The organism is Ruegeria sp., assembly GCF_040830605.1.
GTDB lineage: Bacteria > Pseudomonadota > Alphaproteobacteria > Rhodobacterales > Rhodobacteraceae > Ruegeria.
On record NZ_JBFOMD010000004.1, the window covers coordinates 561275 to 616134 of the forward strand.

58 protein-coding genes, 1 other RNA gene and 1 riboswitch (2 of these 60 running past the window's edge) are annotated in these 54860 nt (G+C 62.2%); of the genes, 25 read left to right on the forward strand and 34 right to left on the reverse strand.

Annotation, left to right across the window (positions count from 1 at the left end):
* Window positions 1-551, forward strand: partial view of an outer membrane lipoprotein carrier protein LolA gene (locus tag AB3N21_RS09465; RefSeq protein WP_171177447.1) — the 3' portion only. 40 nt of this gene lie to the left of the window's left edge; 551 of the gene's 591 nt are visible here — the last part of the coding sequence; its start codon lies beyond the left edge, outside the window; its stop codon occupies window positions 549-551.
* A gap of 124 nt (window positions 552-675) precedes the next feature.
* On the opposite strand, the gene AB3N21_RS09470 is transcribed toward AB3N21_RS09465, so the two are convergent.
* Window positions 676-1257, reverse strand: a complete 582-nt coding sequence (locus tag AB3N21_RS09470; protein ID WP_367934995.1) for a lytic transglycosylase — start codon at window positions 1255-1257, stop codon at window positions 676-678.
* Between the two features lie 61 nt (window positions 1258-1318).
* Complete coding sequence (locus AB3N21_RS09475) at window positions 1319-2200, reverse strand: AEC family transporter (protein WP_367934996.1); 882 nt, start codon at window positions 2198-2200, stop codon at window positions 1319-1321.
* Window positions 2201-2281: 81 nt separating this feature from the next.
* On the opposite strand from AB3N21_RS09475, the gene hspQ reads away from it, so the two are divergent.
* Window positions 2282-2608, forward strand: a complete 327-nt coding sequence (hspQ, locus tag AB3N21_RS09480; protein ID WP_171177453.1) for a heat shock protein HspQ — start codon at window positions 2282-2284, stop codon at window positions 2606-2608.
* Window positions 2609-2621: 13 nt separating this feature from the next.
* Here the strand turns inward: hspQ and AB3N21_RS09485 are convergent, their stop codons facing one another.
* The 3 genes from AB3N21_RS09485 to AB3N21_RS09495 form a co-directional block, all read right to left on the reverse strand.
* On the reverse strand, window positions 2622-4199 hold the full coding sequence (locus AB3N21_RS09485; protein WP_367934997.1) for a gamma-glutamyltransferase family protein: 1578 nt from the start codon (window positions 4197-4199) through the stop codon (window positions 2622-2624).
* 211 nt (window positions 4200-4410) lie between these two features.
* Window positions 4411-4854: an ATP-binding protein gene (locus AB3N21_RS09490; protein WP_367934998.1), complete on the reverse strand. Its 444-nt coding sequence runs from the start codon at window positions 4852-4854 to the stop codon at window positions 4411-4413.
* A gap of 21 nt (window positions 4855-4875) precedes the next feature.
* On the reverse strand, window positions 4876-5214 hold the full coding sequence (locus tag AB3N21_RS09495) for an STAS domain-containing protein (RefSeq protein WP_367934999.1): 339 nt from the start codon (window positions 5212-5214) through the stop codon (window positions 4876-4878).
* A gap of 99 nt (window positions 5215-5313) precedes the next feature.
* Here AB3N21_RS09495 and AB3N21_RS09500 point away from each other — a divergent pair, with 99 nt between their 5' ends.
* Together AB3N21_RS09500 and AB3N21_RS09505 are read left to right on the forward strand one after the other, a co-directional pair.
* A complete protein-coding gene (locus tag AB3N21_RS09500; protein WP_367935000.1) occupies window positions 5314-6486 on the forward strand; it encodes an acetyl-CoA C-acyltransferase in 1173 nt (390 codons plus the stop codon).
* A gap of 96 nt (window positions 6487-6582) precedes the next feature.
* On the forward strand, window positions 6583-7035 hold the full coding sequence (locus tag AB3N21_RS09505; protein ID WP_367935001.1) for a GAF domain-containing protein: 453 nt from the start codon (window positions 6583-6585) through the stop codon (window positions 7033-7035).
* A gap of 76 nt (window positions 7036-7111) precedes the next feature.
* Here AB3N21_RS09505 and AB3N21_RS09510 read toward each other — a convergent pair whose 3' ends face one another.
* The 3 genes from AB3N21_RS09510 to AB3N21_RS09520 all read right to left on the reverse strand — a co-directional run bounded on the left by AB3N21_RS09510 (window position 7112) and on the right by AB3N21_RS09520 (window position 9702).
* Window positions 7112-8101, reverse strand: coding sequence for an adenosine kinase (locus tag AB3N21_RS09510; protein ID WP_367935002.1), 990 nt, complete (start codon window positions 8099-8101; stop codon window positions 7112-7114).
* Window positions 8098-8742 (reverse strand): endonuclease III, encoded by a 645-nt coding sequence (gene nth, locus AB3N21_RS09515; protein ID WP_367935003.1) that lies wholly within the window; start codon window positions 8740-8742, stop codon window positions 8098-8100. The genes AB3N21_RS09510 and nth overlap by 4 nt, the downstream gene beginning before the upstream one ends.
* A 66-nt stretch (window positions 8743-8808) precedes the next feature.
* Window positions 8809-9702, reverse strand: a complete 894-nt coding sequence (locus AB3N21_RS09520; protein WP_367935004.1) for a serine hydrolase domain-containing protein — start codon at window positions 9700-9702, stop codon at window positions 8809-8811.
* 123 nt (window positions 9703-9825) lie between these two features.
* Here AB3N21_RS09520 and AB3N21_RS09525 point away from each other — a divergent pair, with 123 nt between their 5' ends.
* The 4 genes from AB3N21_RS09525 to AB3N21_RS09540 all read left to right on the forward strand — a co-directional run bounded on the left by AB3N21_RS09525 (window position 9826) and on the right by AB3N21_RS09540 (window position 13156).
* Window positions 9826-10677: a bifunctional helix-turn-helix domain-containing protein/methylated-DNA--[protein]-cysteine S-methyltransferase gene (locus AB3N21_RS09525; protein ID WP_367935005.1), complete on the forward strand. Its 852-nt coding sequence runs from the start codon at window positions 9826-9828 to the stop codon at window positions 10675-10677.
* 283 nt (window positions 10678-10960) lie between these two features.
* Window positions 10961-11656: a helix-turn-helix transcriptional regulator gene (locus AB3N21_RS09530; RefSeq protein WP_367935006.1), complete on the forward strand. Its 696-nt coding sequence runs from the start codon at window positions 10961-10963 to the stop codon at window positions 11654-11656.
* A 130-nt stretch (window positions 11657-11786) separates the two neighbouring features.
* Window positions 11787-12455 carry an OmpA family protein gene (locus AB3N21_RS09535; protein ID WP_367935007.1) on the forward strand — a complete coding sequence of 223 codons (669 nt, stop codon included), beginning with the start codon at window positions 11787-11789 and terminating at the stop codon, window positions 12453-12455.
* A gap of 158 nt (window positions 12456-12613) precedes the next feature.
* The gene (locus AB3N21_RS09540; protein WP_367935008.1) at window positions 12614-13156 is read left to right on the forward strand and encodes an NADPH-dependent FMN reductase; all 543 of its coding nucleotides are present in this window, start codon (window positions 12614-12616) and stop codon (window positions 13154-13156) included.
* 78 nt (window positions 13157-13234) lie between these two features.
* Here the strand turns inward: AB3N21_RS09540 and AB3N21_RS09545 are convergent, their stop codons facing one another.
* Window positions 13235-13651, reverse strand: coding sequence for a VOC family protein (locus AB3N21_RS09545; protein WP_367935009.1), 417 nt, complete (start codon window positions 13649-13651; stop codon window positions 13235-13237).
* Window positions 13652-13690: 39 nt separating this feature from the next.
* Here AB3N21_RS09545 and AB3N21_RS09550 point away from each other — a divergent pair, with 39 nt between their 5' ends.
* The gene (locus AB3N21_RS09550; RefSeq protein ID WP_367935010.1) at window positions 13691-14515 is read left to right on the forward strand and encodes an acyl dehydratase; all 825 of its coding nucleotides are present in this window, start codon (window positions 13691-13693) and stop codon (window positions 14513-14515) included.
* Here AB3N21_RS09550 and AB3N21_RS09555 read toward each other — a convergent pair.
* Window positions 14486-14962, reverse strand: a complete 477-nt coding sequence (locus tag AB3N21_RS09555; protein WP_367935011.1) for a GNAT family N-acetyltransferase — start codon at window positions 14960-14962, stop codon at window positions 14486-14488. The genes AB3N21_RS09550 and AB3N21_RS09555 overlap by 30 nt on opposite strands.
* Window positions 14959-15993 (reverse strand): NAD(P)/FAD-dependent oxidoreductase, encoded by a 1035-nt coding sequence (locus AB3N21_RS09560; RefSeq protein ID WP_367935012.1) that lies wholly within the window; start codon window positions 15991-15993, stop codon window positions 14959-14961. The genes AB3N21_RS09555 and AB3N21_RS09560 overlap by 4 nt, the downstream gene beginning before the upstream one ends.
* A gap of 119 nt (window positions 15994-16112) precedes the next feature.
* On the opposite strand from AB3N21_RS09560, the gene mnmD reads away from it, so the two are divergent.
* Window positions 16113-16778 carry a tRNA (5-methylaminomethyl-2-thiouridine)(34)-methyltransferase MnmD gene (gene mnmD, locus AB3N21_RS09565; RefSeq protein WP_367935013.1) on the forward strand — a complete coding sequence of 222 codons (666 nt, stop codon included), beginning with the start codon at window positions 16113-16115 and terminating at the stop codon, window positions 16776-16778.
* A gap of 35 nt (window positions 16779-16813) precedes the next feature.
* Window positions 16814-17644: a DMT family transporter gene (locus AB3N21_RS09570; RefSeq protein WP_367935077.1), complete on the forward strand. Its 831-nt coding sequence runs from the start codon at window positions 16814-16816 to the stop codon at window positions 17642-17644.
* Here AB3N21_RS09570 and AB3N21_RS09575 read toward each other — a convergent pair.
* Entirely contained in the window at window positions 17618-19591 is a 1974-nt protein-coding gene (locus AB3N21_RS09575; protein ID WP_367935014.1) for a lytic transglycosylase domain-containing protein, read from the reverse strand. The genes AB3N21_RS09570 and AB3N21_RS09575 overlap by 27 nt on opposite strands.
* 137 nt (window positions 19592-19728) lie before the next feature.
* Here AB3N21_RS09575 and dapA point away from each other — a divergent pair, with 137 nt between their 5' ends.
* Window positions 19729-20601 (forward strand): 4-hydroxy-tetrahydrodipicolinate synthase, encoded by an 873-nt coding sequence (gene dapA / locus AB3N21_RS09580; RefSeq protein ID WP_367935015.1) that lies wholly within the window; start codon window positions 19729-19731, stop codon window positions 20599-20601.
* 53 nt (window positions 20602-20654) lie between these two features.
* Here dapA and AB3N21_RS09585 read toward each other — a convergent pair whose 3' ends face one another.
* The 9 genes from AB3N21_RS09585 to AB3N21_RS09625 form a co-directional block, all read right to left on the reverse strand.
* Complete coding sequence (locus tag AB3N21_RS09585) at window positions 20655-21545, reverse strand: sigma-70 family RNA polymerase sigma factor (protein ID WP_367935016.1); 891 nt, start codon at window positions 21543-21545, stop codon at window positions 20655-20657.
* Window positions 21536-22003: a carboxymuconolactone decarboxylase family protein gene (locus AB3N21_RS09590; protein ID WP_367935017.1), complete on the reverse strand. Its 468-nt coding sequence runs from the start codon at window positions 22001-22003 to the stop codon at window positions 21536-21538. Before AB3N21_RS09590 ends, AB3N21_RS09585 begins: the two co-directional genes overlap by 10 nt.
* A 105-nt stretch (window positions 22004-22108) precedes the next feature.
* A complete protein-coding gene (locus AB3N21_RS09595) occupies window positions 22109-22981 on the reverse strand; it encodes a dimethyl sulfoxide reductase anchor subunit family protein (protein ID WP_367935018.1) in 873 nt (290 codons plus the stop codon).
* Window positions 22981-23730, reverse strand: coding sequence for a 4Fe-4S dicluster domain-containing protein (locus AB3N21_RS09600; RefSeq protein ID WP_367935019.1), 750 nt, complete (start codon window positions 23728-23730; stop codon window positions 22981-22983). Before AB3N21_RS09600 ends, AB3N21_RS09595 begins: the two co-directional genes overlap by 1 nt.
* Before the next feature lie 84 nt (window positions 23731-23814).
* Window positions 23815-26637 carry a molybdopterin oxidoreductase family protein gene (locus tag AB3N21_RS09605; protein ID WP_367935020.1) on the reverse strand — a complete coding sequence of 941 codons (2823 nt, stop codon included), beginning with the start codon at window positions 26635-26637 and terminating at the stop codon, window positions 23815-23817.
* A gap of 87 nt (window positions 26638-26724) precedes the next feature.
* Window positions 26725-27735, reverse strand: a complete 1011-nt coding sequence (pta, locus tag AB3N21_RS09610; protein ID WP_367935021.1) for a phosphate acetyltransferase — start codon at window positions 27733-27735, stop codon at window positions 26725-26727.
* Window positions 27736-27756: 21 nt separating this feature from the next.
* On the reverse strand, window positions 27757-29529 hold the full coding sequence (xsc, locus tag AB3N21_RS09615) for a sulfoacetaldehyde acetyltransferase (protein WP_367935022.1): 1773 nt from the start codon (window positions 29527-29529) through the stop codon (window positions 27757-27759).
* 132 nt (window positions 29530-29661) lie between these two features.
* Window positions 29662-31122: a PLP-dependent aminotransferase family protein gene (locus AB3N21_RS09620; protein WP_367935023.1), complete on the reverse strand. Its 1461-nt coding sequence runs from the start codon at window positions 31120-31122 to the stop codon at window positions 29662-29664.
* A 68-nt stretch (window positions 31123-31190) separates the two neighbouring features.
* Complete coding sequence (locus AB3N21_RS09625) at window positions 31191-32144, reverse strand: hypothetical protein (RefSeq protein WP_367935024.1); 954 nt, start codon at window positions 32142-32144, stop codon at window positions 31191-31193.
* A 149-nt stretch (window positions 32145-32293) separates the two neighbouring features.
* Between AB3N21_RS09625 and AB3N21_RS09630 the strand changes: the two genes are divergently transcribed.
* Together AB3N21_RS09630 and AB3N21_RS09635 are read left to right on the forward strand one after the other, a co-directional pair.
* Window positions 32294-32608: an ArsR/SmtB family transcription factor gene (locus tag AB3N21_RS09630; protein WP_367935025.1), complete on the forward strand. Its 315-nt coding sequence runs from the start codon at window positions 32294-32296 to the stop codon at window positions 32606-32608.
* Window positions 32596-33627 (forward strand): permease, encoded by a 1032-nt coding sequence (locus tag AB3N21_RS09635; RefSeq protein WP_367935026.1) that lies wholly within the window; start codon window positions 32596-32598, stop codon window positions 33625-33627. Before AB3N21_RS09630 ends, AB3N21_RS09635 begins: the two co-directional genes overlap by 13 nt.
* A 35-nt stretch (window positions 33628-33662) precedes the next feature.
* Here the strand turns inward: AB3N21_RS09635 and AB3N21_RS09640 are convergent, their stop codons facing one another.
* Together AB3N21_RS09640 and AB3N21_RS09645 are read right to left on the reverse strand one after the other, a co-directional pair.
* Entirely contained in the window at window positions 33663-34055 is a 393-nt protein-coding gene (locus AB3N21_RS09640; RefSeq protein ID WP_367935027.1) for a hypothetical protein, read from the reverse strand.
* Window positions 34056-34112: 57 nt separating this feature from the next.
* A complete protein-coding gene (locus AB3N21_RS09645) occupies window positions 34113-34880 on the reverse strand; it encodes a DUF1013 domain-containing protein (protein WP_367935028.1) in 768 nt (255 codons plus the stop codon).
* A gap of 130 nt (window positions 34881-35010) precedes the next feature.
* On the opposite strand from AB3N21_RS09645, the gene AB3N21_RS09650 reads away from it, so the two are divergent.
* Window positions 35011-35640, forward strand: a complete 630-nt coding sequence (locus AB3N21_RS09650) for a ribonuclease T (RefSeq protein WP_367935029.1) — start codon at window positions 35011-35013, stop codon at window positions 35638-35640.
* A gap of 12 nt (window positions 35641-35652) precedes the next feature.
* Window positions 35653-36288 carry a glutathione S-transferase family protein gene (locus AB3N21_RS09655; RefSeq protein WP_367935030.1) on the forward strand — a complete coding sequence of 212 codons (636 nt, stop codon included), beginning with the start codon at window positions 35653-35655 and terminating at the stop codon, window positions 36286-36288.
* Window positions 36289-36298: 10 nt separating this feature from the next.
* On the opposite strand, the gene recR is transcribed toward AB3N21_RS09655, so the two are convergent.
* The 5 genes from recR to AB3N21_RS09680 all read right to left on the reverse strand — a co-directional run bounded on the left by recR (window position 36299) and on the right by AB3N21_RS09680 (window position 40902).
* Window positions 36299-36892 carry a recombination mediator RecR gene (gene recR / locus AB3N21_RS09660; protein ID WP_367935031.1) on the reverse strand — a complete coding sequence of 198 codons (594 nt, stop codon included), beginning with the start codon at window positions 36890-36892 and terminating at the stop codon, window positions 36299-36301.
* Window positions 36893-36947: 55 nt separating this feature from the next.
* Entirely contained in the window at window positions 36948-37292 is a 345-nt protein-coding gene (locus tag AB3N21_RS09665) for a YbaB/EbfC family nucleoid-associated protein (protein ID WP_171177523.1), read from the reverse strand.
* A 264-nt stretch (window positions 37293-37556) separates the two neighbouring features.
* Window positions 37557-38426, reverse strand: a complete 870-nt coding sequence (locus AB3N21_RS09670; RefSeq protein ID WP_367935032.1) for a TauD/TfdA dioxygenase family protein — start codon at window positions 38424-38426, stop codon at window positions 37557-37559.
* A 178-nt stretch (window positions 38427-38604) separates the two neighbouring features.
* Window positions 38605-39075 carry a hypothetical protein gene (locus AB3N21_RS09675; RefSeq protein WP_367935033.1) on the reverse strand — a complete coding sequence of 157 codons (471 nt, stop codon included), beginning with the start codon at window positions 39073-39075 and terminating at the stop codon, window positions 38605-38607.
* A gap of 9 nt (window positions 39076-39084) precedes the next feature.
* Complete coding sequence (locus tag AB3N21_RS09680; RefSeq protein ID WP_367935034.1) at window positions 39085-40902, reverse strand: DNA polymerase III subunit gamma/tau; 1818 nt, start codon at window positions 40900-40902, stop codon at window positions 39085-39087.
* Between the two features lie 110 nt (window positions 40903-41012).
* On the opposite strand from AB3N21_RS09680, the gene AB3N21_RS09685 reads away from it, so the two are divergent.
* A complete protein-coding gene (locus AB3N21_RS09685; protein WP_367935035.1) occupies window positions 41013-41516 on the forward strand; it encodes a dual specificity protein phosphatase family protein in 504 nt (167 codons plus the stop codon).
* Between the two features lie 121 nt (window positions 41517-41637).
* On the opposite strand, the gene AB3N21_RS09690 is transcribed toward AB3N21_RS09685, so the two are convergent.
* A complete protein-coding gene (locus AB3N21_RS09690; RefSeq protein ID WP_367935036.1) occupies window positions 41638-42042 on the reverse strand; it encodes a hypothetical protein in 405 nt (134 codons plus the stop codon).
* 87 nt (window positions 42043-42129) lie between these two features.
* Window positions 42130-42350, reverse strand: a riboswitch (cobalamin riboswitch).
* A gap of 17 nt (window positions 42351-42367) precedes the next feature.
* Entirely contained in the window at window positions 42368-42931 is a 564-nt protein-coding gene (locus AB3N21_RS09695) for a TetR/AcrR family transcriptional regulator (RefSeq protein ID WP_367935037.1), read from the reverse strand.
* An 84-nt stretch (window positions 42932-43015) separates the two neighbouring features.
* Between AB3N21_RS09695 and AB3N21_RS09700 the strand changes: the two genes are divergently transcribed.
* On the forward strand, window positions 43016-43879 hold the full coding sequence (locus AB3N21_RS09700) for an alpha/beta hydrolase (protein WP_367935038.1): 864 nt from the start codon (window positions 43016-43018) through the stop codon (window positions 43877-43879).
* A gap of 28 nt (window positions 43880-43907) precedes the next feature.
* Here the strand turns inward: AB3N21_RS09700 and rsgA are convergent, their stop codons facing one another.
* The 3 genes from rsgA to AB3N21_RS09715 form a co-directional block, all read right to left on the reverse strand.
* Entirely contained in the window at window positions 43908-44939 is a 1032-nt protein-coding gene (gene rsgA / locus AB3N21_RS09705) for a ribosome small subunit-dependent GTPase A (protein WP_367935039.1), read from the reverse strand.
* 180 nt (window positions 44940-45119) lie between these two features.
* Window positions 45120-45218: signal recognition particle sRNA small type (ffs, locus tag AB3N21_RS09710), an RNA gene on the reverse strand.
* 39 nt (window positions 45219-45257) lie between these two features.
* Window positions 45258-47180 (reverse strand): bifunctional 2',3'-cyclic-nucleotide 2'-phosphodiesterase/3'-nucleotidase, encoded by a 1923-nt coding sequence (locus AB3N21_RS09715; RefSeq protein WP_367935040.1) that lies wholly within the window; start codon window positions 47178-47180, stop codon window positions 45258-45260.
* A 198-nt stretch (window positions 47181-47378) separates the two neighbouring features.
* On the opposite strand from AB3N21_RS09715, the gene nudC reads away from it, so the two are divergent.
* Complete coding sequence (gene nudC / locus AB3N21_RS09720; protein ID WP_367935041.1) at window positions 47379-48362, forward strand: NAD(+) diphosphatase; 984 nt, start codon at window positions 47379-47381, stop codon at window positions 48360-48362.
* Window positions 48363-48401: 39 nt separating this feature from the next.
* Window positions 48402-48872, forward strand: a complete 471-nt coding sequence (locus tag AB3N21_RS09725; protein WP_367935042.1) for an SRPBCC family protein — start codon at window positions 48402-48404, stop codon at window positions 48870-48872.
* 102 nt (window positions 48873-48974) lie between these two features.
* Here the strand turns inward: AB3N21_RS09725 and AB3N21_RS09730 are convergent, their stop codons facing one another.
* Window positions 48975-49808, reverse strand: coding sequence for a prephenate dehydratase (locus tag AB3N21_RS09730; protein WP_367935043.1), 834 nt, complete (start codon window positions 49806-49808; stop codon window positions 48975-48977).
* 120 nt (window positions 49809-49928) lie between these two features.
* Between AB3N21_RS09730 and AB3N21_RS09735 the strand changes: the two genes are divergently transcribed.
* From AB3N21_RS09735 to AB3N21_RS09755, 5 genes are all read left to right on the forward strand, one after another.
* Window positions 49929-50438 (forward strand): cytochrome c family protein, encoded by a 510-nt coding sequence (locus AB3N21_RS09735; protein WP_171177546.1) that lies wholly within the window; start codon window positions 49929-49931, stop codon window positions 50436-50438.
* Window positions 50439-50620: 182 nt separating this feature from the next.
* Window positions 50621-52561 carry an extracellular solute-binding protein gene (locus AB3N21_RS09740; RefSeq protein ID WP_367935044.1) on the forward strand — a complete coding sequence of 647 codons (1941 nt, stop codon included), beginning with the start codon at window positions 50621-50623 and terminating at the stop codon, window positions 52559-52561.
* Between the two features lie 7 nt (window positions 52562-52568).
* Complete coding sequence (locus tag AB3N21_RS09745) at window positions 52569-53654, forward strand: microcin C ABC transporter permease YejB (protein ID WP_171177548.1); 1086 nt, start codon at window positions 52569-52571, stop codon at window positions 53652-53654.
* On the forward strand, window positions 53655-54761 hold the full coding sequence (locus tag AB3N21_RS09750; protein WP_367935045.1) for an ABC transporter permease: 1107 nt from the start codon (window positions 53655-53657) through the stop codon (window positions 54759-54761).
* Window positions 54758-54860, forward strand: partial view of an ABC transporter ATP-binding protein gene (locus tag AB3N21_RS09755; RefSeq protein ID WP_367935046.1) — the 5' portion only. 1475 nt of this gene lie beyond the right edge of the window; only the first 103 of its 1578 coding nucleotides appear in the window; its start codon is at window positions 54758-54760; its stop codon lies off the right edge, out of view. Before AB3N21_RS09750 ends, AB3N21_RS09755 begins: the two co-directional genes overlap by 4 nt.

Genomic DNA, 54860 nt, shown 5'->3' on the forward strand with positions numbered 1-54860 from the left:
CGCCCGCCGCCTGGGCCGCCGACAAGCTGCCCCTGTCCGAGATTTCGAACTATCTGAACGGGCTGAGTACCGTTCAGACCACCTTTACTCAGGTCAATGATGACGGATCGCTGAGCACCGGCAAGTTGTGGATGCAGCGGCCCGGTCGGATGCGGTTCGAATACGACCCGCCGGATCGCGGCGTGGTTACGGCGCGCGCCGGGACCGTGATCATCCACGACCCGAAATCGAACCAACCGCCCGAGCAATATCCGCTGAAGCGTACGCCGCTGTCCATTGTCCTGGCAAGAAATGTGAATTTGCGCCAAGCCAACATGGTGGTGGGACACGATTTTGATGGCACCGCGACTGTGGTGACGGCGCAGGACCCCAAGAACCCCGAATATGGCCGCATCGAGATGATGTTCACCGCCGATCCGGTGGAGTTGCGCAAATGGGTGGTCCATGACAGCGCAGGCACCAAGACGACGGTGATCCTGGGGCAGCTTGAAAAAGGCGCACGCCTCAATCCGAGTCTGTTTTCCAGCGGGAAACCATCGTCGGATCGCTAAGGCACTTCGCGAAAACTTGACACACCCAGCATCACCTAACGCGCCCTAAATCTTCGATTTCAGGCAGCGTTGGGTGACTAAAGTATTTCGCGAAGTGCTATAAGACGGGTGAGTCAGCCGCCGATCAAAGACGGCAGCTGGCCAGTTGTTGCTGATAGAGTTTGGCACGCGCGTCCACGTCATTGGCTACCCGTAGCAGCCACGACTTGCTGTTATAGGTGCCCCTAGCATAACCCGTGTGACCCTCGTGATAGGCTAGGTACTGGTTGCGGGTGTCCGAGGGGTGGATGCCGTTCCGCTCGTAGCTCTTGTTCATGTACCAACCCATGAAATCCGAAGCGTCCCGGATACGGTCCCGCTTGGCCCGGCGCTTGCCGGTCTCGCGCTGGTATTGTTCCCACGTGCCATCAAGCGCCTGACTGAACCCATAGGCACTGCTCTGCCGGCCCATCGGGATCACGCCCAGCACGTATTTATGCGGCGTACGGGCATTCGCGCGATAACGGCTTTCCTGATAGATGGTTGCCATCTGGACATGCACCGGCACGCCCCATTTCCGCTCGGTGCTCCGGAACGCCTTGATATAATCCGGACGTTCCCGGGCAATGCTGCACGCATTGTCCAGATTACGCGGCGGCGCCTTGGACCCGCCACTGCAGGTCGCGAGAACAAGCACTGCAAACAGTGCGCAAAGAGATCTGCTCATGTGCCTCTTGCCTTTTTTGTGCAAGTTTAGCGCATTTTGCGGACTGAGGGAATCACAAACGCTACAGCACCAGCGCCAATACCAGCGGCAACGCGCCCACTGCCAGCAATGTCGAAACCATGACCATTCCGGCCACGGCATCCGAATCCGCCCCGAACCGTTCGGCCAACAGATACGAGGTGACGGCGACCGGCGCACTCATCTGAACCACCAGAACACCAAACGCCACCTTGTCCAGGTCAGAGGCCAGGGCGATACCCCAGCCCAACCCGAAACAAATGGCGAGCTTTATCGCCGACAGCCAGATCGCCTGACCCAGCTTGCCCGTGGTCAGCCGCGCTATGGCGACACCCAGAGTGATCAGCATAATCGGCACCGCCATCTGACCAATCAGCTCCAGCGTGTTGGTCAGAAACACCGGCGTCTGCCAACCACGCCACAGAAACAACGCGCCCAGAATGGTGGCCCAAACCATCGGCTCGCGCACCACCTTGCCCAGTGAACCGCGCCCGGCCACCAGATAGATGCCGTAGGAAAACGACCAGAGCGCGGTGACCGACAGGAAGATCACCGCGTATCCCAGCCCAGCCTGCCCAAAGGCAAAGATGCACAGCGGCAGGCCCAGATTGCCGGTATTGCCAAAGATCAGGGGCGGCAGATAGGTGCGCTGGTTCAGGCCGGTGGTGCGGACAAAGACCCAGAACACCACGGTCAGCGCCAGATTCGCGCCGATCACAGCCAGTGAGAATCGGGTCAGATCACCGCCCGCGATCTCGGTCTGCATGAGGGCCACAAAGATCAGACAAGGGACCGCCAAAGTCGTCGCCATGCGGGTCACGAACTGAATACGGTATTCAAAGCCCAGCTTGACCCAGCCAAAGCCCAAGGCCGCAAGCAAGAACACAGGCGCCACGATTTCAAGCACTGTAAGGGCGAGGTTCACAGACTGTTTCCCCAGAATTCAGATCAATTGTTGGACATTTGCTGTAGCATGGGGTTAGTAACAGCCGCGGGGGCTGAAATCATGTTGAAGACGCGAGCCAAGTATCATCTGGGCCAGGTGGTCCGTCATAAGAAACATCCCTTCCGGGGGGTGGTTTTTGACGTGGATCCAGAGTTTTCCAACACCGAAGAATGGTATGAGGCGATTCCCGAGGACAGCCGGCCCATCAAGGAACAGCCGTTTTATCACCTGCTGGCCGAGAACGATCAGACCTACTACGTGGCCTATGTGTCCGAACAAAACCTGATCGCCGACAGCTCGGGTGAGCCGGTGGACCATCCCGACATCCCCGACATGTTTGGACCGTTCCAGGATGGCTCTTACCCCTTGCATTTCAACCTGAATTGACCGGCACACCGGCCTAGTACCCGAGCGCACAGCCGTCCTTGCGTGGATCGCTGGCGCCCTCAAGCACGCCGTCCTCGCGGATGCGGATCGCCTGCGCGCCACCGATGGCGGTGTCCGGTGTCTCGATCCGGTGACCTAGATCCGAGAGCTGCTGGCGGACAGTGTCGGAATAGCCGCGCTCAAGTTTCAGCACTCCGCCATCGGCAAAGGCGCGGGGGGCGTCGATGGTGGCTTGCAGGCCCATCCCGAAATCGTTCAGATTCGAAACGAACCGCGCGTGTCCGTTGGGCTGATAGGCCCCGCCCATCACGCCGAACGGCATCGTGATGCGCCCATTTTCGCGCAACATCCCCGGGATGATCGTGTGCATCGGCCGCTTTCCGCTGCCCAATTCGTTCGGGTGTCCCGGTTCCAGCGTGAACCCCGCGCCGCGGTTCTGCAGCAGGATGCCGAATTTTTCGGACGCGATGCCAGAGCCGAAACTATGGAATATCGAATAGATCAGCGACACCGCCATTCGGTCGCGGTCGACCACGGTGATATAGACCGTGTCCTTATGCACGGCCTCGGTCAGCGGCGCGGCCGTGGGCATGGCGCGGCCCGGGTCGATAAACACCGCCAGCCGCTCCGCCGTTTCCGGCGCCAGCATGTGTTCCAGCCGGGTGGTATGATCCGGATCGGCGATCAGCCGGTTACGTGCGTCATAGGCCAGCTTGGCAGCCTCGGCCTCGATGTGAACGCGTTCAGAGCCCAGCGGGTCCATCCCGGCGATGTCGAAATGGCTCAGGATATTGAGCATCAGGATCGCTGTGGCGCCCTGGCCGTTGGGCGGATGCTCGACCAACTCGGTGCCCTTGTAGATGCCGCTGATTGGTTCGGCCTCCGCGCAGCGCGTGGCGGCAAAATCCTCGGCTGTATGGACCCCACCCCGCGCCGTGAGCGCGGCAAGCATGTCCTCGGCAATTTCACCGGTATAGAAGGCATCGCGGCCCTGCTGTGCAATCCGGCGCAGAACCTCGGCCTGTTTGGGGGCGCGAAAGACCTGACCGATATTTGGAACGTGACCGTTAACCAGATAGTGATCCCGCCCGGCCCCCTGCAGAGTCGGCGCGCCGAGCGCCCAGTCGCTAGCGACACGCGGAGCGACGGGTACCCCGATTTCGGCATAGTGAATGGCCGGTTGCAGTAGCGCGTCGAGGCCCAGTCGCCCTTCAGTCTCGGACAAATGGCAAAAAGCATCGACCGCTCCAGGCGCCGTTACCGCATGGGCAATGCCCAGCGGCACGTTGGCAAACCCCTCATCCCGCAATGTCTGAGCCGTTGCTGCCGCAGGGGCGCGGCCCGAGCCGTTCAGAGCGCGCATCGCTGTCCCGCCGGAGCGGTTGTACAGCACAAAGCAATCGCCGCCAATACCAGTCATCTGCGGCTCGCAAATCCCCAGCAGCACCGCTCCGGCAATCGCCGCGTCCATGGCGTTGCCACCGGCCTTGAGAATATCCAGCGCCGCCTGAGCCGCCAGCGGATGGGACGTCGCGCACATCCCTTCGGTTGCCAGAACCTCGGACCGGCCCGGCATGTGAAAATCGCGCATGTGCCAGTTCTCCCAATCAAACGAGCGGAGATTAGGTCCTAAGCCGCGGATGTCCAATAACAATGTCTGGGGAGGGTAGCCTCGGCGCCGATCACTGGGTGGGGGCTGTGACGCTTGGCGCCGAGGGAAGCTTTGGTGAGCTACAAGTAAACGTATGAAATTGGTTTGCGGCGGTACAATGGTGCGATTTGGGCCTTATTGTGGCTCGCCTCTAACCATTGGACGAGCTCAGCAGATCAAACCTCAGAAACAGGTGATTAAAGCCCTCGCGCCGTTCGTACCGGATGTCGCTGGCCAGTCGGCGGATCAGAAACCAGCCGAACCCGCCCTCGGGCAAATCCTGCAACTCGGTCTCAACGCTTGCGGGAATACCCTCCGGCGGTTGCCTATCCGGTAACGGCAGGCCCGTGTCAGAGATTCGAATCTCCAGCCAATTTGCCCGCAAGGCGCAATTCACCTGAACCTGCGCGGCTTCGACACCGATATAGGCATGTTCAACCACATTGTTGATTGCCTCAGCCAGGGCGATCCGCACATCGCCGGCATGGGCTTCGGGCAGCCCCTGCTCGCTGAGTTGCTCCGCGAGCGCCGCGATGCCCGCGCTTGCCTCGACCTCGGTCGCCGGGAAGGATAATTCAAATCCGTTCTGATCCAAGCCGCTCAACTCCCGAGCGCTTCAACCGGCGTCTTCGGTCAGGGCGTCATCAAGGGATGGGAACAAGTTGAACACCGTGTCCATGCGGGTCAGGCGAAACACCTTCTCCACCACCGGCGTCAGCCCGGCCAGATCCAGTCTGCGCGCCCCGCCAAGTTGCTTCATCGACGCAACAATCGCCCCCAGACCGCTGGAATCGATGAAACTGACCCCCGACAGATCCAGAATCACCCGTTCCAGCCCCCCTTCGGTTTCGCTGCGCATATCTTCCTTGAACTGAATGGCCATGGCGGCGTCGATCCGGTCGGCATTGACCGTGATGACCTGCGCATCGCCGGTCACGGTACTGGTCAGGCTCATATCCGGGGTCCTCCAAATTGAACGGGTTCCGTAGAAATACGCTAGACGGCAATTCTTACCATTCGGTATTCATCTCCCCGAGATCAGGAGGATTTGCGAATGAACGAGGTTGTGATCGCCGGTGCGGCCCGAACCCCGATGGGCGGGTTTCAGGGCATGTTCGATGGCGTTGGGGCTGCGGAACTGGGCGGAGCCGCCATCCGTGCCGCACTTGCTGGGGCAGGGGCGGACACTGTGGACGAGGTTCTGATGGGTTGCGTTCTCCCGGCCGGTCAGGGTCAGGCCCCCGCGCGGCAGGCCGGGTTCGCCGCCGGTCTGGGCGAAGAGGTGCCCGCGACCACGCTCAACAAGATGTGTGGCTCGGGCATGAAGGCGGCGATGATGGCCTTCGACCAAATCGCCCTGGGTCATGCCGAGACCATGATCGCGGGCGGGATGGAGAGCATGACGAACGCCCCGTACCTCTTGCCCAAGATGCGCGGCGGCGCCCGGATCGGCCATGGCCAGGTGATCGACCACATGTTCCTCGACGGGCTCGAAGACGCCTATGACAAGGGCCGCCTGATGGGCACTTTCGCTGAGGATTGCGCCGAATCCTACCAGTTCACCCGCGAGGAACAGGATGAATACGCGCTGCAATCCCTCTCCAACGCGCTGGCCGCGCAGGACAGCGGCGCGTTTGACGGCGAAATCACCCCGGTCACCGTCAAGACCCGCAAGGGCGACCTCTCTCACGAGGCCGACGAACAACCCAAATCCGCCCGCCCCGACAAGATCCCCACCCTGAAACCGGCCTTCCGCAAGGATGGCACGGTGACGGCGGCCAACTCCTCGTCCATCTCCGATGGCGCCGCCGCGCTGGTTCTGGCCTCCGCCGAGGCTGCCGAGGCGCAGGGCCTCGCCGTCCGCGCCCGCATCAAGGGGCACGCCAGTCACGCGCAGGCCCCGGGCCTCTTCACCACGGCCCCGGTTCCGGCAGCCCAGAAATTGCTCGACCGCATCGGCTGGAGCAAGGAGGACGTGGACCTGTGGGAGGTCAACGAGGCCTTCGCCGTCGTTCCCATGGCTTTCATGCGCGAAATGGGCTTGTCCCGCGACAAGGTCAACGTCAACGGCGGCGCCTGCGCGCTGGGCCACCCGATCGGTGCCTCCGGTGCCCGCATCATGGTCACCCTGCTCAACGCGCTGGAAAAGCGTGGCCTCAAACGCGGTGTCGCCGCCATCTGCATCGGTGGCGGCGAAGGCACGGCCATCGCCATCGAATGCCCATGACTTCTTCTGTTCGAAAATATCCTCGGGGGTGAATTGACCCTTGGGTCAAGAGGGGGCAGACAGCCCCCTCAGCCGACCTCGACCAAAGGCACTGACATGACCACCGACTACGACACGCTCGCCAAGACCATCGCAGCCCTCACCGAGGGCGAAACCGATGAGGTCGCCCTGATGGCCACGGTTGCCTGCGAGGTGCACCATTCCGACGACCGGTTCGACTGGACCGGCTTCTATCGCGTCACTGAACCCGGCCTGCTCAAGATCGGGCCCTATCAGGGCGGCCATGGTTGTCTGGTGATTCCGTTCGACCGTGGCGTCTGCGGCGCTGCCGCTCGCACCGGCGAGATACAACTGGTGCCGGATGTCGATGCCTTCCCTGGCCATATCGCCTGCGCCTCGTCCACCCGGTCCGAGCTCGTCTTACCCGTTCGGAACGCGAGCGGAGATATCATCGCGGTATTCGACATCGACAGCGATCAGGCGGATGCGTTCAGCCAGACGGACGCCCAGGCGCTGACCGCGATTTTGTCGCAGACCTTCGCGGGATAGCGAGCCGTTACAGGGTCGGCCTGCAACAGAGCCCGTCCGACAGACAGGCCCCGTCCAGGGGGGTTCAGCGGTGCAGTTACAGCAGCCCTTCGGTACGCAGAAGTTCCAGCATATTTGCCTCGGGCCGTGGACCTATATGGCTGATCACCTCACGGGCGCAGACGCAGCCGATGCGGGCACAGGTCTCCAGATCGCGGCCCGTGGCCATCCCGAACAGGAACCCCGCGGCGAACTGATCCCCCGCGCCGGTCGCGTCCACCGGCACAACCTTGTCCACCGGCACGTCAATCCGCTTCCTTTCGCTCAGCACGGTCACACCGTCGCCTGAACGGGTGCAGATGACCAGCGGGCAGATGGCCGAGGTTTTGGTCAATGCTTCTTCCAGATCGTCGGTTTCATAGAGCGATCGGATTTCGGCTTCGTTGCCGATCACAAAATCCAGATCGTTCTCGATCAGTGAAAGAAAATCCGCCCGGTGCCGCTCGACGCAGAACGGGTCCGAGATCGCGATCCCGGTTTTGCCGCCGCCTTCGTGGCAATCACGCGCCGCTTCCATGAAAGCGGTCTTGCCCTTGTCCTTATCGAACAGATAGCCCTCGAGGAACATGATCTGGCTGTTGCCCGCCACGTCTTTGGACACGTCCTTGGACGACAGTTCCGACGAGATCCCCAGATAGGTGTTCATCGACCGCTCGCCGTCGGGTGAGACGAAGATCATCGACCGGGATGTGGGCAACTCGCCACCGGCCACCGGCGGGTTCACGAAATCCACGCCATCCTCGTTCATCGCATCAGCATAGAAGCGCCCCAGCGCGTCGTCATGCACCCTGCCGATAAATGCGGAATCCAGCCCCAGCGCGCCCGCACCCGCGATAGTGTTGGCGACTGAGCCACCCGGGGTCTGCACCCGGCTTTCCATCGCGGCATAGAGCACCTCGCCCCGCTCGCGCTCGATCAGTTGCATGATCCCCTTCTCGATCCCCATGAGGTCGAGAAAGCTGTCGTCGCTTTGCGAGATGACGTCCACGACGGCATTGCCAATGCCGACGAGCTGGTAGGTTTTCATAGATTCTTGTCCTCGAATTGGCACAGGTCGCGGATGAGGCAGGTGCGGCACATCGGCTTGCGTGCTTTACAGTGATAACGGCCATGCAGGATCAGCCAGTGATGGGCGTGAAGCTGGAAATCGGCCGGGATGTTGTCCTCGATGGCGCGTTCGACGGCATCCACGTCCTTGCCCGGGCAGATGCCGGTGCGGTTGCCGACGCGAAAAATATGGGTGTCCACCGCTTGCGCGGGGTGCCGCCACCACATGTTCAGAACTACATTGGCGGTCTTGCGCCCCACGCCGGGCAGTGATTGCAGCGCCGCGCGCGAATTGGGCACCTCACCGCCGTACTCTTCGACCAGAATACGCGACAGCTTCATCACGTTCTTGGCCTTGTTGCGGTAAAGCCCGATGGTTTTGATATGCTCGATCAGCTTGTCCTCGCCCAGATCGAGCATCTTCTGTGGGGTATCGGCAATCTTGAACAGCGCCCGGGTGGCCTTGTTCACGCCCGCATCCGTCGCCTGCGCACTCAGCGCCACGGCAACGACCAGCGTGTAGACGTTGACATGCTCAAGCTCGCCTTTCGGCTCGGGCTCGGCTGCCTGAAACCGCGTGAAAATCTCGCGGATCGTATGATAATCGAGTTGCTTTGCCATCCGGGCCTTAATGCCGTGCAGCGGAACGGGCCGCAATTGAAAATAAGCGCAGGGGCCTTACGAATCCTAGGAGATGTGCCGTTTTGCGACAGCAACGGCGGCAAATTCCGCCGGAGTTTCATCCCCGCCCGGACAGAAGCTAGCCACAAACGGCCCGCCCGGTACATCCGGGAAATGCGCCACCAGATTGGCGGAGAACGGGCCACAACCCGCGTGCCCGAGAATGCGCCCGACAGGATCGGCCTCGCCAATCATCAAACCCAGCCCATAGCCCGTTTTGCGCCAGACCCGACTGGGAATGGCCGGGCCGTCCATCGCAAGGGCCTGCATCTGCGTCTTGCTGGCCTCTAAAAGCACATCGCCATGCAGCAGCGCCCGCAACAAATCCAGCGCATCCAGCGCAGTTCCCATCAGGCAGCCGTGGTAGACCCAGCTGGGGTGGTAGCCCTTCGCGTCCCAGAGGAGCCGGTCGAAATCCGCTCGCGTCTCAGCCAGCTTTGCCGACAGGCCCAGAGGAGTGCAAACCTGCGTTTCGATGATGTCCCGCAGCGGCGCATCATGCAGCCGCTCTAGAAATTGGCGCAGCAGCAGGTACCCGACGTTGGAGTACAGCCAGCCCTCGCCCGGAGGATAAGCCAGATCCCGATACCGGGTTTCGCTCAATATCCGATCCACCGGCCAGGGGTCCTCACCTGCCGCCACAGCCGCGCCGTAAGACGGAAGCGGGCCATAGTCCCGCAACCCGGCGCGGTGCTGCATCAGTTGGCGCAGCGTGAAGGGGTGATCGTCGTAAGGAGCGTCCAGATCGCACAGGCCGCGTTCACTGGCTTTCAGCACAAGCGCGGCAATCACCGGTTTGGTGAAACTCCACCAAGGAAACAGAGCTGGCCCGCCTTCGTCCAGCAGAACAGTCCCCGTCCGGTCTATGGCCGCCGAAATCACCCTGTCACCTCTGTGCATGTTCCTTGATTGGCGGCAGGATAGGTCAGGGTAATCCGGGAAGAAATGCGGTTGCGCAAGTTCCGGGTCGCGTGCCCGATGGGGCAGGGGGTAGACTGACCTCAAATCGCAAAGAGGTGTGTCATGAATATTCGAACCGGTGAGGAAGGCTATCACTACGGCGTCATGCGCCGGGCGATCGAGCTGATCGATCAAAACGACAAGACGCTATCGCTCGAGGAACTCGCGGCGCAGATGAATATGAGCCCCGCGCATTTCCAACGCCTGTTTTCACGCTGGGCCGGGGTGTCGCCCAAGAAATTCCAGCAATATCTGACACTGGGCCATGCCAAGGCGCTGCTTGAGGATCGATTTACGACGCTCGAAGCTGCGCATAGTGTCGGTTTGTCCGGAACCGGCCGCCTGCACGATCTGTTTGTTCGGTGGGAGGCGATGAGCCCAGGCGAATACGCCCGCAAGGGCGAGGGGCTGCGCATCTACTGGGGCTGGTTCGAAAGCCCCTTCGGCCCGGCCATCGTGATGGGCACGGACAAGGGTATCTGTGGTATCGGCTTTGCTGCGGAGACCGGTGAAGAGGCCGCGATGCAGGACCTGCTGTCGCGCTGGCCCAAGGCAGAGTTTGTCGAGGATCCGATGCGACTGCGCCCCTGGGCTCTCAGCGCTCTTGGCAGCGCCAGCGACCGGCTGGAGCCGACCCCGCTCTACCTCATCGGCGCGCCGTTGCAGATCAAGGTGTGGGAGGCGCTGCTGCACATCCCCTCGGGCCATGTGACCACCTATTCCGAAATCGCGCAGACCATCGGCAACCCGCAAGCCGTACGCGCGGTAGGCACCGCCGTCGGGCGCAACCCGATCAGTTGGCTGATCCCCTGCCACCGCGCCCTGCGCAAATCCGGGGGGCTTGGCGGTTACCACTGGGGCCTGCCCGTCAAACGTGCGATGCTGGCCTATGAGGCAGCGCGGGCCGAGGCTTAGGCCACACTCCGCCGCCAGAACGGAGCCAGCAAGAACTTCCGTCTGCGTCTGACCGGCTGAGGTGCGCGCTGAGCCGCCAGTTCACGTTCAATCTCGTATGCGCGCAGAGAGTGATCCTGGGACCAACGGTCCAATTTCAGGGTCATGAGGACATGGTTGTCGTAGAAGGTCATCTTTGGCTTCCTTCCAGTTTATTTTGCTCAGTCTCATAATGGCCAAGCCCTCCTGACATCCCGTTGTCAGGGGGGTGTGCTAGACTGTCAGCAGCTTGACGGAGACACCCATGCGTCGTTCGACCCGCCTGTTCGAAATCATCCAGATTCTGCGCGCCGCTGATGGTCCGGTCACGGCTGAGGTGCTGGCCGAGCAGCTTGAGGTTTCGGTCCGCACGATCTACCGCGACATCTCGGCCCTGCAAGCGATGCGAACACCGATCGAGGGCGAGGCTGGGCTCGGCTATGTCATGCGGCGCGGTTATGACCTGCCGCCGCTCAATTTCGATGCCGAAGAGGTCGAGGCACTGCGCGTAGGCCTGTCGATGCTGGCCCGAACCGGGGACAGCGCGTTGCAGCAGGCGGCCCAGCGGATTTGCCATAAGATCGAGGCCCTGCACGACCCCGCGGACTGGTTGCAGGTCGCGCCATGGGGGGCGCCTGCTGACGACCCGATGCGGGGCTGCGTCTCGGTTTCGCTGCTGCGCGGGGCGATCCGGGAGGAGCGCAAGCTGCGGCTGACTTATCGGGACGGCGACGACAATGAGACCGACCGCGTGGTGCGCCCCGTGGCGCTCATCTATCACCTGGAATGCACCATGCTGGCGGGCTGGTGCGAATTGCGGCAAGCGTTCCGGAATTTCCGGGTTGATCGGATCTGGAGCTGTGAACCGCTTGAGATGCGTTTTATTGGGCAGGGCAATACCTTGCGCGAAATCTGGCAAGAGCAGGACCGGTGGGAGGAATGGGGGCCCACGGTTCAGTAGGCTGAGTTTTGGGCGGGGAATTGCCGATATCACCGCATTGTTGCTTGAGCCCGCTCTGATCCGCCGTGCTATACAGGACAGGAATGAAACAAACCCGAACCAACCGGGTCCCTGAGCAGAAGGTGAATCCATGACGATTTCGAAATTTGCGCTGGCAAGTGGTCTGAGCGCTGTACTGGTTCTGAGTGCCTGCACCGATCCGCTGACCCTCAGCACGCAAACCGACCCGAACCAGAACACAAGGCAGGGCGCCTTGCTGGGCGGTCTTGTCGGCGCCGGGGTTGGCGCCATTGCCAACGATTCCGACCCGGGGCTGGGTGCTCTGGCCGGCGCGGCCATCGGTGCCGCGGCGGGCGGCATCGCAGGCAATCAGCTGGACCGACAGGCCGCCGAACTGCGCCAGCAACTGGCCAATGATGGCATCACCATCACCAATACCGGCGATCGGCTGGTGGTCTCGGTGCCCAACGACATCACGTTCGACACCGATAGCTACACGGTTCGCCCGGCGCTGCGGGCCGACCTGCAGAGAGTGGCGCAGAACTTGCTGCGCTATCCTGACTCCAGCGTACAGATCATCGGCCACACCGACAGTGATGGCGATGCCGGGTACAATCAGGGCCTGTCCGAGCGCCGCGCCAACGCGGTGGCCGATATCCTGCAGGCCGGTGGCGTGACCTACGGCCGGATCTCGACCATCGGTCAGGGCGAGAACAACCCGATCGCCTCGAACCTGACACCGGCGGGCAAGGCGCAGAACCGGCGGGTCGAGATCGTGATCATCCCGCGCAGCGCGTAATCGCACCAGAACTGACGATGAAGAGGGGTCGCTCCATGTGGCCCCTTTTTTGGTTCACACGATATACAGAATTCCACACGCCTTGCGCGCGGTCAGGGGTTTGGCTCGGCGCATCCACCCGCTAGGTATGGTCGGAATGATGTATTTCGGAGGCGAGAATGTTTGATCACACCCTGCTTGGCCTGTCCGGTTCACTGCGCCGCGACGCCACCAACCGAAAGCTGCTGCGTGAAGCGGCTCGGCTGTTCGGGCCATGCTCGTTTACCGAGGCGGATCTGAACCTGCCGCTTTACGATGGGGATCTTGAAGCGGCGGATGGCATTCCTGCATCGGTGCAAACGTTGGCAGACCAGATCGCGGCGGCTGATGCGGTGATCATCTCGACCCCGGAATACAACAAGGGTCCCTCGGGCGTTTTGAAGAATGCGCTCGACTGGGTCAGCCGCACCGCAGGCAGCCCGTGGGCGAATAAGCCTGTGGCGGTGATGTCGGCGGCGGCAGGCCGCGCCGGAGGCGAGCGGGCGCAGATGGTGCTGCGCGGTTTCATGGTGCCGTTCCAGCCGTGTATCCTGCAGGGCCCCGAGGTGCATCTGGCCAACAGCTCGAACGCATTCGATGAAAATGGCCACCTGACCAGCGACCGCTATGCCCAGACATTGCAGACACTGATGGAGAAGCTGCGGGCCGAGATCGGACGTTGATTCACTTCGCGAAAGACCTGACACAACCAGCATCAGCCAGCGCGTTGAGATCTTTGATTTCAGGCGGCGTTGGGTGACTCAGGCGTTTTGCGAAGTGCTGTTGGCGCGGGTGGCGATCTCGATCAGATTGCCGTCGGGATCGCGCAGATAGAGCGACAGGATCGGGCTGGTTGCCCCCGTGCGGGGCACTGGCCCTTCTTCTATGGTCACGCCGTTTGTGGCCAGGTGGGCCTGCCAGTCTGGCAGCGGCGTTTCGGTCAGAAAACACAGGTCCGCCGTTCCCGGCGCGGGATGCGCGGCCATCGGTGCAAATGGCGCGCTGGCCGGGTGCAGATTGATCTTCTGCGCACCAAAGCTCAGCGCCCAGCGGGTCGAGCCGTCGGCGGGGTGAAACTGGACTGCGCGCATGCCCAGCACGTCGGAATAGAAGGCGATGGTGGCATCAAGGTCGGCAACGGTCAGAACGAGATGGTCGAGGGCCGAGACGGCGGGCATGGCTTGTCCTTTTTGGCAGGTCTACCTAGGGTCGACGGCATGAAAGACGATGTGGTGTCCGAAAGTCAAAGTGATGTGATGGATCCGGCCCGCGCCGCCGCGTTCGAGGTGGCGCTGGGGCAGTCGGCATCTATCGGACCGGGCTCTCCGCTGCCACCGTTTTTTCACCAGCTCTATTTCTGGACGCCGCGCCCGCCCGACACGCTGGGCCGGGACGGTCATCCCCGGGTCGGCGGTGGCCTGATCCCCGATATGGGCCTGCCGCGCCGGATGTGGGCCGGGGGTCGGTTGCGTTTTGAACAGGATCTGCGAGCCGGTATTCCGGCCGAGAAACGCTCAGTTCTGGAAAGTGCCGCCACAAAGGCCGGGCGCACCGGCCCTTTGGCGTTTGTCACCCTGCGGCACGAGATCTGGCAGGAGGGTGCGCTTTGTCTCACCGAGTGGCAGGATCTGGTCTATCGCGAAGACCCGGCACCGGATGCGCCACGCCCCGTGCCCCCGACGGCGCGTACAGATGAGACCGACCGGCGTGAGGTGCGGTTCGATTCCACCCTGCTGTTTCGTTACTCGGCCCTGACTTTCAACGGGCACCGCATCCACTACGATCTGGACTATGCCCGTGATGTTGAGGGCTATTCCGGGCTAGTTGTGCATGGCCCGCTGCTGGCGCAACAACTGATGCTGCTGGCCGAGAAACTGATGGGGTCGCTGGCCGAATTCTCGTTCCGCGCCTCCTCACCGCTGATGCATTTCGAGACCGCAACCCTGTGCCGGAACGGTCCGGATTTGTGGGTGCGCGGCCCGGATGGGCGGCAGGTGATGCAGGCGCGCGCCTCAGCTCAAACGCTTGCGCATAGTGATTGACGTCGCCCGGTCATAGCCGGGATGTGCGGTCTCCCCGGTCTTGACAAAACCCATGCGGGCGAAGGTGGCGTGGTTCTCCACAAGCTCGACCCGCGTCTGCAGTTCCAGCGCATCCAATCCCATCTCCTGTGCTCGCGCCTCGGCCAGTTCCACCAGCTGCCGCGCCAGCCCGGATCCGCGCCGCGCTTCAGCCACTGCCAGCTTGCCCAGATAGAGGCATCCGGGGTGCGGGGTCAGGAAGATCACTGCGTCGGGCTTGGTTCCGATGGCCCAGATCTCGCCCTCGGTGGCCTGCTGGCGCACCGCTTCCATGGTCAGGCGGAGCATGGAGGAAGGAGGGTCGATCCGGCCCTCCATATAGGTAAAATTCATGCGGATCAGGGACAGAACACCGGCAAGGTTTGGGTCATTGGAAAGGATGCGGCGGGGCGCGTCCGAAACGCTCATAGTGAAGCCTCGGGCCGGAAGACGTCAGGGATGTTGTCCCGGCCTTCGAGCACCAGATCGGCCATCACCTCGGCCACTTTCGGGGCCATTCCAAATCCGATCTTGAAGCCGCCATTGGCGATGAATTGCCCGGGATATAGCGGGTGCGCCCCCAACATCGGCGCCCGGCTTTTAGCGCGGGGGCGGACCCCGGCCCATCGCTCGATCACCTCGGCGCCGTGCAGTACCGGCACCGCCCGCATGGCGCGCTCGATCACGTCGTCCAGCGCTGCGTCGGTGCTGGATGGGTCGTCATAGTCGCGCTCGGACGTCGAGCCGATGGCCAGCGTGCCATCACCGTGCGGCACGATGTGGATCGCATCGGCAAAGAGCTGCGGTACCTCACCGGCATCGAAGCGCAGCAGTGCGGCCTGCCCCTTGACCCCGTTGCCCACGGTCTTGCCCATGGCGCGGCTGAGTTCTTCGAGCCCAGCGAGACCGGTGGCGTGGATGACCTGCCCGGCTTCCGGGGCCTTGGCCTCAACTTCCACCCCCATCACCCCCAGCGCCGCCACCAGCGCGGCGCAGGCGCGGCGCGGGTGCATACGGGCACTGAGCGTGTCGCGGATCACGTAACCGGTCGCGCTGGGCGGGCACCAAGGGCCGAGATCGGCGACCGGCACCACACGCCAGTCGGCCTGACCTCGCCACAGCTCAGCCGCCGTGCCCTCGCGCTGCTGGGCCAGATCCAGCGCGCGGTCGTCGACGATGGGTTGCAGGCGGCCAAGGCGGGCATAGCCGGGCGAAACGCCGCCCGTGGCCTCGACCTGCGCCCAGAAGGGATTGGCCATGATCAGGCTGTCGAACTGAAACGCCTTCTTGTCGTTCCAGTTCTCGGGCACATGCGGCGCCAGCGCGCCGACCAGCCCGCCGCTGGAGCCCGTGCCGGGGCCAAAGGGATCGACCACGCTGACCTTGGCGCCACGCCGGGCGCAGGTCCAGGCGATGGACAAGCCGAATATACCTGCTCCGCGCACCGTCACATCGACCATTGCCAATCCCCTTTTCCTTGTTCAGTGTCGCGCCGTTACGGATTGTCGAGATTACGCGCAACTTACACCGAAAACCGGCTCTCATTTTTCGGATTGCGTTCTAGCTACAGGATTACCCGATGGCAGACCAGCGCGCCAAGTTGACATGGACCGAAGACAAGGTGCCGGTGTCCGAGCGCTTCGACGATCCGTACTTTTCGCTGCAGAACGGGCTGGAAGAGACACGGCACGTGTTTCTGGCGGGCAACGACCTGCCCGCGCGGTTCACGCCGGGCTTCCAGATTGCCGAACTGGGCTTTGGCACCGGGCTGAACATGCTGACCGCGTGGTCGGAATGGGAGCGATCGGGGCAGGCCGGGCCGCTACATTTCATCAGTTTCGAGGCTTTTCCCATGGCACCCGCAGACATGGCCCGCGCGCTGACCGCTTTTCCCGAACTGGCAGACTGGCGCGACCGGTTTCTCGCCGTCTGGCAGGGCGGGGCCTGCGATCTGGGCACCCTGCGGCTTGAAGTCATCGAGGGCGATGCGCGTCAGACCCTGCCCGCCTGGGCGGGACAGGCGGATGCTTGGTTTCTCGACGGTTTCTCTCCGGCCAAGAACCCCGAGCTTTGGGGGGCGGATTTGTTGCACGAAGTCGCAAACCACACAGCACCGTCCGGCACCGCTGCGACCTATACCGCAGCGGGCTTTGTCCGCCGGGGGTTGGAGGATGCCGGTTTCACCGTCACACGCTCCCCCGGCTTTGGCCGCAAAAGACACATGACGCGGGCCATCAAAGCGTGACGCAAAAGAACAACATTCCGGCGGGCATCGCCCTGATGATCGGCGCCACCGTCGTGTTTGCCCTGCAGGACGGGATCTCGCGCCATCTGGCGGGCGCCTACAACACCTACATGGTGGTGATGATCCGCTACTGGTTCTTCGCCGCCTTCGTGGTGGCGCTTGCGGCGCGGGCACACGGCGGATTGGGGGCCGCCGCACGAACCAGCCAGATCCGGTTGCAGGTCTTTCGCGGCGTGCTGCTGGTGACCGAGATCTGCGTGGCCGTCTATAGTTTTACCGTGCTGGGTCTGATCGAGAGCCTTGCGGTGTTCATCTGTTACCCGCTACTGGTCGCTGCGCTGAGCGGACCGGTACTGGGCGAGCAGGTCGGCTGGCGTCGGTGGAGCGCCATCGGTGTCGGTTGCATCGGTGTGTTGATCATCCTTCAGCCCGGTATGGGCGTGTTCAATCCATGGGCCATCATCCCGCTGATCTCGGCTTTCATGTTCGCGCTCTACGCGCTGCTGACCCGCTACGCCGCGCGGCGCGACAGTGCGGCGACCAGCTTTTTCTGGACCGGGATCGCCGGGGCCGTCGCCATGACGGTGGTTGGTATCTGGTTCTGGGAGCCGATGGCCCGGCAGGACTGGTACTGGATGGGTGCGCTCAGCCTGCTGGGTGTGACCGGGCACTGGCTGCTGATCAAATGCTACGAGATGGCCGAGGCCAGCGCCGTACAGCCCTTTGCCTATTTTCACCTGCTGTGGAGCGCGATTCTGGGCATCACGATCTTCGGCGAGATGCTGCGCCCCGCCGTGGTGACGGGGGCCGCGCTGATTGTGGCCGCCGGACTTTTCACCCTATGGCGCGAACGCCAGCAGGGTTGAGCCCACCAGTTCCTGCGAGAACGGCACCGGCAGCGCCGGTTTGCCCAGCCGAGCGCGGTAGACCGGCATGCTTTCGGCCACACGCATGACATAGTTGCGGGTTTCGGAAAACGGGATGTGCTCGATCCAGTCGATCATATCCACCTGCCCGGTGCGGGGATCGCCAAAGCGTTCCATCCAAGATATCGGGCGTCTGGGCCCGGCGTTGTAGCCCGCCGACATCATCACGATATTGCCGTTGAAATCAGCGGCCAGCCCGGCGAGGTAGTTCGCGCCCAGTTTGGCGTTGTATTTCCAGTCCGAGGTCAGCCGCCCGGTCTGAAAACCACCGAGAATGCCGAGATCCCGCGCCACCAGCTTGGCGGTCGCGGGCATCACTTGCATCAGACCCCGCGCGCCCGCGCCGCTGATCACCACCGGATCGAACTCGCTTTCACGCCGCGCGATGGCCAGCGTCATTTCCTTGGCCATGGGCAGGCGCAGATCGGCCACCGGATGCACCGGGTAATAGGCGGCGGGCAGAACCACGCCAGTACGCGCCGCCCGTTTGGCGATCATCACCGCCAGATGCGGCTCATTCAACTCCAGCGCCATGTCGCCCAGCTGTGCCGCCTGCATCTGGTCCAGTTCCTCGACCAGATGGGTCAGGAAGCGCTCGGCCAGATCACGCTCGCCCGCGCGCAGCAGCAGTACTCCGGCCTCCAGCACGCTCGACTGCATGAACGCCGCCTCGCGCCAGCGCGGCGCCCGGCGAGGTTCGGCAATGTCAGGGTCGAAAGGCCGCCCGATCTGTTCCGCCGCCAGTAGGCCGTAGAACGAGGTCTGATAATCGGCCCCCATCGCATAGGCCTCATAGGCCTTTTCTGCATCACCCGACGCCGCGTAGGCGCGGCCCAGCCAATAGCCCCCGCGCCCTTTGGAGATCGGCGATTGCACCGCCTCGTCGAAGCGCCGGAAATGCCGCACGGCGGTGGCCGGGTCGTTCAGCCTGCGCAGTGCGAGGAAGCCCGAAAGCCATTCCAGATCGGCATAGGCATAACCCATTTCCGGCGTCATGTGATGTCGGGAGGCGATCCGGTATGCGCGCTTGGCGTCGCCGTTCCGCATCTCAAGCCGCGCGAGCCTGCGGCGCCCTTCGGACCATTTGTCCGGCTCACCCAGCGCCTCGGGCCCGGTCGAGCGTTCCAGCATTAGGTCGATGGCGCTGTCGTCCAGTTCCTTCCGGTCGCGCCAGACGAACCGATCATAGGCCAGCCCGGGTGAGTCCATCAGCGATTTCGGAATCGCGTCGATCAGCGCGTTCACGCCCGGCACGCGCTCCTGCAGCCCGATCCGCGCCTGCGCCAGCTTCTTCTGACCGTCGCTCACCAGCGGCAGCATCTGCTTTGCGCTGATCAGATTGCCGTCCCACAGCATCCGGTCCAGCCGCGCCTCGTGATGCGGCTTCAGCAGTTTCGAGAAGTTCTCCAGATAGTTCTTTTGCAGCCCGGCACCCATCGCCATCGTGCGCCAGGCGGTGACCAGATCCGCCTCGGCATCGCCGCGCTGCCCTTTGGTCAGCAGGGCCACCGCATGGTTCAGTGCACCTTCGGCGGTTTGTGGCGGGTTGTCGGCGTAGAATTTCAGCGCCCGGTCGGGATCGGCGTTGGTAAAAGACGGCTCGCTTTTGCGGCGCAGCCATTCCAGTCCGGGCCAGTCCGGGCGGCGGTCGAGAAACACCAGAACGTCACCCGATGTACCGAATCCCTTACGCAGCCAGTGCCAGACGATGACGTCCCGTGCCACCGAGCCGCGCTGCCCGGCGATGCGCAGCGCCTCGTTCCAGTTCTCGTCCCGCATTTCGGCGAGCGCTCGCCGCAAATCATCCACAGCATCCGCGCGTGCAGGCGCCATCAGGGCCATGCAGCACATTATCGCGGACACAACGACCTTCACAACGCGCGTCATCCCTTGCATTTCCCAACAAACCAAGGCTAGAGCCTTTCACGATAAACCGTGCGCCGTCGGGATCAACACACAATCCCGCCAACGCGCATTTCCTGCGGGCCTCGCCCGTCCACGTTGATATCTAGGGAGCGTTTTTCATGTTCAAAGGCTCAATGCCAGCCCTCGTCACCCCGTTCCGCAACGGCGAGTTGGACCTGGAAACGCTCAAACACCTGGTGGAATGGCAAATCGGCGAGGGATCGACCGGTCTAGTGCCCGTGGGCACCACCGGTGAAAGTCCAACCCTGACCCATGAAGAGCATGAAACCGTGGTCGAAGAGGTGGTCAAGGCCGCTGCAGGCCGAGTTCCCGTGATCGCGGGTGCGGGGTCGAATAACACAATCGAGGCGATCCGATTCGTGCAATTCGCGGAGAAGGTCGGTGCCGATGCGGCTCTGGTGGTCACGCCTTATTACAACAAGCCGACCCAGCGGGGCATGGTGGCTCATTTCACCGCGCTGCACGATTGTGCCAATGTTCCGATCATCATTTACAACATCCCGGGTCGCTCGGTGGTGGACATGACCCCCGCAACCATGGGTGAACTGGCTAAGCTGCCGCGCATCGTCGGTGTCAAGGACGCGACCGGCGACATCACCCGCGTCAGCCAGCAGCGTGCCATCTGTGGCTCCGATTTCTGCCAGCTCTCAGGCGAAGACGCCTCGGCGCTCGGGTTCAACGCCCATGGCGGCGTAGGCTGTATCTCGGTGACGGCAAACGTCGCTCCGAAACTGTGCGCCGAATTCCAGCAGGCCACGCTGGAGGGCGATTATGCCAAGGCGCTGGAGTATCAGGACCGCCTGATGCCGCTGCACGAGGCGATCTTTATCGAGCCCGGGCTGGTCGGTGCGAAGTATGCGCTCAGCAAGCTGGGGCTTTGCACGGAAGAGGTGCGTTCGCCTCTGACCGGGCTCGAAGACGGCACCAAGGCGGCGATTGACGCGGCGATGGGGCACGCCGGTCTGCTCTGATCGGAGCTTGCTTGGAACATTAAGGCGACCTGTGTAGCGCAAGTCGCCTTTCTCTATTCAGGCAAGGGCAGCGCCTGCACCAGATGTGCGGTCTTGTCCGGATTGCGCGTCACGTAGATGTGGGTAATCAGACCGTCCCGGATTTCCACGGACGTGGCCTGCAATATGCCGTCTGGTTCGCGGCTCAGGATTGCGGGCAGGCCGTTCAGCACGCAGTGCCGCCACTGTCGAGGCGGCTCGGCTCCTGTTTTCCGCGAGATCCCCTCCAAAAGCCGAACGACCCGATCCAGCCCTTTGATTGGGTTCAGGGCAGCCATCACCTTGCCGCCGCCATCGGATATGAGGCGCACATCCTTTGAAAGAAGCCGGGCCAAAGAGCCGGTATCGCCGGTCTTGGCCGCGTGAAAGAAAGCCAGCGTGATTTCCTGACCCTCCTCGGCGGGCACCGGTGCTCGTGGCCGCGCCTGTTGCACATTTCTGCGTGCCCGTGCCGCAAGCTGCCGACAGGTTCCGATGCTGCGCCCCAGCGCGGCCGCCACTTCTTCGTATGAGCTGTCAAAAACGTCGTGGAGCAGGAACGCGGCGCGCTCCAACGGAGTCAGCCGTTCCAGCGCGAGCAGCAGCGCGACGGACACGTCATGGTCCAGCCGTTCCGTCGACTCCTCGGTCAGCAGAGGTTCGGGCAACCATTCGCCGGGATATGTTTCGCGCCGGGCGCGGGCGGATTTCAACTGGTCTAGACACAGCCGGGTCGTGATCCGCACCAGATAACCCGTCGCGTCGCGGATTTCCGAAACAGGGGCGGATTGCCAGCGCAAAAACGCCTCTTGCAGGATGTCCTCGGCATCGCTAACCGTGCCCAGCATCCGGTAGGCGACGGCGAAAAGCCGCGGTCGCACTGCCAGAAACGTATCGGTCTGGTCGGGATGAGAACTCACGCCCACGCGGCATCAACCTCCTGCGCAACAGGATGCGGAGAGCGAAAGCCGATGGCAATCCGATTCCAGGAATTGATGGCGGCGATCAGCAGGGTAAGCGCGACCTGCTCTTTGGGCGAGAATTGTTGCGAAACACGGTCGTAATCCTCATCGGGTGCGCCGGTTGCTTCGATCCTGGTCAAGGCTTCGGTCCAGGAAAGCGCTGCCTGCTCGCGCTCCGAATAAAGCGAGGACTCCCGCCATGCATTCAGCAGATGCAGGCGATCTTCGGTTTCGCCATGGGCGCGGGCGTCATGGGTGTGCATATGGATGCAGAAGGCGCAGCCGTTGATCTGCGAGGCGCGCAGCTTCACCAACTCGACAAGGCTATGCTCCAGCCCGCTTGCCTTGATCAGCTCTTCCTGCTCAAGCAGTGGTTTGAAGAGATCCGGGGCGATGGTGAAGTGATCGAGACGCTGAGACATGATTCTGTTCCCTTTTTGCTGGTTTCGGGAACAGGACGACGCAGCCAGCGGTTTTGTGACATGCAGTTAGAAAAAAGGGCGCTCGGTTGAACGCCCCCGTGAGTGTTAGCGTTTTCCGTAGTACAAACCGACCACGTGTTCAGCCTGTGCAAAGAACAGCCAGCGCGAGGTTGCCACGCCTGCCAGATGCGAGAGAATGGCAAGCAAGGCGAAGAAATGGCTGAACGGAAGCACAAGCAGGATAACCGGCAGAACAAAAGCGAGCGCAAAGGCGATCACGCGCAGTTTTTCCGCGTGCTTGCGGCCCACGACATGCACGAACTCGCGCAGCAGATAGTTTGTGCCAGTATGCGGCGGTTCAAAGGCGCGGACGGTTCCGCGACTGCCCAGCCCCGTGGCGGTGCCAAGATCGGTGCCCGAGGCCGCCAGCGCCTTGTCGCCCTGCCGCCAATAGAGGATCTGCACGAGCGCTGTAATCAGCAGAAATGGCAGGGCGAGCCTCATCTGACCGGCGAGCAATGCGCCGCCGGCGAGGCTGAAGGATAGAAACATTGCCGGCGTCAGTTTCATGTGCCAGCGCGGGATGGTCTTGAGCTGGGTATAGATCATTGAGGTGGTAAAGACCGTCGCCAGCGAGGCCAGCGACCCGATCACGCCCAACACGCCCCAGCGCTGGTCCAGAAAGATTACGCCGATGGCGTAAAGCCCCATGACCACCAGCGCGATGACCGCGCACCAGCCTTCGCGGCTGAGCCAGCTGGTCTTCCACTGGGTGAAGGCCTTCCACGCGCGCTCGGGATGCCCAAGGTGGAAGGTCGAGGCCAGCAGACCCGCAACCGCCAGGCCGAAGGCGATGGCGAAGAAGATGAAGGCCACCGTGCCGGACACGGCCGGAAGACCGAGGCCCAGAAAGAACAGCAGGCCAAAGCCCAGGCCGGACAGGGTGGTGAAGATGATAACGGATGGCGCCGGATGCATTACAGTTTCTCCAGTGCTTTATCGAGCCAGCCCATGAAGCCCTTGGGCTCATCGGCCACGGGTGCGAGCAGAGGGGCGAGGATGTCGATCTGATCCTCGATCTTGTCCTTGGGCCGGGGCGGCAGGTATTTGTTGACGGGTTTGGTGCCCATTTCGGGCATCAGGTCCATGCCGCCGCGTTCGGCGACCAGTTTCGAGACATCGCTTTCCGGATCGCCCAGATCGCCGAAATGCCGCGCGCCCGCCGGGCAGGTGCGCACGCAGGAGGGGATGCGGTCTACCTCGGGCAGGTTCTCGTTGTAAATCCGGTCGACGCAGAGGGTGCATTTCTTCATCACACCCTCGGCCTGATCCAACTCGCGCGCGCCATAGGGGCACGACCATGCACAAAGCCCGCAGCCGATGCAGTCGCTTTCGTTGACCAGCACGATGCCGTCCTCGGCCCGCTTGTAGCTGGCGCCGGTGGGGCAGACGGTGACGCAAGGCGCGTCCTCGCAATGCAGGCAGGACTTGGGGAAGTGGATGAGCTGTGCTGCGCCCTGCTCGGGCTGTACTTCGTAGGAATGTACCCGGTTCAGGAAGGTGCCAGACGGGTTGCCGCCATAGGCGTCCTGATCCGACAGCGGCGCGCCGTAGTTTTCGGTGTTCCAGCCTTTGCACGAGATCACGCAGGCATGGCAGCCGACGCAGGTGTCGAGGTCGATGACCAGACCCATCCTGCGGTCGGTGGATGTGGGGAGCTGGGTCATGTCAGCAGACCTCCGCGAATGTGGTGAGCGCAGACTGGGGCTCTGCCCCAGACCCCGGGATATTTTTGAACAGAAGAAGCGGGGTCATTCGCCGACCTTCCACGCCAGGTTCTTCGGGCCCGTGCCGACCGGGGATTCGAGCGGGTCGAATGCGGGCTGACTTTCGGTCATCTCGTCGGGGTTGGCGGCCTTTTCGATCTTTACCTTCAGGTCGAACCACGCCGCCTGACCGGTGATCGGGTCCGAGTTGGCCCAGCGGAGGCCATCGCCCTTGGGCGGCAGCAACTCGTGGATCAGGTGGTTGAGCAGGAAGCCCTTGGTGGCTTCGGGCGCGTCCTCCTCCAGCGCCCAGGCGCCTTTGCGTTTGCCGATGGCGTTCCAGGTCCAGATGGTGTTGTCGTTGAGCGCCGCCATCTCCATCACTGGCACCGTGATCTCACCATGCGGTGAGGTCACCTTGGCCCAGTCGCCATCCTTGAGCCCATGCTCGCGCATCAGCTTGGTCGGCACGTAAAGCGGGTTGCGCCCGTGCAACTGCCGCAGCCAGGCGTTCTGGGTGCCCCAGGAGTGGTACATCGCCATCGGCCGCTGGGTCAGGGCGTTGACGGTAAAGCCCTCGTTGCCGGTCTGGTCGGTCTCGTACCAGATCGGCAGCGGGTCCATCACGTCCTTGATGCGTCCGCGCAGATGGTCGGGAGGCTGGCGGTCGCCATGGCCCTCGGCGGCCAGCTGGAACTTGCGCATCGGCTCGACGTAAAGCTGGAACAGATAAGGTTGCGGACTGTCATAGATCCCCATGCCCACGGCCCAGTCCTGATAGGCGCTGTTCCACGGTTTGTAGTAATCCGATCCTTCGGGGATATGGACCACGTAGAAGCCGCCGTTTTCAATATAGCGGTTCAGCTGGTCGGGGTTCACCTCGCCCCGGCCTTCCTTGTCGCCGTTCTCACCACGGAAACCTGCCAGCGGGCCGATGCCCGGTTTACGCTCGTGATTGACGATGTAGTCGGCGTAGTCCTTCCACTTCGGGCTGCGGTCCTCGTTGGTGAAGCCCGGCAATTTCATCCGGTTGGCGAGCTGGATCAGCACCGTCTGGAAGCCGCGCACATTGCGGTCGGGCTCGATCACCGGCCAGCGGATCGCATCCGCCGCCGCGTCCGCCTCGCAGATCGGGCGGTCGAGCAGCGAGATGCAGTCGTGGCGTTCCAGATAAGTGGTGTCGGGCAGGATCAGGTCGGCATAGGCCACCATTTCAGAGGAATAGGCGTCGGAATAGATGATGTGCGGGATCTTGTAGTCGCCGTTCTCATCCCTGTCCGTCAGCATCTCCATGACGCCCTTGGTGTTCATGGATGAGTTCCAGGACATGTTGGCCATATACATGAACAGGGTGTCGATCTTGTAGGGATCGCCCGCATGGGCGTTCGAGATCACCATATGCATAAGGCCGTGGGCGCTCATCGGGTTTTCCCAGGTGAACGCCTTGTCGATCCGGGCCGGGCTGCCATCCTCTTTCAGCGCCAGATGTTCGGGGCCACGGACGAAGCCCAGGTGTGGGCCGTCCAGCGGCGTGTCTGGCGTGGACTTCGAATGCGGGGTCGGATGTGCCTCGACCGGTTTGGGGTAGGGCGGTTTGAAGCGGAAGCCGCCGGGGACCTCGACGGTGCCGAGGATGATCTGCAACACATGCAGCGCGCGGCAGGTCTGGAAACCGTTGGCATGGGCCGAGACACCGCGCATCGAGTGCATCGAGACTGGACGGCCGATCATCTTGCTGTGTTTTTCGCCGCGGAAGTCGGTCCATTCGTGGTCCAACTCGAATGCCTCGTCAAAGGCGACGCGCGCCAGTTCGCCTGCGATGGCGCGGATGCGGCTGGCTGGAACGCCGCATTGTTCGGCGATGGCTTCGGGCGTGTATTCGTCGGCCAGATAGCGCTCGGCCATCAGGTGGAACACCGGGCGGTGAGTGACGCCGTCCTTTTCGTAGGTGGCCGAGAGATCGGGCCGCACGCCGGGCTTGTCAAAGGCGGTGAGTTCTCCGGTCACCCGGTCCACCACCAGCGGCTTGCCATCGTCGTCGCGCAGGAACAGGCCCTTGTCCGGGCCTTCGGCGGCCTTCACCAGCACCGGTGCGTTGGTGTAGCGGCTGAGATAATCCAGGTCGATCTTGCCCGCTTTCATCAGCACATGGATGAGCGACAGGATGAAGAGGCCATCGGTGCCGGGCGTGATCCCTACCCATTCATCGGCCACGGCGTTATAGCCCGAGCGGATCGGGTTCACCCCAATCACTTTGGCGCCGCGCTTCTTGATCTTGCCAAGCCCCATCTTGATCGGGTTGCTATCATGATCCTCGGCCACGCCAAACAGCATGAACAGCTTGGTGTGGTCCCAATCGGGCTGCCCGAACTCCCAGAACGCGCCGCCCATCGTGTAGATGCCGGCCGTCGCCATGTTGACTGAGCAGAACCCGCCGTGAGCCGCATAGTTCGGCGTGCCGAAGCTTTGTGCCCAGAAACTGGTGAAGGACTGCGACTGATCGCGGCCGGTGAAGAATGCCAGTTGCTCCGGCGCCTCGTGGCGGACCGGTTCCATCCAGCCCACGGCGATGGCCAGTGCTTCGTCCCAACTGATCTCCTTGAACTCGCCCGAGCCGCGCGGGCCGGTGCGGATCATCGGCGCCTTTAGTCGCGACGGCGCGTTGACCTGCATGATCCCCGCCGAGCCCTTGGCGCACAAAACGCCCTTGTTCACCGGGTGGTCGCGGTTGCCTTCGATATAGGCCACTTTCCCGTCCTTCATGTGCACGTTGATCCCGCAGCGGCAGGCGCACATGTAGCAGGTGGTGCGCCGGATCTCGTCCGAGACCTTGGGCGAGGTGTTGAGGATCGGCTGCTGATGGGTCATTGGCGGGTCCTGTCAGTTGGTCCGGGCAAAAGATGTCGGTTTTCGCCCGAATTGGGAACACTGTTTCTGAAAACAGTGGCGGTTTTGTTATTCCGTTCCGGTGGCTTGCAGGATGGTGACGGCGATGATCTGCGTCACATCCTCGGCAGTGCAGCCACGCGAGAGGTCGTTGGCGGGTTTGGCCAGCCCCTGCATCACCGGGCCGATAGCGGCGTATCCGCCCAGACGCTGGGTGATTTTGTAGCCGATATTACCCGCGTCGAGATTGGGGAAGATCATCACGTTGGCCTGTCCGGCCACCGATGATCCCGGCGACTTGCGCGCACCGACCGACGGGACGAAGGCCGCGTCGAACTGTAACTCGCCATCCACTTCCAATCCGGGGTGCTGGCTGCGCAGGGTGTCGGTGGCCTCGGTCACCTTGTCCACCGCCGGGTGGCTGGCGCTGCCCTTGGTGGAGAAGCTCAGCATGGCGATCTTCGGCTCTTCGCGCAGCAGGGCGCGGGCGGAATTGGCCGAGGCGGCGGCAATCGAGGTCAACTCGGCCGGGTTCGGGTCGATCACAAGCCCGCAATCGGAATAGAGCATCGCGCGCGCGCCTTCACGAGCGTCCTCGGGCGGGTACATCAGGAAGAAAGACGACACCATGCCCGCATCGGGCGTCATGCCGATCACCTGAATCGCAGTGCGGACGACGTCGCCCGTCGTGTGGATAGCGCCGCCGACAGTGCCGGTGGCGTGGCCCAGCCGCACCAGCATCGCGGCATATACCAGCGGCGTCTCGGCGGCCTTGCGCGCGGCGGCCTCGCCCACGCCTTTGTGCTTGCGCAGGGAATGGTATTCGGCGGCAAAGGCTTCGGTCAGGTCGGATGTGGCGGGATCGTGGATCGCAACGCCATTGCCTGCGCTTGCGCCTTCGGCTTGTAACGCAGCCTCGACCTCGGCCTGCGGTCCGACAAGAATGACATCGGCCAGATTGGCCGCATGGGCGGCAAGCGCCCCCGCGACGATGCGGGGATCGCTGCCTTCGCTTAGAGCAACAACAGGGCGGGTGGCCAGGGCGCTTGCCGCCAACAGCTCGATGGGTGTCTTGGTCATGCGCCCCAGCCCCTGTGTCGATTACACTTGCTGTTCGCGCATATCCGCGGCGTTGATACCGGCGACGCGGACAGGTTTTTTCATAGCGTCGCGGCGGAACGGGTCGCCCAGTTCCTGGTTGATCATCGCCTCGATCAGCGTGGTGATGCCGTTCTTCTGGTCCGCGATGGCCTGGTTCAGGGCGGCGGTCAGCTCGTCTTGGGTGCGGGCGACCACACCTTTCAGGCCACAGGCATTGGCGATGCCCGCATACGACACCTGCTGATCCAGCTCGGTGCCCACGAAGTTGTCGTCGAACCACAGGGTCGAGTTGCGCTTCTCGGCGCCCCACTGATAGTTGCGGAATACGATCTGGGTTACGGCGGGCCACTCTTCGCGGCCGATCGCGGTCAGCTCGTTCACCGCGATACCAAAGGCGCCGTCACCGGAGAAACCGACAACGGGTGTGTCCGGGCAGCCGATCTTGGCGCCGATCACCGCAGGCAGACCGTAGCCGCAGGGGCCGAACAGGCCGGGGGCCAGGTACTTGCGGCCCTCCTCAAACGACGGGTAGGCGTTGCCGATGGCGCAGTTGTTGCCGATGTCGGACGAGATGATCGCCTCGGTCGGCAGCGCCGCCTGGATCGCGCGCCATGCCATGCGCGGGCTCATCCAGTCGGGCTTGGCGGCCCGGGCACGCTCGTTCCAGGTGGTGCCGGGATCGTCGTTCTCATGGGTCAGCGAGCTCAGCTCCTGCGCCCAGGCCGACTTGGTGGTGGCGATCAGGTTCTTGCGATCCTCACGACCCGCGTCACCGGCGCTGTCGCCCAGACGCGCCAGCAGACCCTCGGCCACTTTCTTGGCGTCGCCGACGATGCCGACGGTGACGTCCTTGGTCAGGCCGATGCGGTCGGGGTTCAGGTCGACCTGAATGATCTTGGCGTTGGTCGGCCAGTAGTTGATGCCATAGCCGGGCAGGGTCGAGAACGGGTTCAGCCGGGTGCCCAGAGCCAGAACGACATCCGCCTTCGCGATCAGTTCCATACCCGCCTTGGAGCCGTTATAACCCAGCGGACCGGCAAACAGCGGGTGCGAGCCGGGGAAGGCGTCGTTGTGCTGGTAGCCGACGCAGACCGGAGCGGTCAAACGCTCAGCCAGCTCGGCCGAGGCCGGAATCGCACCGGACAGAACCACGCCGGCGCCGTTCAAGATGACCGGGAATTTGGCTTCGGACAGGATGTCCGCGGCTTCCTGCAGCGCGTCGTCGCCGCCGGCGTTGCGGGCGAACTCGACGATTTTCGGCAGTTCGATATCGACCACCTGGGTCCACATGTCGCGCGGGATGTTCATCTGGGCCGGGGCGCTAGCGCGCTTGGCCTGCAGGATCACCCGGTTCAAAACCTCGGCCACGCGGCTCGGGTCGCGCAGCTCTTCCTGATAGGCGACGCAGTCCGCGAACATGCGCATCTGCTCCATCTCCTGAAAGCCGCCCTGACCGATGGTCTTGTTGGCCGCCTGCGGGGTGATCAGCAGCACCGGCGTGTGGTTCCAGTAGGCGGTTTTCACGGCGGTGACGAAGTTGGTGATGCCCGGCCCGTTCTGCGCGATCATCATCGACATCTTGCCGGTGGCGCGGGTGTAGCCGTCGGCCATCATGCCGCCCGAGCCCTCATGTGCACAGTCCCAGAACGTGATCCCCGCCGCCGGAAAAATATCCGAAATCGGCATCATCGCCGAGCCAATGATCCCAAACGCATGCTCAATGCCATGCATCTGCAACGTCTTAACAAAGGCCTCTTCCGTCGTCATCTTCATTGGGGCGCACTCCATGCAATATGAATGAAAGCCGGGGCGGGGCTCCGGCGAGGTGTTGCATTTGGTGTAGGCGCAAGGGGCAGTCGGGCGTTAGGGCCAGACATGTTTCCGGGTTATGTCCAGAATCCGCCGCTAGTTGGTTTGGATGGCTTTGGCGACACGCTCGATACCCGCCGGAATGCGGTCGGTGGGGATCGAGGAATAGCCGAGACGGTAGTAGTTGTGCGGTCGTTCCGGGCCGTTGAAGAAAGGCTCGCCCGGCTCGATATGTACGCTCTGCTGGCGCAAGGTCTCGGCCAGTTGGGTGGTGTTCACGTGCTCAGGCGCTTTCATCCAAAGGGACGAGCCCCCATAGGCGCCGCGACCCGCGATGGTCAGGCCGTGCCGCACGATGGCGTCTTCCATGCTCTGGCGCCGTTCCAGCAGCGCGGTGGACATCCGCCGGATCTGGGCGTCGTAATGGCCCAATGACAGGAAATAGGCGGCAGTGCGCTGGATGTGGCCAGGAGGATGCCGCAGCACCAGCGAGCGCAGGGCGCGCGCCTCACGGATAAAGGGCTCGGACCCGACCATGTAACCCAGCCGCAGACCCGGGAACAACGATTTCGAGAAACTGCCGACATAAACGACACAGCCGCCCCTATCGAGCGATTTCAGCGCCGGAGAGGGCGCGCCCAGAAAGGCCATCTCGAACTCATAGTCGTCCTCGACGATCATCGCACCAATTTCGCGCGCGCGTTGCAGCAGGGCGCGCCGCCGCTCGAACGGCATCGTCGCGGTGGTCGGGCATTGATGGCTGGGGGTGGTAAAGATCACATCCGTATCTTCGGGGATCGCATCCGGGGGCAGGCCATCCAGATCGACGCGCAGCGGCGCGAGCTGACATTCCGACCGGAGCAGCAACTCGCGCAGGGCGTAATAGCAGGGGTCCTCGATCGCGGCCTTGCGGTTGCCGCTCAACAGCACGCGTGAGGCCAGCCACAACGCATTCTGGGCGCCCAGCGTGATCAGGATTTCCTCGGGCCGGGCGGTGATGCCGCGCCGGGGCAGGGTGTGGCGGGCGATGAACTCGACCAGCAGCGGGTCGTCCTGATCCACATAATCGGCGGTGAGAGAGGCAAAGTCCTTTTGCCCAAGCGCCCGCACCGCGCAAAGGCGCCAGTTGGCGTGATCAAACAGGGTCGGATCGGCTTGGCCATAGATGAAAGGATAGCGGTAGTCGCGCCAGTCGCTGGGTTTGGGCAGCACGTCACCCCCGCAGAACCGGCGCGCGATGGCGCGATTCCAGTCGACGATCTCCTCGCCCCGCTGTGTCGGCGAATAGACCGGCGGGATCGGCGCGTTCTCGGACACATAATAGCCGGACCGTCCGCGCGAGGTCAGGTAGTCATTGGCCAGAAGTTCGGTATAGGCCAGCGTCACCGTGATCCGGCTGACGCCCAGATGGGTGGCCAGCTTGCGCGACGAGGGGAGTTTTTCGCCCACATGGAACCGGCCTGAGAGGATCCCCTCGGCGATCATCTGCTGGATCTGCGCCTGCAGCGTGCCCTGCGCGTCCGGTTTGAGAAAGAAGGTGTCGACTGAAATCCCCATGGCGGCCACCATATGCTGGCCTTAATCCGAGTGCAATCTGGACTTATGAGGGAATTCTAGACAGGTCGTCAGGCGATTTTCTTCCAGATGTCCAGGCTGCGGTTCAGGCATTGCAACTCGGGGAACTGGTCCAGGCTTTCGGCCATCGGGGCGATCAGATACGCGTTCTGCCGCATCGAGGCGACCATCGTTTTCTCAAGTTCGGCCTGCGCCTCGGGTGTCCGGATCGGGCGGTAGGAAAACAGCACGTCGTAGCCCGAGTAGTCGAATTCGAACGCATCGGCCACGAAGATCTCGTCGCCCAGCCCCAATGCGGCCTGCCCGATTGCGATCAGATGATCGTTCAGGTCGAACCCGGCACAGCGGTCGAGCAGCAGCACTTGTGACAGTTTCGTCAGCAACAGGTTGCGCCCGGTGGCGCAGCCCATTTCCAGAAACGCAACCGGACGATAGCGCAGCGAAGGGTCGGCATAATCGGGGTCGAGCGAAAGGTAGCCGTCCACCCGGATCAGCGCATCCAGATATCTCTGGATCGGAAATGGAATGTAGTCATGCGAATCCTCCGGCAGCTCGAAATCGCTCTCGGGCAGTTCGGCCTTCGCCTCGGTCACCAGCCGTTTGACTATTCCCTCGAATGCCCGGTGCAGCGCGCCTGAACAGAACCGGGCCGAGATGGCATCGGCGAAATCGTCGGCCTCGCGGTGATTGTATCGCAGGATTGTCTCTTCAAATTCAGTGAGTTGCCGGGAATAGGCGCCCAACGCGGCCTCGAACTCTTTCTGGTTCTTGAGCAGCGCGTTCTTCTGGTTCTTGAACTTGTGGTTCAGCGAGACGTTGAGGCTGTTGCCCTGAATATCCTTTCCGCCAAACAGCGACTCGATCAGTTCAGCCCGCTGACGTTCCAGCTTGGTGATCTTGTCCCGAACGGTGTCGAGCGCGCGGGTCTGGTTCGACAGGTTGTCCGCGGCCTCCTGCAACTGAAGCGATGTGGCGAGAAGGTTGGCATTTCTTTTGTCGGACATCCGCGGGCTCCGCTTGCAGGTTCGTCATCAAATCAAAGTAGAAAACAGTCTTCGGCTCCGAGGGGATTACGTTTGGGTCGGTTTTGCAAGTCTTGACAGAGCAATCATCACTATATAACTAGATTCCTAGTTTAATGGAGATAATGCAAATGTGGGAAACGGCAGCGGCAGGATTTGCCGCCATGGGGTCCGAGGCGCGGTTGCAGGTACTCAAGACACTGGTTCGCGCCGGGGAGCCGGGCCTGAGCGTCGGGCAGATACAGGAGCGGACAGGTATCGCGCCCTCGACTCTGGCGCATCATCTGAAATTCCTCGCAGCCGGCGGGCTGGTTGAACAGGAAAAGGTGGGCCGCAGTACGATCAACCGGGCGCGGTTCGATGAGTTGGAGAAGCTGGCGCAGTTCATTCTCAGCGAGTGCTGTGCAGATGTGGAAAAAAAAGGCGGCAAACGATGGCTGATCTGACGCAAAACCCCGGGCGGTCGTGGAAAAGCGCGGTCGAGGCGTTGAAAACCCCCTGGGCGCTGATCGTGGCGATCCTGATCGCGGTGGCGGTGCTGGACCCGGGCAACTGGGCCGACGTGGTGACCTTCGCGGGCAAGGCCCTGGCGCATACCGGGCAATACATCCTGTTCGCAGTGCTTCTGCTGTCCTACCTCAAGGCCACCGGGGCCGAGGTGATGGTGGCCCGCGCCTTTGAAGGGCGCGAGGTGCGGATGATCTTTCTGGCCGCGCTGTTCGGCGGGCTGGCGCCGTTCTGTTCCTGCGAGGTGATCCCGTTCATTGCCGGCCTTCTGGCGCTGGGGGCGCCTTTGTCAGCCGTGATGGCGTTCTGGCTCAGCTCGCCGCTCATCGACCCGCCGACCCTGCTGATCACCGCAGGTGCCTTGGGATGGCCCTTTGCCATCGGCAAGGCAGTGGCGGCAGTGGCGCTGGGCTTGTTCGGCGGCTTCGTCGTCAAAGCTCTGATGAAGCAAGGGGCCTTTGCCCAGCCTCTGAAGGCCTACAAACCCGCCGGATGCTGCGGCTCGGCGACAAAGAAGGATGACAAACCTCATTGGCGGTTCTGGCAGAAGCCTGAGCGCCGCGCCCGGTTTCGGTTGGAATTCGTGCAGAACGGGGTGTTCCTGCTCAAATGGCTGGCGCTGGCTTATGTGCTTGAGGCGCTGCTGGTGAGCTATGTGCCTGCCGACCTGATCGCCCGCGTGGTGGGGGGCGAGGGCGTTGCGCCCATCGTGACTGCGGCGTTGGTCGGAATGCCCGCTTACCTGAACTCCTATGTCGCACCGCCGCTTCTGGCGGGGCTGATGGAGCAGGGGATGAGCGCGGGGGCCGCAATGGCCTTCATGGTCGCGGGCGCAGTCAGCTCGATCCCGGCCATGGCGGCGGTCTGGTCGCTGGTCCGGCCACGGGTGTTTGCGATGTATCTGGGGCTGGGGATCAGCGGCGCAATCGTCGCCGGGATCCTGTTCCAGATGGTCTGACGAACAGGTTGGGCGGCTTCTGCTGCCCAACCGTTCTATTGTCCGTCGGCGCAGTTGTGCGGCAGCTTCAGCCGATAGCGCGGCTCGCCGCTATTTACATAGATCCGTTTTTCGATGCAGGCCGTGGTGCCGACCGTCTGCGCGATCTGACCCTCGGTTGAGTTGAGCGAGGCCGCCGAGCCATCAGGCAGCCGGACCGACGCAATAACTCCATTCGCAAGATCTCCACCGATTGCAGTCGCTGAAAGCACGGGGACGGTCATGAACGCCTCGTGCCGGTGCTCGTCATCGCTACCCATCATGTAAAGCACACCGATGATAGCGGCCAGAAACAGCCCGCCCAGCACGGCCAGGCCACGGGTTTGCAAAAAGGCGTAGACGGAGACGGCGCGGTGTGGGCCGAGGAGTGTCGAAAGAATATTCAGCATGGCAGATCTGCAGTTACGAAACGGCCCCAGTCCAGATGGCCGGGGCCTGTATCAGGATCAGAAACGGGGATCGTCGCTGTCGTCTTCTTCGTCCTCGTCACCGCTCTTGGGCAGGTTGAAGAAGCTGTCTGCGTCAATGATCTCTTCCTTCTCTTCGGTCTTGTCCTCGCTGTCGGACAGCGAGAAGGTCTCAAGCCCCTCGATGGCGGTCGGGATTTTGGGTGCGGCATCCATTTCCAGCGACTGCTCGGTCGACACCAGCTTGCGGCGCTCGTCGTCGCTCATCACGCCGCCTTCGGCAGCCTTCTTGGCGGCGGCCTTCTGCACGACCGCGTCCAGCTCGGACTGTTTGCACAGGCCCAGTGCGACCGGGTCGATGGGCTGCATGTTCGAGATGTTCCAGTGCGTGCGCTCGCGGATCGATTGGATCGTCGGCTTGGTGGTCCCCACCAGCTTGGCGATCTGGCCATCGCTGAGCTCGGGGTGGAACTTGACCAGCCACAGGATCGAGTTCGGACGGTCCTGCCGCTTGCTGAGCGGCGTGTAACGCGGGCCACGGCGCTTTTCCTCGCCTGCGGCGGCCGGGTTGAACTTGAGCTTCAGCTTGTGCAGCGGATTGTTCTCAGCGCTGCTGATCTCTTCCTGGGTCAACTGGTTGTTTGCGATTGGGTCAAAGCCCTTGACGCCCGCGGCCACGTCGCCATCGGCGATGCCCTGGATTTCCAGCTCGTGCATACCCACGAAATCGGCGATCTGCTTGAAGCTGATCGTCGTGTTGTCCACCAGCCATACGGCGGTTGCCTTGGCCATCAGAGGTTTTGCCATAAGCCTCACTCCTTTGAATACATCTGTCCCGTCGCCGGAAGTCGGCGGCCCCGGAATGGCGGGGCGGGTTTCCGTTGTCGGGGAACTTGAGCCGTATATAGTCGCGACCACGCAATAAGGGAAGAGGCGAATGCGCTGGTTGGTTTTCTGGGTTCTGAGCGCACTGCCGGTTCTGGCCGAGGGTGAGAAGGCAGGGGAGTTCGACTATTACGTCCTGTCGCTCAGCTGGTCGCCGAACTGGTGTGCGACCGAAGGCGATGCGCGCGGTTCTGACCAGTGCCACCCCCGGCATGATTACGGCTGGATACTGCATGGGCTCTGGCCGCAATTCCACCGCGGCTGGCCATCCTACTGCCGCACGCCCGAGGCCCCGCCCAGCCGCCGCATGACGCGTGAAATGGAAGACATTCAGGCAAGTTCCGGTCTGGCCTGGCACCAGTGGAGGAAGCATGGCACTTGTTCAGGATTGAGCGCAGCGGACTATTTTACCCTGTCCCGCCGCGCCTATGAGGAAGTGACGCGACCTGAGGTGTTCCGCAAACTCGACCGCAGCGTGAAACTGCCTGCTTCGGTCGTGGAAGAGGCATTTCTGAAGGCCAATCCTGCGCTGGAGCGGGACATGGTCACCGTCACCTGCCGCGACGGCCATATCCAGGAGGTGCGGGTTTGCCTCTCTCGCGATCTCGACCCGGTGCCCTGCGGCGCGGACGTCATCCGGGATTGCCGAGCCAAGGATGCGGTGCTGGATCCGATTCGCTGAACGGGGAATGAGATGGCGGCCCCTGTGAAACTTCATGGATACCGATACAGCGTATACAACCGGATCGCCCGGGTGGCGCTCCATTGCAAGCAGGTCAACTATGAGGTGATCGAGGTTAATCCGTTTTCCGACCTGCCGGAGAGTTATCTCGAATTGCATCCGTTCGGTCGTGTTCCGGTGCTTTCGCACGGCTCGTTCAACCTGTTCGAAACGGGCGCGATCACGCGCTATGTCGACCGGGCATTTGAGGGCCCGCCGTTGCAGCCCGAGAACGCCAACGCCCTGGCAAGAATGGACCAGGTCATCTCGATCATCGACAATTACGCCTATTGGCCGATGGTCAGACAGGTCTTTTCGCACGGCGTATTTCGACCGCTGGTGGGAGAAGCATCCAATAGTGACGAGGTCGCAATAGGTATCGAAGCTTCCAAACAGGTGCTGTCGGTGCTGGACGATCTGGCGGCAGAGGGAAATATCCTTGACGGGCGGGCCGTCACGCTTGCGGATTGCCACCTCGCGCCGATGCTGGCCTATTTTGTGGAAGCGGACGAAGGCAAACGGGCGCTTCATCCATTTCGGTTCTTGCGCGGTTGGTGGGATCAGATTGCCACTCTGGACATGCTATCGGATACCGACCCGTTGCGCTGAGAAAGCCGCCTTACAACTCCTTCCGCGCACGCAGTGCGGCCGTGATCGTCCCGTCATCCAGATAGTCCAGCTCGCCCCCAATCGGAACCCCTTGCGCCAGTGAGGTCAGCCGGACCTGCCCCTCTAACTGGTCAGCGATGTAGTGGGCGGTGGTCTGGCCGTCGACGGTGGCATTCAGGGCCAGGATCACCTCAGTAATGCCTTCTGCGGTGACCCGGTCCTTCAGGCGGGGAATACGCAGATCCTCGGGCCCGATGCCGTCCAGAGCCGAAAGGGTGCCGCCCAGCACGTGATACCGCCCCTTGAACACCGTCGCGCGTTCCATCGCCCAGAGGTCGGCCACATCCTCGACCACGCACAGCTCACCGGTGGCGCGCGCCTCGCTTTCGCAGATGTCGCAGATGTCGGCGGTGCCCACATTGCCGCAGTTCAGGCATTCGCGCGCGGTCTCGGCCACAGTCTGCAATGTGTCGGCCAGCGGTGTCAGCAACAGCGCCCGTTTGCGGATCAGGTGCAGCACCGCCCGCCGCGCCGAACGCGGGCCGAGGCCAGGCAGCTTGGCCATCAGTTCGATCAGGGCATCGATGTCACGGGTTGAGCTCACGTGTCGGCCTGTCCAGACGCCGGAGGCACGGCCTCCGGCAGCGCAGTTGCGGGGATCAGAAGGGCAGTTTCATGTCCTTGGGCAGGCCCATGCTTTCGGTCAGCTTGGCCATCTCGTCCTGCGAGCGTTCGGCGGCTTTGGCCTGCGCGTCCTTGATGGCGGCCAGGATCAGATCTTCGACCACTTCCTTGTCGTCGCCGTTGAAAATCGATGGGTCGATGTCGAGCCCCTTGAGCTCGCCCTTGGCCGAGGCGGTGGCCTTGACCAGACCGGCGCCGGATTCGCCGGTGACCAGGATGTCGTTCAGATCGTCCTGCATCTGCGTCATCTTGGTCTGCAGTTCCTGTGCGGATTTCATCATCTTGGCCATATCGCCAAGACCGCCAAGGCCTTTGAGCATGAGGGTATCTCCTGAAAGTCGGTTTGCTGCCTAGATACGGGTGGGATGGGGCCAGCACAAGGGTCACATACCCGATGTATGCGCTGGACCGGAGGAACAGGCGCTCCCGCCCGTCGTCGATGTCTCTGGCGAGACATCTCCTCCCGTTGGGCCCGGCACGGCGCGGGCTATGTCCGCGCCGTGCCGGGCCCAAGGCCGCTCAGGGTCATCGGCGTCAGCCGATGGACCGTGGCGGGCGCGGGAGCCCGTGTTTCTCCGGGCGCTTCAGACCACTCTAACCGAGGCAAGCCCATCGGCGTCGGCGACCGAGCAGCAGATGGATTTCAGCGTGCGGGGGTGGTCGTAGTTCCATGGACGGCCGCGATGCAAAGTGGCGCGTTCGTCCCAGATCAGTACATCGCCCACCTGCCATGTGTGGCTGTAGACGTAATCCGGCCGGGTGCAGAATTCGATGGCCTCTTCCAGCAGCGCCTGGCTGTCTGCGTGGCCCATGCCCTCGATGGCAAAGGCGTGCGAGGCGATGAACAGTGCCTCTTCGCCGGTCACTGGGTTGGGCCAGACCGCCCGCCACGGGCGATCCGGCCAGCGGGTCATTCTCGGAAGGCTAGCCAGCTTGGCCGAGATTTTGGAGCGCGAATGGGACAGCCGGTGCCAGATGACCGCATCCCGCAGCCGTGCCTTCAGGGGCTCGGGCATGTCGGCCCAGGCCGAGCGGGTCGAGGCGATCTCGGTCTCGCCACCCGTGGGCGGGACCACCAGCGCCGTCAGGATATTGACCAGCGCGGGGATTGGCAGAAAGGTGCTGTCGGTGTGCCAGAGCATGTTGCTCTGCAAATCCAGCAGGCGCAGATCGTCGCGGGCGCGCAGCCCGGCCTCGGTCTGGTTTGACAGGTCCGAGACCTGAAACGCCACATCGCGCCCCGCCGCCATCGCTTCTCGATTTTCCAGCGGGCCGAACAGCTCACCTAACCGCACATGATCCACGTCGGCGATGGACTGCACCGGAAAGAGCAGGACAGAATGGGTTTCGAACATCCGCCGGATCTCGGGGAACAGATGGTCTGCGGTCACCTCGCGCAGATCGACGCCATGGACGGTCAGCCCGAAGCGAGGGTGAAGCGGCGTGGTGTGCATGTCAGGGCTCCCTCGCGGAATTTCCGGTCAGAATGCGGCGAGGAAAGCGTCGCATCTAGCGGGTTTGCGACCTTTGGGGTGATCTCGAGTATGTACATGCGTGCTGGACGGGTTGGCTTTGGGACAAAGGGGCGCGCGCCGGAGAACGAAAAGAACGAGTCCAAGCTTCGTCACACCATCAAATAGAGCTTACTATTGCCGGGCTGCGACCAGACCCGATGGCCGATGGATTTGAAATTCGACACCGCCATCGCGCGGCGTTCGTTGCGGGCCTTCGATCCCGGCTTGTCAAACGCGTCGATAACCGCCCGTCGCGATGCTCCCAGATTTCGTGTACGTCAAAACCCTCGGTCAACAGAACCAGAACAACCGTGTCGAAAGCCTTGTCGGTGTTGATCGAGGGGACCATACCCCAAGTTCGCCGCTTGCCCTTGCGGCGCCCCTTGATTTGTATGGTTTGCCGCTTTCCATCGGTCACTCGAACAGCGTCGTAGCCTGCGCTGCGAGCCTCCGTCAGGTGCAGGTCCAAAAGGCAGGCGGCCTCGAATTCTGCGATCTCGCCGGTAACGCCCAAGGGCTTTTCGGTTACGTTGTAGTACTCAATCGCGAGTGTTTTGACGTCTTCCAGAATTCCGAACTCAGTGCGCATACACTCCACTCAATCCTCTTCGAACGGGTCCCACTCGTCTTCGACCTCGGGCAGCGCTTCTGTCTCGACCTTGGCGGCGCGCTGTTCCGGGGTTTCGATCCTGACGATCCTCGCCTTCGGGAACTCCGCCATCACCGCCTGCACCAGCGGATGCTCCTCGGCCTCGGCTTTCAGTGCCGTCTCGGCTGCGTCGCGCAGTTCGGCGATGGTCGGGGCGTCGCCGTCCGGTACCACCGACACCACCCAGCGGTTGCCGGTCCAGCCCTGCAGGCGCGAGCCGAGGCGTTGCGCCAGATCGGTCGGCGCCTGTTCGGCGGGCGTAAACTCGATCCGCCCGGGCTGGTACGAGACCAGTCGGACGCCGGTTTCCACCTCGACCAGCAGCTTCACGTCGCGGTTGGCGCGGATCAGTTCCACCACATGCTCAAAGCTGGGGTAGCGCGCCAGTGCGGCCTGCACATCCTGCGCCAGCGCGGCGGACGGTGCGCCGCCATTGCCGCGCGGGGCGGCGGTGTAGGCCGGGGCCGGTGCGCTCGCCACCGGGCCGCCCATTCTTTGCAGCGGCATTCCGCCGCCGGGTCCCGGAGCAGGTGGAGGCGGTGCATCCTGCAGCCGCTTGATCAGTTCCTCGGGGCTGGGCAGGTCCGAGACATGGGTCAGCCGGATCACCGCCATCTCGGCAGCCATCATCGCGTTGGGCGCGGCGGCCACCTCTTCCAGCGCTTTCAGCAGCATCTGCCACATCCGGGTCAGTACCCGCATCGGCAGCGCTTCTGCCATCTGCACGCCGCGCGAGCGTTCATCTGGCGAGACGGTGGGGTCCTCTGCCGCGTCCGGCGTGATCTTGACCACCGAGACCCAATGGGTGATCTCGGCCAGATCGCGCAGCACCGCCAGCGGGTCGGCGCCCTCGGCATATTGCCCGCCCAGTTCGGTCAGGGCCGCCGCCGCATCGCCGCGCAGGATCATGTCCATCAGGTCCAGCACCCGGCCCCGGTCGGCCAGCCCCAGCATGGCGCGCACCTGATCGGCGCTGGTCTCACCCGCCCCATGGCTGATTGCCTGATCCAGCAGCGACGTGGCATCGCGGGCCGAACCCTCGGCAGCGCGGGTAATCAGCGCCAGAGCGTCATCGGCAATCTCGGCCCCTTCGGCGCCAGCGATCTTGCGCATCAGGCCGATCATGTCCTCGGGTTCGATCCGACGCAGATCAAACCGCTGACAGCGCGACAGTACTGTCACTGGCACCTTGCGGATTTCTGTGGTGGCGAAGATGAACTTCACATGCTCGGGCGGTTCCTCAAGCGTCTTGAGCAGCGCGTTGAAAGCGCTGGTCGAGAGCATGTGGACCTCGTCGATGATATAGATCTTGTAACGCGCGCTGGCGGCGCGGTAGCGGACCGAGTCGATGATCTCGCGGATATCGTTCACCCCGGTGCGGGATGCCGCGTCCATCTCCATCACGTCGACATGGCGGCCCTCCATGATGGCCACGCAATGCTCGCACTGACCGCAGGGATCGGTGGTGGGGCCGCCCTCGCCGTCAGAGCCGACGCAGTTCATGCCCTTGGCGATGATCCGCGCGGTGGTGGTTTTTCCGGTGCCGCGAATGCCGGTCATGATGAACGCCTGCGCGATCCGGTCCGCTTCGAACGCGTTCTTCAACGTCCGCACCATTGCATCCTGACCGACCAGATCGGCAAAGGTTTCGGGGCGGTATTTGCGGGCAAGGACCTGATAGGGGGCGGTTGCGGTGTCGGTCATCTCTGCTCTGCCGGATTCGTGTCTTGAGGCGGCAGCGTAGAGCGCTGCGTGGCCCGCGTCCACAGCCGCCTGTTGCGTTTTTCTTTTGGTTTCAGGGCAAGCAGGGGTACAACATTGAGACCCTGGCGAGAATTTCTGGCTTTGTGTTCATGGTTTCGGGGAGGGGGCCGGGCATGTCTGAATTTGTGATCTACGCCTTGCAGGTCGGCGGCGGAACGCTGGCGATCAGCCCGATGCCGGGGCGGCATGGCAACTATCCCGAGGACCTCGACACTATCGCTGCGTGGGAGCCGGGGCTGGTGATCTCGATAACCACCGAGATCGAAATGATTCAGGACGGCGCGCGCAATTTCGGATCGGACATTCAGGGTCGCGCCTGCCGTTGGGCGCATCTTCCGGTCGAGGATTTCGGGGCGCCGCCACGCGCCGTGCAGTTGAAATGGCCGGACGTCAGCGCCGCCGCTCGGCAAGCGCTGGCAGGCGGTGGCCGGGTGCTGGTGCATTGCCGGGGCGGCTGCGGCAGGTCCGGCATGGTGGCGCTGCGATTGATGATCGAATGTGGCGAAACACCCAAGGACGCGCTGGATCATCTGCGTGCCGTGCGGGCCTGCGCTGTCGAGACCGAAGGGCAGATGAACTGGGCGCTGCAGGGGCAAAAGCTGTCCGCTGGGTCCTGACAGTCATTCGGAGCGAAACGGTTCCACCGGGACCAAGCCCCTTGCAAGGGGCTTTATGCGGTTTGAAACCGCATGAAGGCGTTTGCAAACGCCTTGCCCGCGCGGGTTGTGCCGTATCACGTCAGAGGGAAACGGTGTGCTGGCTGGCGTGGTGTTCCCCGCCCAATGGAACTGCTTCGAGCAGCGCGCAGGGCGGTTGCGCCAACCAGCCTGCCGGAAGCATCAGAGCCTCGGACGACAAAAGCGTATCGGCAAACTGATCGAGCCTGTTGCCATCCTCATCGGCCCTTACGCCGCAGAAGATCCTGATGCGCTCGTGACTGGCCCGGAACCGGGCGGAGCAGGCGTGCGGGCAGTTTTTCAGGGTGCTGTTGCCCTCGATCTCGAAGTCTTCGGTGGTAACTGGCTTCGCCTTGTCCATGGCTTGCGCCAGTTTTTCGGCCATACGGGCAAGAGCCGGACAGGTTTTACCGGTGTGGCGGCACAGGGTTGCCGTGAATATGTGAGAGTTGGTCTTCCAGATCATGATGCGCCCTCCGCGCGCTGGGCGGGGGCGGCGGACGGGAAGGACAGCAGGCAGCTATCGGACCCACCCCGGACACCCCGCCCGAGTTCGAGTTACGGTTCCGATGGCAGGTCTCCTGACTTGCGGGTCTGTGCTTTGCCGACCTTCCCAGCCTTACGGCCAGTGGCATTCCGGCATCGCTCTCCGCCTACAGTTGCGGGGGCAGTCGCGGCCTTGGTCCATCCCGGTTTCCCGGTTTGGACCGCACCGTGTTCCCTTTTCATCCCGGCCGCAGATTCGGCGCGGGAACCATCACCTGATGGCTAGCGGGTTGCATGGGCGGACGTCAATGGATTTTGGTGAGACGCATCTTCTGTGGCAGCGCGCGCAGGACATCCGAGCTCTGCCGTGCCCGCGCCAATTGCCAGCCGCCCTGGAGCAGGATGAAGAGCGTATCGGCGGTCTCTTGCGGGTTGGAGATGCCGAAACGTCCGGCATGATGCGCCACTTCGGTGATCCAGCCTTCGTAGAGGTGATGGGCATGGTCGCGGAATGTGGCGTTGTCAGGCCCCTCGAACAGGGTGGAGGAGATCGGACAGCCATCCCACTGTCCCGATTTATCGAACAGTTTCGCAACCTTGTGGCACAGGGTCTCGACCCCGTCCTGAAAGCTGTCTGCCGGTTCGAATGAGGCTGCGATCAGCCGCAGCATCCCGTCCGAGGCCCAGGTGGCAGCGGCGACGGCAAGGTCGGATTTGCCGTTGGGAAAGTGGTGATAGAGCGAACCCTTGGGCGCATCGGCGGCGCTCAGCAACTCGCTCAGCCCCACGCCGTTATAACCTGACCGCCGAAACAGTTCTGCGGCGGTACGGATGAGGCGGTCTTTTGTCGGTAGCGGGCGTTCGGTCATTTGGCTGCCATATTGACAGGACTAGACCGATTGGTCCAGAATGAGATATAGACCGATTGGTCTAGGAGGTCGCGGGAGGTGACAATGCTGGACGCGCAAGCAACGGTAACGGTCGAGGAATTCCGGTTCCCGGCGGGATCTGCCGCATTGTCGGCGGTGCTTCACCACCCGGCAGAGGCTCCTGCAGCAGTCGTTGTCCTGAATAGCGCCACCGGCGTACCGCGCGAATACTACCGCCATTTCGCCCGTTGGCTGGCGGCCGAGCGCGGGATGGCCTGCCTGACCTACGATTATCGTGATTTCGGAACCTCTCTGAACGGACGGCTACAAGACTCAAACGTGACCATGGCCGATTGGGCGCTGGTCGACATGCCTGCAGCGCGGGCAGAGATGCGCCGCCGCTATCCCGGCGTACCCCTCTGGGTGATCGGGCATTCGGTGGGCGGCATGCTGATGCCCCTGCAGGACGGGATCGAGGATATCGACCGCATGATCTGCGTCTGCGCCGGACTGGTGCATCACGCCGACCACCCGTGGCCCTATCAGGCACTGGCGCGGCTTTTCTGGTTTGGCCATGTCCCGCTGATGGTGAAGACGCTGGGCTATCTGCCCGGTAAAATCACCGGTTTTGGAGCGGATCTACCGCCGCAGGTTTATTGGCAATGGCGGAAATGGTGCACCTCGCGCCAGAGCTACCTGCCCGAGACCAGTGTGAGCTTGCCTGCACTGGACTGGGGCCGCACCGGAGCGCCGGTCGATCTAATCGCGCTGAGCGACGATGTCATGATCCCGGCCAAATGTGTCTGGCGGCTGCAAAAGGTCTATGGCCCCGCGGCACGGAAACAGGAGCTGAACCCGCGCGATTTCGGGTTGAAGACGGTGGGGCATCTCGGCGCCTTTGCCCGCCGCAACGCCGCGATCTGGCCCGCGCTGCTGGGGGAGGCATAGGAGCGCCCTCACAGGCGCCCCCGCCCGGTCAGTAGCCTTTGCGCCCCTTATGGGCGCGCTGAACCGACTTGATCATCTTTCCGAACTCCCGATGCCGCGCTCGTGCTTCGGCCACGGTTTCCGAGTTGTATCGGTCCTCGCGCTGTAGTTTCTGCCAGCGATTCAGGCGGTCGGGATCAAGCTCACCGGCAGCAATTGCGGCCTCGATGGCGCAGCCGGGTTCGCCCTGATGCGAACAGTCGGAAAACCGGCACGCCGCGGCCAGTTCCAGCAGATCGGCAAAGACCGCGTCAACGCCCTCACCCGCATCCAACAAGCGCAGGGCGCGCATGCCGGGCGTGTCGATCAGCCAGCCACCGTTGGTCATCCGGCGCAGCGAGCGGGAGGTGGTGGTGTGGCGGCCCTTGGCATCGTCCTCGCGAATCCCAGCGGTCGCATCCGCCGAGCCGGTGAGGCCATTGGTGAGCGTCGTCTTGCCGACCCCCGAGGACCCGAGCAAAGCGCCGGTTTGCCCTGCCGGACACCACTCTGCCACTCGGCGCAGGTCTTCTCCATCGTGCGCGTTGACCGGAAGGACCGTGAGAAACGGCGCCAGCGCCTCGGCCTGCGTAACGTAGTCCCGTGGATCATCACACGTGTCGGCCTTGGTCAGCACGACCACAGGGTAACATCCGGCCTGATTGGCCAGCGCCAGGTACCGCTCCAGCCGCGCCGGGTTGAAATCGGCATTGCAGGAACTGGTGATGAAGAGCACATCCACATTTGCCGCGATCAGTTGGGATTGCGCATCCGTGCCCGCTGCGCGGCGTTTGAGTTCCGTGCGCCGGTCCAGCAATTGTGTGATGCGGTTGGTGTCATCGGCCAGCACCCAGTCGCCGACGGCAAACCCGCCGGTGGTCTGGCCTGCAGGAGCCAGCAAGGGGTGTTCGCTGTGCGGCGACAATCCGGTCAGCCGGTCGCGATGAACTGCCGCGATGCGAAAGGGCACAAGGTGAGGGTCCACTGCCGCCTGGGCTGCGAAGAAGGAGGACCATCCGAGGTCCGGGTAAGTAAAAGACATTGCTCTGCCTGAGTAGGAATCACGCAAGCCAAGCCGATGGCGCACGCGCACCCGCTTGGGATGGGTTCAGGCAGGGGACTGGATAACTTCGGTCAGAACCGCACTGCCTGAAGGGATTTTGCTACAATCATAAAAGCCCTCCTACGGCTTGCTGGTTCTGGTACGCCGCGCGATGCGGTCTAGTGAGAGGCTGGACATCGACCCAAGCGGGACTCGTTGTGGCTGCTTCCTTCCGGACCTGACCAGGTTGGCGAGGCGCTCGCCCGCGCCAACCTCTCGACTGTCGATATAGCCAGGCTGGTAGGGAAAGGCAACCCGTCAGAGCCGCAGCCCGAGGCGCAAAAAGCCGTCTTGATCCATGCCCAGCAGCTCGGGCTGATACCTTGCAAGCTCATCAAGGTAGTGTTCTGCGCCCGGTCCGGTGCGCAGGATCGCCTGCGTTTCCTGCAGGGGCGAAAACCTCCACGAAGGCGGCGCGTTTTCCAGCGGGTCGGAGGGTAGTCGCCCGGTGAGATAGTCGCGCAGGATGTCCTGAATGCGTAGAGATGGGATAGAGATCTTGTCAGCACCTGAAAGCGCTGCGAAATGACCTCCACCTGCGGCGCGATAGTTGTTCAGGGCCACCACAAAGCGTTGATCGTCCGTCACCGGGGTGCCATTCAGCCTCAGGTCGTGAATCCGGTGATGGGCAGGGTCCGTCAGGGTGCCATCGGGGTGAAACCGCGCCGGGGCGGACAGGTCGATCTTGTACTCCGCCCCGTGCAACACATCGAAATTATATCCTGCACGGTCGCGGTCTACCAGCTCGGTCCCGTGGTTGCCGGGAGTGAGTTGGTGGAATAGCACAGCGGACATCTCGAGCCAGTCCCGGAGCTGCGCACCGGTTACGATGCGCGCGCGCAACTCGTTGGGAAAGACATGCAGATCGGCCACGTGTCGCAGAGAGATCTGCCCCGCGGGCACCTGGGTATAATGCCGGGGGCCCGCCCGCCCGCCGAATTTCGATGGGGCCGTAGCCGAAAGCAGCGGCAGCTCTGCCTCTGATCTGCCCGACAGATAGGGGCGCAGTGCAGCGGCCTGAGCGGCGGCTACCAGCGCCAGCCCTCGGTCGGGTGCACAGAAGCTGAAATAGCTGTGCAGGGGGTGTTCGATCTGGCCCACCGGCTGCCCCATCCGGGCACGGGTCGCGGCGTGTGCTGGGGCGAGCAACTCTGTTAGTTCAGGGTCCTCGGGTGTTGTCGGAATCGCGTCGCCGCTGGCATCTCGCTCAAAGATCGGGCGCAACTCGGCTCTGCGCTCGGTGATCTGCCATCCTCCCTGCCCATCGGCCGCCAATGTCAGGTCGATCACGCCCAGATGGGACCCGGATGCACCCGGCATCACCATCGGTTTTCCATGCACTAGCCCGTGTCTGGCTTCCACGCCTCTCAGCCCCTCGTGCTCCACACCGGGAAGAAGCAGGTGGGTGTGTCCGGCCACGACAGCGTCAATACCCTCCAAATAGGCAAGCGGTATCGCGGCGTTCTCCATGTTGGTCCGCGCGGTGCCATCGTCCAACCCAGTGTGCGCCAGCGCGACGATCAGATCACATCCCTGTCCGCGCAGTTTATGCACTGCCTGTTCAGCAGCGCTCAAAATGTCCGAGGCGTCCGCCTGGCCTTCAAGCACATGCGCTTCCCATTCCATCGTCTGCGGCGGCAGGACCGAGAACAGGCCGATTCGCAATTGATAGGTTTCTTCGCCAGCGGCGACGGTTCGCGTCAGGATTGCCGCGGCCCGCCATGAGGTAGAGCCTCTTAGTCGGAGCAGGTTCGAACACAGCACCGGGCAAGGTGCTTGCGTAAGAATTCGGTCCAGCGCGTCCAGTCCAAAGTTGAAGTCGTGGTTTCCCAAACCGATGGCATCGTATCCCAAATGGTCAAAGGTCTGCATCAGCGGGTGCGAGACATCACTTTCCTCAGCCGCCCACTCACCCAGTGGCGTTCCCTGCAGGGAATCGCCATTGTCCACCAAAAGAGTACTTGTACCCGACGCATTGGCCTCGGCACGGGCCGCGCGGATGAGGCTTGCGGTGCGGGTCAGCCCTACGGTCGGCTCTGATCTGTCCGCGTAATAGTCGAAGCTGAGCAGATTCATATGCAGGTCGGACGTCGCCAGCAGCCGCAGCCGGGCGGTGGTGCCTTGGGCAGGTTGGTCCCGTTCTTGAGACGCGTCGCCGCCACCGGTGGATAACAATGCCATCTATACCAAATCGTTTGGGTTTCTTTTTATGGTTGTTCTAAATGAATTCAAAACGCTGAAAAAGTGAACTCATGCAAAATGTGTTGTGAAAATTCTGCGGTTTAACGCTGAATCAGTGAAACGACCGGGCATTGATTGCCATTGCACCGCCGCGCGGGCCATGGCAGCCCTGTGCCGAATGGCAAAGGGAAGCAAGGAATGAAGCGGGCAGAGCAGGTCACTTTCGGCGGGTCCGGGCTGAACCGGGCAGCGCATCTTCGGGGCGATGCCGCGGCCCTGGCTGCCGCAAGGGCGCATCCAAAGGCCGCCTGTCTGTTGCTCTGGCGCGGCAAACCGCTGGTGCAGGGCGAGCGGCTGGATCGACTGTCTCTGGTACCGATGACCCATCCGCTGGTGCAATCCGGGCCGGGCGGTGCTGCCGACGGGCCGGTTCTGCTGGGTCTGGCTCAGGATGAGGCACCACTTTTTGCCGCCGACATCTCGGCGTGGCAACCCGAAGGGCAGGACCTCTCAGGCCTGGGCAATTTCGTCGACCCGACCGAACAGCAGCACCCGGATCTGCCCGCAAGCCATGTCTTTGCTGAGCTTCGCCGCATCATGTCCCGGCTCAGCCCGCGCGATGCGGAGCTTGCGGCCAGCGCCAAGGCTGTCATCGGCTGGCATGAAACACACCGATTCTGCGCACGCTGCGGCGCGCAAAGCGAGATGGTTCAGGCGGGTTGGCAGCGCAGTTGCCCCACCTGCGGCGGTCAGCATTTCCCGCGCACCGACCCGGTGGTGATCATGCTGATCACACATGGCGATTCGGTGCTGATGGGCCGCTCGCCCGGATGGCCCGAGGGCATGTACTCGCTTCTGGCGGGTTTCGTTGAACCCGGAGAGACGCTGGAAGCCGCGGTGCGCCGCGAGGTGATGGAAGAGGCCGGCGTGCGTGTGGGGCAAGTGGACTACCTCGCCAGCCAGCCATGGCCCTTCCCGGCGTCGCTGATGTTCGGCTGCGCGGGCAAGGCGCTGTCCCGTGATATTCGGATCGACCCGGTCGAGATCGAAGATGCGCTTTGGGTTGGCAAGGGCGAGATGATGCAGGTATTTGCGGGCGAGCATCCGAATCTGCTGCCTGCCCGGAAAGGGGCCATCGCCCATTTTCTCTTGCAGAACTGGCTTGCGGATACATTGGATTAAATCGACAGTGACCCGGATAACGAAACGCGCAGGGAATAGATGCATTTTTCTGGCAGGGAAGATATCGAGGCACCTATCGCGGCGGTGTTTGGTATGCTTTCGGAGTTTGAGCGGTTCGAACGTCTGGCAATCCGGCGCGGTGTCGAGGTAACGAGGTCAGCGGGATCGGTCGCGTCACCGGTTGGGGTGACATGGGATACGGTTCTCAGGATCCGGGGAAAATACCGCGAGATGCAGGTTGTGCTCGAACACTACGAGCCCCCGCACCTGATGCGCTTTCAGGCCACAAGCAAGGGCGTGGACGCATTCACGGGGATCGAACTGCTGGCATTGTCTGCCAGCCGAACCCGTTTGATCTTTGACCTCAAGCTCACGCCAAAGACGCTGCCGGCACGTCTGTTTCTGCAATCTCTAAAGCTAGCGCGGGCGCGGCTGAAAAGGCAGTTCGAGCTCAGGCTGGCCGAGTTGGCAAGGGATCTGGAAGAGCGTCACTCCCGGTCTTCGGCTTAGCCGGAAAGTCCGGCGGGAAAGCCGCTTGCAAGCGGCTTGAAACGCGGTTTTCAACCGCGTTAAGGCGTTTCCAAACGCCTTGCATCGCCCCGATCAGTCGTCTTAGCTGCGCGACCGGGCTGCGGGATAGACGCCGAGAATCTCGACATTGGTGGTGAAATGCTCCAGCTCGTCCATGGCCAGCTGAACGTTCTTGTCCTCCGGGTGTCCGACGATATCGGCATAGAATTGGGTCGCGGTGAAGGACCCGTCGACCATGTAGCTTTCCAGCTTGACCATGTTCACGCCGTTGGTCGCGAACCCGCCCATCGCCTTGTAGAGAGCGGCAGGGATGTTGCGCACCTGAAACACGAAGCTGGTGATCATTTCATGATCGCCGCGGCGTGATTCGTCCATCTCGCGGGACATGACCAGAAAGCGGGTGGTATTGTCGCCCCGATCTTCGATATGCCGGGCTAACACGTCGAGCCCGTATATCTCGGCTGCCAGTTCGCTGGCCAGCGCCGCATGGCCCTTATCTCCACGCTCGGCGACTTCACGCGCGGCGCGGGCATTGTCCGGGCTGACCCGCCCACGGATGTTGTGTTGGCGCAGAAATCCCTGGCACTGGGGCAGCAGGACCAGATGGGAATGCGCCTCGGCAATGTCCTCCAGCCGCGCACCGGGCACCGCAAGAAGGTTGATATGCACACGCACAAAGGCCTCGTCGATGATATGCAGCCCGCTATGGGGCAGCAGCCGGTGGATGTCGGCCACGCGGCCATAGGTCGAGTTCTCGACCGGTAGCATCGCCAGATCGGCATCGCCTGACCGCACCGCCTCGATCACGTCCTCGAAGGTGCGGCAAGGCAAAGCATCCATATCGGGCCGCGCATTGCGGCAGGCCTCGTGACTGTAGGCGCCGGGCTCTCCCTGAAAGGCGATACGGTTGGTCATTTGGTCGTTTCCGTGCAACAAGTTCATCAATTGGGCGTTTGGTCGCGGTGTCTATACCTTGCCTCTTGCAAGGGGAAGCCTTAGACAGCCGCGCAGACAGCTGAAATGGACTCGCGATCAATGTTTGACACGATGACAGTTACCAAGGCCGCCGCTGGCCTGTTTGGCGCCTTCCTGGCGCTGCTTCTGGCAAAATGGGCGGCCGAAGCCCTCTATCACGTGGATAGCCACGGAGAGGCTTCGTACATTATCGAAACCGAGGGGTCGGCTGACGAGATCAGTGAGGCCGAGGAAGTCAGCTTTGACGAGATGATGATGGCCGCGGACGTCGAAAAAGGCGCCAGAGTGTTCAAGAAATGCGCAGCCTGCCACAAGCTGGAAGACGGCGCAAACGGCACCGGGCCCTATCTGTATGGCGTTGTCGGTCGCCCGGTAGCCTCGGCTGCTGGCTTTGGCGCCTATTCGGGCGCGCTGCAGGACAAGGGCGGCGACTGGACCCCGGAAGCGCTGGATGCCTTCCTGGCCAAGCCGAGCGCGGATGTTCCGGGCACATCCATGAGCTTTGCCGGTCTCAAGAAGGCGGCAGACCGGGTGAACGTGATCGCCTATCTGGATAGCCTGGACGACTGATCAGGTTGGCTCCTGCGTCAAGACAAAGCCGCTGTGGAAACGCAGCGGCTTTTTTTGTTTTCCGGGCGCTTGAAGCTATCTTCACGAAGCGTTCACATATTCTAAACTTGAATCTCGCCCGGCTGGACCTTTAGCTAACGGCCACAAGATCAAGAATGACACGAACCGCAGGAGAGGCCGTTATGACGAACAGACAGTTCCCTGATATCGGATTTGATATCGACCGGAGGACGGCACTGCAGTTCCTTGGGGCCGGAGCGATGGCTGCCGCGACAAATTCTGTCACCGGTCTGGCCAGCGCTGCAGGCGACGATGAGATCATCATCTCGCACGGTTACTCATATTTCGGTGACCTGAAATATCCCGCTGGCTACCCTCATTTCGACTACGTGAATCCGAATGCTCCGGTTGGAGGCGAGATTTCAGTCAGCACGCGCGGCACCTTTGACGGTATGAACCGGTTCAACTGGCAGGGCAAAGCGGGTCTCTTTTCCGGCCTTATCGCAGAAGGCATGTTCGGGGATGGCCCATTCGGGACGGCAACCCCGGCAGATTCAATCACGGACGCCTATGGTCTGATTGCCGAAACCGTCGAGTACCCAAAAAGCAAGCGGTGGTGTGTATTCCACATGCGCCCCGAAGCGCGTTTTGCCGATGGTACACCGCTAACGGCGCAAGATGCCGCGTTCACTCACGACCTGTTCCTTGAACAGGGCATCCGTAGCTATGCGCGCGCAGTGAAGGAGCGAATCGAAGGGTATGAAATCATCGACGATCACACTCTGAAGTATAACTTCGTCGATGGAATCTCTCGACGGTCGCTCATCTCGCAAGTTGGCGGAACTCCTGTTTTTTCAAAGACTTGGTACGAAGAAACCGGAGAAAGGCTCGACAAGCAAAGCCTGAAAACGCCGATGGGCAGTGGTCCTTACGTGGTCGATGATTTCGAGATCAACAGATACATCGTCTACAAGCGAAATCCCGACTATTGGGGTTGGCACCTGCCGATCAACAAGGGGCGCCACAATTTCGAGCGGGTAAGGGTCGAATATTTCGCTGACGATGCAGCCGAGTTTGAGGCTTTCAAGGCCGGTATCTACACCTTCAGGGCAGAAGGCAGCACCAAGAAATGGGCAACAGGATATGATTTTCCTGCCGTGCATAAGGGGGAGGTCAAGCTCGAAACCATCGCGGATCAGAACCCGCCGATCCCGACAGGATTCGTGTTCAACTTCCTGCGCGACCCGTTCAAGGACAAACGCGTTCGTGAAGCGCTGAGTCTGGCGTTCAATTTTGAGTGGACCTCGGCGTCGCTGCAATATGGGCTGACCAAGCAGCGCCATTCCTTTGCGGAAAACTCCGAAGTCGAGGCCAAGGGCGTACCAGAGGGCTTGGAAAAGGCGTTCCTGGAAAGCCTTGGTGATCTTGTTCCGGCCGAGATGTTTTCCGAAGAGGCCGTTCTGGCACACACGTCCAACGCCGACCGGCAAACGGATCGTCGGAATAAGCGTAAGGCGCTGAAACTTCTTGCCGAAGCGGGTTGGGAAGTAGGTGCGGGAGGTAAGCTGCGCAATGCGTCCGGCGAACCCATGCGGTTCAAGATTATGCAATCGGCAGCGTCTTCGGACACAGCGCAAGCAATCATCACAACCTATGTTTCAAACCTTGCCAGCTTTGGGATCAGCGCCGAGGCGGAAAAAGTCGACACCGCGCAATATACGCAGCGTTACTACGACAAAGATTGGGACATGATCTTCTTCCGCAATCAACCGTTTCAGATTGCGTCTACCGGTTTGAAGCAATCATACGGATCGGAAACTGCCGTAGTGTCGTCTTATAACCCGCAGTCCCTGCAAGATCCGCTTGTCGATGCGATCATCGAGGCCGCATTGCTGACCGAGTCGCGCGAAGAAGAAATAGCGTCGCTGAAAGCGCTGGATCGTACATTGCGTTACTTGCGTATTCAGATTCCTGCTGGATACGTCGCAGACAATTGGGTCGCGTATTACGACATGTACGAACATCCGGAAGAGTTACCGCCGCTCGGGGTCGGGTATCTGGATTTCTGGTGGTTCAACGAAGACAAATACAAGGCGCTCAAAGCTGCCGGCGCACTGAGGTAACGAAGCCTTGGGAGCATATATTCTAAGACGACTGCTGCTGGTCATCCCGACACTTCTCGGGATCATGGTGGTCAACTTCACTCTGGTACAGTTCGTGCCGGGTGGGCCAATCGAGCAAATCCTTGCCCAAATGCAAGGTGAAGGGGACGTTTTTGCGGGTTTCGCTGGTGGCGAAAGCGCACCCACTGAAGAGACGTTTGGGTCCGACAGCGAATACCTCGGCGCACGGGGGTTGCCCAAAGAGTTTATCGAGGAACTTGAAAAAGAATTCGGGTTCGACAAACCGCCGCTGCAGCGGTTCCTGAGCATGATGGGCAACTATCTGACTCTGGATTTCGGGCAGAGCTATTTTCGCTCGATTAGCGTTATCGATCTGGTTCTGGAGAAGATGCCGGTTTCGATCTCGCTTGGCTTGTGGTCGACACTGATCGCTTACCTGGTTTCGATTCCAATGGGCATTCGTAAGGCGATCAAGGATGGATCGACCTTTGACACCTGGACCAGCGGGACAATCATCGTCGCCTATGCGATTCCCGGCTTTTTGTTCGCGATTCTCCTACTGGTGCTTTTTGCGGGCGGGTCCTACTGGCAGATCTTCCCGCTGCGGGGCCTGACCTCGGACAATTGGGATAACCTCAGCCTCGGCGGCAAGATCGTCGATTACTTCTGGCACATCACCCTGCCGGTGGTTGCCTCGACCATTTCCGCCTTTGCAACCCTGACACTGCTGACCAAGAACTCATTTCTGGACGAGATCAAGAAACACTATGTGATGACCGCGCGGGCCAAGGGTCTGAGCGAAAGCAAGGTGCTTTATGGCCATGTGTTCCGCAACGCCATGCTGATCGTGATCGCGGGCTTTCCGGCGGTGTTCATCGGCGTCTTCTTCTCGGGCTCGATCATCATCGAGACGATCTTCTCGCTCGACGGTTTGGGTCGTCTGGGGTTCGAGGCCGCTGTGGCGCGGGATTATCCGGTGATCTTCGGCACGCTTTTCATCTTCGGCCTGATGAGCCTTGTGGTCGGCATCATCAGCGACCTGATGTATGTGCTGGTCGATCCGCGCATCGATTTCGAAAAGCGGGAGGGGTAGATGGCGCTGTCACCGCTCAACCAGCGCCGCTGGCGCAACTTCCGCCGCAATGGCCGGGCCTACTGGTCGCTGATCATCTTCACCGTGTTGTTCGGCCTGTCGCTCTTTGCCGAGTTTCTGGCCAACGATAAACCGATCCTGATCAACTATCGGGGTGATTACTTCACGCCCATCTTCAAGGTCTATCCCGAGACCGCGTTCGGCGGAGACTTCCAGACCGAGGCGATTTACCGCGACCCCGAGGTGCGGTGTCTTATCGCAAGCGGCGGGCAGGAGGAATGCTTCGATGATCCCGATGGCGTTTTGGAGAAGATCGAGGCCGGAACCTACGCCGCACAGGGTTTCGAACGGGGCTGGGCCATCTGGCCGCTGATCCCATATTCTTACAACACCTCTGTCGATCGCCCCGGTGCGGCGCCGCTGCCGCCCAATTCCCAGAACTGGCTGGGAACGGATGACACCAAACGCGACGTGCTGGCACGGGTGATCTACGGCTTCCGCCTGTCGATCCTGTTCACGCTGTTTGTCACCGGTGTGGCCAGCCTGATCGGCATCTTCGCTGGTGCCATTCAGGGCTATTTCGGCGGCTGGCTGGATCTGATCTTTCAGCGCATTATCGAGATCTGGTCGGCCACCCCATCGCTTTATGTCATCATCATCATGTTCGCCATTCTGGGCCGAAGTTTCTGGCTGCTGGTGGCGCTGATGATCCTGTTCTCGTGGACGGGCCTTGTCGGCGTGGTCCGGGCCGAATTCCTGCGGGCGCGCAATCTGGAATATGTGCGTGCCGCCAAGGCGCTGGGCGTGGGCAACAAGACCATCATGTTCCGTCACATGCTGCCCAACGCGATGGTGGCGACGCTGACATTCATGCCGTTCATCGTGACCGGCACCATCGGCGGTCTGGCGTCGCTGGATTTCCTCGGCTTCGGCCTGCCCTCCTCGGCCCCGTCGCTGGGCGAACTGACCCTGCAGGCGAAACAGAACCTGCAGGCGCCGTGGTTGGCCTTCACCGCGTTCTTCACCTTTGCCATCATGCTGTCGCTGCTGGTCTTCATCTTCGAAGGCGTGCGCGATGCGTTCGATCCCAGAAAGACTTTCTCATGAGCCTGCTGGACGTAAAGAACCTGAATGTGTCCTTCCGGCAGGATGGGCAGGTCACATCGGCGGTCAAGGGCGTGTCGTTCGCCGTGGATAGAGGCGAGA

Bases quoted from the DNA above. Each gene is read 5' to 3' on its own strand.
- AB3N21_RS09470 (WP_367934995.1), bottom strand. From the start codon at position 1,257: ATGAGCAGATCTCTTTGCGCACTGTTTGCAGTGCTTGTTCTCGCGACC.
- hspQ (WP_171177453.1), top strand. From the start codon at position 2,282: ATGTTGAAGACGCGAGCCAAGTATCATCTGGGCCAGGTGGTCCGTCAT.
- AB3N21_RS09485 (WP_367934997.1), bottom strand. From the start codon at position 4,199: ATGCGCGATTTTCACATGCCGGGCCGGTCCGAGGTTCTGGCAACCGAA.
- AB3N21_RS09495 (WP_367934999.1), bottom strand. From the start codon at position 5,214: ATGAGCCTGACCAGTACCGTGACCGGCGATGCGCAGGTCATCACGGTC.
- AB3N21_RS09500 (WP_367935000.1), top strand. From the start codon at position 5,314: ATGAACGAGGTTGTGATCGCCGGTGCGGCCCGAACCCCGATGGGCGGG.
- AB3N21_RS09505 (WP_367935001.1), top strand. From the start codon at position 6,583: ATGACCACCGACTACGACACGCTCGCCAAGACCATCGCAGCCCTCACC.
- AB3N21_RS09510 (WP_367935002.1), bottom strand. From the start codon at position 8,101: ATGAAAACCTACCAGCTCGTCGGCATTGGCAATGCCGTCGTGGACGTC.
- nth (WP_367935003.1), bottom strand. From the start codon at position 8,742: ATGGCAAAGCAACTCGATTATCATACGATCCGCGAGATTTTCACGCGG.
- AB3N21_RS09520 (WP_367935004.1), bottom strand. From the start codon at position 9,702: ATGCACAGAGGTGACAGGGTGATTTCGGCGGCCATAGACCGGACGGGG.
- AB3N21_RS09525 (WP_367935005.1), top strand. From the start codon at position 9,826: ATGAATATTCGAACCGGTGAGGAAGGCTATCACTACGGCGTCATGCGC.
- AB3N21_RS09530 (WP_367935006.1), top strand. From the start codon at position 10,961: ATGCGTCGTTCGACCCGCCTGTTCGAAATCATCCAGATTCTGCGCGCC.
- AB3N21_RS09535 (WP_367935007.1), top strand. From the start codon at position 11,787: ATGACGATTTCGAAATTTGCGCTGGCAAGTGGTCTGAGCGCTGTACTG.
- AB3N21_RS09540 (WP_367935008.1), top strand. From the start codon at position 12,614: ATGTTTGATCACACCCTGCTTGGCCTGTCCGGTTCACTGCGCCGCGAC.
- AB3N21_RS09545 (WP_367935009.1), bottom strand. From the start codon at position 13,651: ATGCCCGCCGTCTCGGCCCTCGACCATCTCGTTCTGACCGTTGCCGAC.
- AB3N21_RS09550 (WP_367935010.1), top strand. From the start codon at position 13,691: ATGAAAGACGATGTGGTGTCCGAAAGTCAAAGTGATGTGATGGATCCG.
- AB3N21_RS09555 (WP_367935011.1), bottom strand. From the start codon at position 14,962: ATGAGCGTTTCGGACGCGCCCCGCCGCATCCTTTCCAATGACCCAAAC.
- AB3N21_RS09560 (WP_367935012.1), bottom strand. From the start codon at position 15,993: ATGGTCGATGTGACGGTGCGCGGAGCAGGTATATTCGGCTTGTCCATC.
- mnmD (WP_367935013.1), top strand. From the start codon at position 16,113: ATGGCAGACCAGCGCGCCAAGTTGACATGGACCGAAGACAAGGTGCCG.
- AB3N21_RS09570 (WP_367935077.1), top strand. From the start codon at position 16,814: ATGATCGGCGCCACCGTCGTGTTTGCCCTGCAGGACGGGATCTCGCGC.
- AB3N21_RS09575 (WP_367935014.1), bottom strand. From the start codon at position 19,591: ATGACGCGCGTTGTGAAGGTCGTTGTGTCCGCGATAATGTGCTGCATG.
- dapA (WP_367935015.1), top strand. From the start codon at position 19,729: ATGTTCAAAGGCTCAATGCCAGCCCTCGTCACCCCGTTCCGCAACGGC.
- AB3N21_RS09590 (WP_367935017.1), bottom strand. From the start codon at position 22,003: ATGTCTCAGCGTCTCGATCACTTCACCATCGCCCCGGATCTCTTCAAA.
- AB3N21_RS09595 (WP_367935018.1), bottom strand. From the start codon at position 22,981: ATGCATCCGGCGCCATCCGTTATCATCTTCACCACCCTGTCCGGCCTG.
- AB3N21_RS09600 (WP_367935019.1), bottom strand. From the start codon at position 23,730: ATGACCCAGCTCCCCACATCCACCGACCGCAGGATGGGTCTGGTCATC.
- AB3N21_RS09605 (WP_367935020.1), bottom strand. From the start codon at position 26,637: ATGACCCATCAGCAGCCGATCCTCAACACCTCGCCCAAGGTCTCGGAC.
- pta (WP_367935021.1), bottom strand. From the start codon at position 27,735: ATGACCAAGACACCCATCGAGCTGTTGGCGGCAAGCGCCCTGGCCACC.
- xsc (WP_367935022.1), bottom strand. From the start codon at position 29,529: ATGAAGATGACGACGGAAGAGGCCTTTGTTAAGACGTTGCAGATGCAT.
- AB3N21_RS09620 (WP_367935023.1), bottom strand. From the start codon at position 31,122: ATGGGGATTTCAGTCGACACCTTCTTTCTCAAACCGGACGCGCAGGGC.
- AB3N21_RS09625 (WP_367935024.1), bottom strand. From the start codon at position 32,144: ATGTCCGACAAAAGAAATGCCAACCTTCTCGCCACATCGCTTCAGTTG.
- AB3N21_RS09630 (WP_367935025.1), top strand. From the start codon at position 32,294: ATGTGGGAAACGGCAGCGGCAGGATTTGCCGCCATGGGGTCCGAGGCG.
- AB3N21_RS09635 (WP_367935026.1), top strand. From the start codon at position 32,596: ATGGCTGATCTGACGCAAAACCCCGGGCGGTCGTGGAAAAGCGCGGTC.
- AB3N21_RS09640 (WP_367935027.1), bottom strand. From the start codon at position 34,055: ATGCTGAATATTCTTTCGACACTCCTCGGCCCACACCGCGCCGTCTCC.
- AB3N21_RS09645 (WP_367935028.1), bottom strand. From the start codon at position 34,880: ATGGCAAAACCTCTGATGGCCAAGGCAACCGCCGTATGGCTGGTGGAC.
- AB3N21_RS09650 (WP_367935029.1), top strand. From the start codon at position 35,011: ATGCGCTGGTTGGTTTTCTGGGTTCTGAGCGCACTGCCGGTTCTGGCC.
- AB3N21_RS09655 (WP_367935030.1), top strand. From the start codon at position 35,653: ATGGCGGCCCCTGTGAAACTTCATGGATACCGATACAGCGTATACAAC.
- AB3N21_RS09665 (WP_171177523.1), bottom strand. From the start codon at position 37,292: ATGCTCAAAGGCCTTGGCGGTCTTGGCGATATGGCCAAGATGATGAAA.
- AB3N21_RS09670 (WP_367935032.1), bottom strand. From the start codon at position 38,426: ATGCACACCACGCCGCTTCACCCTCGCTTCGGGCTGACCGTCCATGGC.
- AB3N21_RS09675 (WP_367935033.1), bottom strand. From the start codon at position 39,075: ATGCGCACTGAGTTCGGAATTCTGGAAGACGTCAAAACACTCGCGATT.
- AB3N21_RS09685 (WP_367935035.1), top strand. From the start codon at position 41,013: ATGTCTGAATTTGTGATCTACGCCTTGCAGGTCGGCGGCGGAACGCTG.
- AB3N21_RS09690 (WP_367935036.1), bottom strand. From the start codon at position 42,042: ATGATCTGGAAGACCAACTCTCACATATTCACGGCAACCCTGTGCCGC.
- AB3N21_RS09695 (WP_367935037.1), bottom strand. From the start codon at position 42,931: ATGACCGAACGCCCGCTACCGACAAAAGACCGCCTCATCCGTACCGCC.
- AB3N21_RS09700 (WP_367935038.1), top strand. From the start codon at position 43,016: ATGCTGGACGCGCAAGCAACGGTAACGGTCGAGGAATTCCGGTTCCCG.
- rsgA (WP_367935039.1), bottom strand. From the start codon at position 44,939: ATGTCTTTTACTTACCCGGACCTCGGATGGTCCTCCTTCTTCGCAGCC.
- AB3N21_RS09715 (WP_367935040.1), bottom strand. From the start codon at position 47,180: ATGGCATTGTTATCCACCGGTGGCGGCGACGCGTCTCAAGAACGGGAC.
- nudC (WP_367935041.1), top strand. From the start codon at position 47,379: ATGAAGCGGGCAGAGCAGGTCACTTTCGGCGGGTCCGGGCTGAACCGG.
- AB3N21_RS09725 (WP_367935042.1), top strand. From the start codon at position 48,402: ATGCATTTTTCTGGCAGGGAAGATATCGAGGCACCTATCGCGGCGGTG.
- AB3N21_RS09730 (WP_367935043.1), bottom strand. From the start codon at position 49,808: ATGACCAACCGTATCGCCTTTCAGGGAGAGCCCGGCGCCTACAGTCAC.
- AB3N21_RS09735 (WP_171177546.1), top strand. From the start codon at position 49,929: ATGTTTGACACGATGACAGTTACCAAGGCCGCCGCTGGCCTGTTTGGC.
- AB3N21_RS09740 (WP_367935044.1), top strand. From the start codon at position 50,621: ATGACGAACAGACAGTTCCCTGATATCGGATTTGATATCGACCGGAGG.
- AB3N21_RS09750 (WP_367935045.1), top strand. From the start codon at position 53,655: ATGGCGCTGTCACCGCTCAACCAGCGCCGCTGGCGCAACTTCCGCCGC.